Annotated in this window: 55 protein-coding genes and 1 tRNA gene (1 of these 56 only partly in view); 25 read left to right on the forward strand and 31 right to left on the reverse strand. The window is 66.4% G+C overall.

Going from position 1 to position 55,242, the window contains the following annotated elements:
* Positions 1–54 precede the first annotated feature (54 nt).
* A complete protein-coding gene (locus tag ACFSCW_RS07255) occupies positions 55–387 on the reverse strand; it encodes a hypothetical protein (protein WP_380888178.1) in 333 nt (110 codons plus the stop codon).
* Between the two features lie 200 nt (positions 388–587).
* On the opposite strand from ACFSCW_RS07255, the gene ACFSCW_RS07260 reads away from it, so the two are divergent.
* From ACFSCW_RS07260 to era, 3 genes are read left to right on the forward strand one after another with little or no spacing between them, the layout of a single operon-like run.
* A complete protein-coding gene (locus tag ACFSCW_RS07260) occupies positions 588–2,186 on the forward strand; it encodes a phosphoenolpyruvate carboxykinase (protein WP_380888179.1) in 1,599 nt (532 codons plus the stop codon).
* Positions 2,187–2,230: 44 nt separating this feature from the next.
* Positions 2,231–2,896, forward strand: coding sequence for a ribonuclease III (gene rnc, locus ACFSCW_RS07265; RefSeq protein WP_380888180.1), 666 nt, complete (start codon positions 2,231–2,233; stop codon positions 2,894–2,896).
* Entirely contained in the window at positions 2,893–3,786 is an 894-nt protein-coding gene (gene era / locus ACFSCW_RS07270) for a GTPase Era (RefSeq protein ID WP_380888181.1), read from the forward strand. Before rnc ends, era begins: the two co-directional genes overlap by 4 nt.
* A gap of 3 nt (positions 3,787–3,789) precedes the next feature.
* On the opposite strand, the gene ACFSCW_RS07275 is transcribed toward era, so the two are convergent.
* From ACFSCW_RS07275 to ACFSCW_RS07285, 3 genes are read right to left on the reverse strand one after another with little or no spacing between them, the layout of a single operon-like run.
* Entirely contained in the window at positions 3,790–4,491 is a 702-nt protein-coding gene (locus ACFSCW_RS07275; RefSeq protein ID WP_380888182.1) for an NAD-dependent deacylase, read from the reverse strand.
* Positions 4,492–4,523: 32 nt separating this feature from the next.
* Positions 4,524–5,438 (reverse strand): alpha/beta fold hydrolase, encoded by a 915-nt coding sequence (locus ACFSCW_RS07280; RefSeq protein WP_380888183.1) that lies wholly within the window; start codon positions 5,436–5,438, stop codon positions 4,524–4,526.
* Positions 5,439–5,453: 15 nt separating this feature from the next.
* Entirely contained in the window at positions 5,454–5,846 is a 393-nt protein-coding gene (locus ACFSCW_RS07285) for a cupredoxin domain-containing protein (protein ID WP_380888184.1), read from the reverse strand.
* A gap of 82 nt (positions 5,847–5,928) precedes the next feature.
* Between ACFSCW_RS07285 and dapB the strand changes: the two genes are divergently transcribed.
* The 7 genes from dapB (at position 5,929) to ACFSCW_RS07320 (ending at position 10,553) form a co-directional block, all read left to right on the forward strand.
* Complete coding sequence (gene dapB, locus ACFSCW_RS07290) at positions 5,929–6,678, forward strand: 4-hydroxy-tetrahydrodipicolinate reductase (RefSeq protein ID WP_380888185.1); 750 nt, start codon at positions 5,929–5,931, stop codon at positions 6,676–6,678.
* Positions 6,675–7,991: an APC family permease gene (locus tag ACFSCW_RS07295; RefSeq protein WP_380888186.1), complete on the forward strand. Its 1,317-nt coding sequence runs from the start codon at positions 6,675–6,677 to the stop codon at positions 7,989–7,991. The genes dapB and ACFSCW_RS07295 overlap by 4 nt, the downstream gene beginning before the upstream one ends.
* Positions 7,988–9,058 (forward strand): pyridoxal phosphate-dependent aminotransferase, encoded by a 1,071-nt coding sequence (locus tag ACFSCW_RS07300; RefSeq protein ID WP_380888187.1) that lies wholly within the window; start codon positions 7,988–7,990, stop codon positions 9,056–9,058. The genes ACFSCW_RS07295 and ACFSCW_RS07300 overlap by 4 nt, the downstream gene beginning before the upstream one ends.
* Positions 9,055–9,699, forward strand: coding sequence for an endonuclease III (gene nth / locus ACFSCW_RS07305; RefSeq protein WP_380888188.1), 645 nt, complete (start codon positions 9,055–9,057; stop codon positions 9,697–9,699). The genes ACFSCW_RS07300 and nth overlap by 4 nt, the downstream gene beginning before the upstream one ends.
* 57 nt (positions 9,700–9,756) lie before the next feature.
* On the forward strand, positions 9,757–10,188 hold the full coding sequence (locus ACFSCW_RS07310) for a hypothetical protein (RefSeq protein WP_380888189.1): 432 nt from the start codon (positions 9,757–9,759) through the stop codon (positions 10,186–10,188).
* Positions 10,189–10,236: 48 nt separating this feature from the next.
* Positions 10,237–10,313 (forward strand) — tRNA-Arg (locus ACFSCW_RS07315).
* A gap of 63 nt (positions 10,314–10,376) precedes the next feature.
* A complete protein-coding gene (locus ACFSCW_RS07320; protein WP_380888190.1) occupies positions 10,377–10,553 on the forward strand; it encodes a hypothetical protein in 177 nt (58 codons plus the stop codon).
* Between the two features lie 30 nt (positions 10,554–10,583).
* Here the strand turns inward: ACFSCW_RS07320 and ACFSCW_RS07325 are convergent, their stop codons facing one another.
* The 6 genes from ACFSCW_RS07325 to ACFSCW_RS07350 are packed head-to-tail and all read right to left on the reverse strand — an operon-like array spanning position 10,584 to position 18,111.
* Positions 10,584–12,671, reverse strand: coding sequence for a bifunctional glycosyltransferase/UDP-glucuronate decarboxylase (locus tag ACFSCW_RS07325; protein ID WP_380888191.1), 2,088 nt, complete (start codon positions 12,669–12,671; stop codon positions 10,584–10,586).
* Positions 12,668–13,756 carry a CgeB family protein gene (locus ACFSCW_RS07330; protein ID WP_380888192.1) on the reverse strand — a complete coding sequence of 363 codons (1,089 nt, stop codon included), beginning with the start codon at positions 13,754–13,756 and terminating at the stop codon, positions 12,668–12,670. The genes ACFSCW_RS07325 and ACFSCW_RS07330 overlap by 4 nt, the downstream gene beginning before the upstream one ends.
* Positions 13,753–14,862 carry a CgeB family protein gene (locus tag ACFSCW_RS07335; protein ID WP_380888193.1) on the reverse strand — a complete coding sequence of 370 codons (1,110 nt, stop codon included), beginning with the start codon at positions 14,860–14,862 and terminating at the stop codon, positions 13,753–13,755. The genes ACFSCW_RS07330 and ACFSCW_RS07335 overlap by 4 nt, the downstream gene beginning before the upstream one ends.
* A complete protein-coding gene (locus ACFSCW_RS07340; RefSeq protein ID WP_380888194.1) occupies positions 14,859–15,944 on the reverse strand; it encodes a glycosyltransferase family 4 protein in 1,086 nt (361 codons plus the stop codon). The genes ACFSCW_RS07335 and ACFSCW_RS07340 overlap by 4 nt, the downstream gene beginning before the upstream one ends.
* Positions 15,941–16,999 (reverse strand): SDR family NAD(P)-dependent oxidoreductase, encoded by a 1,059-nt coding sequence (locus tag ACFSCW_RS07345; RefSeq protein WP_380888195.1) that lies wholly within the window; start codon positions 16,997–16,999, stop codon positions 15,941–15,943. The genes ACFSCW_RS07340 and ACFSCW_RS07345 overlap by 4 nt, the downstream gene beginning before the upstream one ends.
* A complete protein-coding gene (locus ACFSCW_RS07350; protein ID WP_380888196.1) occupies positions 16,996–18,111 on the reverse strand; it encodes an NAD-dependent epimerase/dehydratase family protein in 1,116 nt (371 codons plus the stop codon). Before ACFSCW_RS07350 ends, ACFSCW_RS07345 begins: the two co-directional genes overlap by 4 nt.
* A 256-nt stretch (positions 18,112–18,367) precedes the next feature.
* Between ACFSCW_RS07350 and ACFSCW_RS07355 the strand changes: the two genes are divergently transcribed.
* Positions 18,368–18,958 (forward strand): histidine phosphatase family protein, encoded by a 591-nt coding sequence (locus ACFSCW_RS07355; protein WP_380888197.1) that lies wholly within the window; start codon positions 18,368–18,370, stop codon positions 18,956–18,958.
* On the opposite strand, the gene ACFSCW_RS07360 is transcribed toward ACFSCW_RS07355, so the two are convergent.
* Together ACFSCW_RS07360 and ACFSCW_RS07365 are read right to left on the reverse strand one after the other, a co-directional pair.
* Positions 18,936–19,379: a DUF6165 family protein gene (locus ACFSCW_RS07360; RefSeq protein WP_380888198.1), complete on the reverse strand. Its 444-nt coding sequence runs from the start codon at positions 19,377–19,379 to the stop codon at positions 18,936–18,938. The genes ACFSCW_RS07355 and ACFSCW_RS07360 overlap by 23 nt on opposite strands.
* 8 nt (positions 19,380–19,387) lie before the next feature.
* Entirely contained in the window at positions 19,388–20,278 is an 891-nt protein-coding gene (locus ACFSCW_RS07365) for a glycosyltransferase family protein (protein ID WP_380888199.1), read from the reverse strand.
* A gap of 250 nt (positions 20,279–20,528) precedes the next feature.
* Between ACFSCW_RS07365 and ACFSCW_RS07370 the strand changes: the two genes are divergently transcribed.
* The 9 genes from ACFSCW_RS07370 to ACFSCW_RS07410 all read left to right on the forward strand — a co-directional run bounded on the left by ACFSCW_RS07370 (position 20,529) and on the right by ACFSCW_RS07410 (position 29,813).
* A complete protein-coding gene (locus ACFSCW_RS07370) occupies positions 20,529–21,308 on the forward strand; it encodes a TIGR04290 family methyltransferase (RefSeq protein WP_380888200.1) in 780 nt (259 codons plus the stop codon).
* Entirely contained in the window at positions 21,305–22,315 is a 1,011-nt protein-coding gene (locus ACFSCW_RS07375; RefSeq protein ID WP_380888201.1) for a glycosyl hydrolase, read from the forward strand. Before ACFSCW_RS07370 ends, ACFSCW_RS07375 begins: the two co-directional genes overlap by 4 nt.
* Positions 22,315–23,415 (forward strand): inositol-3-phosphate synthase, encoded by a 1,101-nt coding sequence (locus ACFSCW_RS07380; protein ID WP_380888202.1) that lies wholly within the window; start codon positions 22,315–22,317, stop codon positions 23,413–23,415. Before ACFSCW_RS07375 ends, ACFSCW_RS07380 begins: the two co-directional genes overlap by 1 nt.
* Complete coding sequence (locus ACFSCW_RS07385; protein ID WP_380888203.1) at positions 23,412–24,707, forward strand: NRAMP family divalent metal transporter; 1,296 nt, start codon at positions 23,412–23,414, stop codon at positions 24,705–24,707. The genes ACFSCW_RS07380 and ACFSCW_RS07385 overlap by 4 nt, the downstream gene beginning before the upstream one ends.
* Complete coding sequence (locus ACFSCW_RS07390) at positions 24,698–25,663, forward strand: MDR/zinc-dependent alcohol dehydrogenase-like family protein (RefSeq protein ID WP_380888204.1); 966 nt, start codon at positions 24,698–24,700, stop codon at positions 25,661–25,663. Before ACFSCW_RS07385 ends, ACFSCW_RS07390 begins: the two co-directional genes overlap by 10 nt.
* Positions 25,660–26,634, forward strand: coding sequence for a Gfo/Idh/MocA family protein (locus tag ACFSCW_RS07395; RefSeq protein ID WP_380888205.1), 975 nt, complete (start codon positions 25,660–25,662; stop codon positions 26,632–26,634). Before ACFSCW_RS07390 ends, ACFSCW_RS07395 begins: the two co-directional genes overlap by 4 nt.
* A 6-nt stretch (positions 26,635–26,640) precedes the next feature.
* A complete protein-coding gene (locus ACFSCW_RS07400; protein WP_380888206.1) occupies positions 26,641–27,693 on the forward strand; it encodes a polysaccharide pyruvyl transferase family protein in 1,053 nt (350 codons plus the stop codon).
* Positions 27,686–29,071 (forward strand): Coenzyme F420 hydrogenase/dehydrogenase, beta subunit C-terminal domain, encoded by a 1,386-nt coding sequence (locus ACFSCW_RS07405; protein WP_380888207.1) that lies wholly within the window; start codon positions 27,686–27,688, stop codon positions 29,069–29,071. Before ACFSCW_RS07400 ends, ACFSCW_RS07405 begins: the two co-directional genes overlap by 8 nt.
* A 76-nt stretch (positions 29,072–29,147) precedes the next feature.
* Positions 29,148–29,813, forward strand: a complete 666-nt coding sequence (locus ACFSCW_RS07410; RefSeq protein ID WP_380888208.1) for an FABP family protein — start codon at positions 29,148–29,150, stop codon at positions 29,811–29,813.
* Here ACFSCW_RS07410 and ACFSCW_RS07415 read toward each other — a convergent pair.
* The 9 genes from ACFSCW_RS07415 to ACFSCW_RS07455 form a co-directional block, all read right to left on the reverse strand.
* The gene (locus tag ACFSCW_RS07415) at positions 29,810–30,640 is read right to left on the reverse strand and encodes an FkbM family methyltransferase (protein ID WP_380888209.1); all 831 of its coding nucleotides are present in this window, start codon (positions 30,638–30,640) and stop codon (positions 29,810–29,812) included. The two genes, ACFSCW_RS07410 and ACFSCW_RS07415, sit on opposite strands and share 4 nt — an antisense overlap.
* 50 nt (positions 30,641–30,690) lie before the next feature.
* Positions 30,691–31,440: a polysaccharide deacetylase family protein gene (locus ACFSCW_RS07420; RefSeq protein WP_380888210.1), complete on the reverse strand. Its 750-nt coding sequence runs from the start codon at positions 31,438–31,440 to the stop codon at positions 30,691–30,693.
* Between the two features lie 6 nt (positions 31,441–31,446).
* Positions 31,447–32,091, reverse strand: coding sequence for a class I SAM-dependent methyltransferase (locus ACFSCW_RS07425; protein WP_380888211.1), 645 nt, complete (start codon positions 32,089–32,091; stop codon positions 31,447–31,449).
* Positions 32,066–33,301 (reverse strand): glycosyltransferase family 4 protein, encoded by a 1,236-nt coding sequence (locus tag ACFSCW_RS07430; RefSeq protein ID WP_380888212.1) that lies wholly within the window; start codon positions 33,299–33,301, stop codon positions 32,066–32,068. The genes ACFSCW_RS07425 and ACFSCW_RS07430 overlap by 26 nt, the downstream gene beginning before the upstream one ends.
* A gap of 179 nt (positions 33,302–33,480) precedes the next feature.
* Positions 33,481–34,371, reverse strand: coding sequence for a hypothetical protein (locus ACFSCW_RS07435; protein WP_380888213.1), 891 nt, complete (start codon positions 34,369–34,371; stop codon positions 33,481–33,483).
* Positions 34,372–34,426: 55 nt separating this feature from the next.
* Positions 34,427–38,437, reverse strand: coding sequence for a multiheme c-type cytochrome (locus tag ACFSCW_RS07440; RefSeq protein WP_380888214.1), 4,011 nt, complete (start codon positions 38,435–38,437; stop codon positions 34,427–34,429).
* Positions 38,437–40,347 carry a hypothetical protein gene (locus ACFSCW_RS07445; RefSeq protein WP_380888215.1) on the reverse strand — a complete coding sequence of 637 codons (1,911 nt, stop codon included), beginning with the start codon at positions 40,345–40,347 and terminating at the stop codon, positions 38,437–38,439. The genes ACFSCW_RS07440 and ACFSCW_RS07445 overlap by 1 nt, the downstream gene beginning before the upstream one ends.
* Entirely contained in the window at positions 40,347–42,347 is a 2,001-nt protein-coding gene (locus ACFSCW_RS07450; protein ID WP_380888216.1) for a heme-binding protein, read from the reverse strand. Before ACFSCW_RS07450 ends, ACFSCW_RS07445 begins: the two co-directional genes overlap by 1 nt.
* Entirely contained in the window at positions 42,347–43,747 is a 1,401-nt protein-coding gene (locus tag ACFSCW_RS07455) for a multiheme c-type cytochrome (RefSeq protein ID WP_380888217.1), read from the reverse strand. Before ACFSCW_RS07455 ends, ACFSCW_RS07450 begins: the two co-directional genes overlap by 1 nt.
* Before the next feature lie 182 nt (positions 43,748–43,929).
* Between ACFSCW_RS07455 and ACFSCW_RS07460 the strand changes: the two genes are divergently transcribed.
* Complete coding sequence (locus tag ACFSCW_RS07460; RefSeq protein ID WP_380888218.1) at positions 43,930–44,622, forward strand: Crp/Fnr family transcriptional regulator; 693 nt, start codon at positions 43,930–43,932, stop codon at positions 44,620–44,622.
* On the opposite strand, the gene ACFSCW_RS07465 is transcribed toward ACFSCW_RS07460, so the two are convergent.
* The 10 genes from ACFSCW_RS07465 to ACFSCW_RS07510 form a co-directional block, all read right to left on the reverse strand.
* Entirely contained in the window at positions 44,619–45,422 is an 804-nt protein-coding gene (locus tag ACFSCW_RS07465; RefSeq protein WP_380888219.1) for a TrmH family RNA methyltransferase, read from the reverse strand. The genes ACFSCW_RS07460 and ACFSCW_RS07465 overlap by 4 nt on opposite strands.
* Positions 45,423–45,429: 7 nt before the next feature.
* A complete protein-coding gene (locus ACFSCW_RS07470) occupies positions 45,430–45,702 on the reverse strand; it encodes an HPr family phosphocarrier protein (RefSeq protein ID WP_380888220.1) in 273 nt (90 codons plus the stop codon).
* A complete protein-coding gene (locus ACFSCW_RS07475) occupies positions 45,699–46,103 on the reverse strand; it encodes a PTS sugar transporter subunit IIA (RefSeq protein ID WP_380888221.1) in 405 nt (134 codons plus the stop codon). Before ACFSCW_RS07475 ends, ACFSCW_RS07470 begins: the two co-directional genes overlap by 4 nt.
* Before the next feature lie 16 nt (positions 46,104–46,119).
* Positions 46,120–47,040 (reverse strand): RNase adapter RapZ, encoded by a 921-nt coding sequence (gene rapZ, locus ACFSCW_RS07480; RefSeq protein WP_380888222.1) that lies wholly within the window; start codon positions 47,038–47,040, stop codon positions 46,120–46,122.
* Entirely contained in the window at positions 47,037–47,456 is a 420-nt protein-coding gene (locus ACFSCW_RS07485) for an HPr kinase/phosphorylase (protein WP_380890049.1), read from the reverse strand. Before ACFSCW_RS07485 ends, rapZ begins: the two co-directional genes overlap by 4 nt.
* Complete coding sequence (locus ACFSCW_RS07490; protein ID WP_380888223.1) at positions 47,450–49,024, reverse strand: sensor histidine kinase; 1,575 nt, start codon at positions 49,022–49,024, stop codon at positions 47,450–47,452. Before ACFSCW_RS07490 ends, ACFSCW_RS07485 begins: the two co-directional genes overlap by 7 nt.
* Positions 48,993–49,694: a response regulator transcription factor gene (locus ACFSCW_RS07495; RefSeq protein WP_380888224.1), complete on the reverse strand. Its 702-nt coding sequence runs from the start codon at positions 49,692–49,694 to the stop codon at positions 48,993–48,995. The genes ACFSCW_RS07490 and ACFSCW_RS07495 overlap by 32 nt, the downstream gene beginning before the upstream one ends.
* A 105-nt stretch (positions 49,695–49,799) precedes the next feature.
* On the reverse strand, positions 49,800–50,210 hold the full coding sequence (locus tag ACFSCW_RS07500; RefSeq protein WP_380888225.1) for a GIY-YIG nuclease family protein: 411 nt from the start codon (positions 50,208–50,210) through the stop codon (positions 49,800–49,802).
* Positions 50,211–50,214: 4 nt separating this feature from the next.
* Complete coding sequence (locus ACFSCW_RS07505; RefSeq protein ID WP_380888226.1) at positions 50,215–50,667, reverse strand: NfeD family protein; 453 nt, start codon at positions 50,665–50,667, stop codon at positions 50,215–50,217.
* Positions 50,664–51,635: an SPFH domain-containing protein gene (locus ACFSCW_RS07510; protein ID WP_380888227.1), complete on the reverse strand. Its 972-nt coding sequence runs from the start codon at positions 51,633–51,635 to the stop codon at positions 50,664–50,666. Before ACFSCW_RS07510 ends, ACFSCW_RS07505 begins: the two co-directional genes overlap by 4 nt.
* Positions 51,636–51,771: 136 nt before the next feature.
* On the opposite strand from ACFSCW_RS07510, the gene guaB reads away from it, so the two are divergent.
* The 4 genes in view from guaB to ACFSCW_RS07530 are tightly spaced (at most 33 nt apart) and all read left to right on the forward strand, a layout consistent with a single transcriptional unit that may run on beyond the window.
* Positions 51,772–53,229, forward strand: coding sequence for an IMP dehydrogenase (gene guaB / locus ACFSCW_RS07515; RefSeq protein ID WP_380888228.1), 1,458 nt, complete (start codon positions 51,772–51,774; stop codon positions 53,227–53,229).
* Between the two features lie 3 nt (positions 53,230–53,232).
* The gene (locus ACFSCW_RS07520; RefSeq protein ID WP_380888229.1) at positions 53,233–54,405 is read left to right on the forward strand and encodes an RsmB/NOP family class I SAM-dependent RNA methyltransferase; all 1,173 of its coding nucleotides are present in this window, start codon (positions 53,233–53,235) and stop codon (positions 54,403–54,405) included.
* Between the two features lie 33 nt (positions 54,406–54,438).
* Positions 54,439–54,969 carry a tetratricopeptide repeat protein gene (locus tag ACFSCW_RS07525; RefSeq protein ID WP_380888230.1) on the forward strand — a complete coding sequence of 177 codons (531 nt, stop codon included), beginning with the start codon at positions 54,439–54,441 and terminating at the stop codon, positions 54,967–54,969.
* 21 nt (positions 54,970–54,990) lie between these two features.
* Positions 54,991–55,242, forward strand: the beginning of a protein-coding gene (locus tag ACFSCW_RS07530) for a hybrid sensor histidine kinase/response regulator (protein WP_380888231.1). The gene runs 2,142 nt beyond the window's last position; the window shows 252 of its 2,394 coding nt (coding positions 1–252); its start codon is at positions 54,991–54,993; its stop codon lies beyond the right edge, outside the window.

A 55,242-nucleotide genomic window follows, 5' to 3' on the forward strand; every position in this document is an offset into this window, starting at 1 on the left:
GCGGCGCCACAAGCGCTGACTGACGATGCGGATTCACTCCGCGTCGGCCTCACCTCAGCGGTCGCAATATTCCCACTGGCCGGCGTTGCAGGCAGCGACAGCGTGGCGCCACGCGGCCATCTTGCGCCCATAATCGGCGCGCGCGTCGGCATAACGGGTGTCGCGCGCATTTCGCGCAGCGTGGAACGCCTGCATCCGCTGCGCGTCGCGCCGGCGGACATAGGCGAGCTGTTCCTGATTCATGCGCTTGATGATGGCGCGATCCCGCGCCCGCGCCGCGGCACTGCGCATCGTGGGATCGTGCGGATCGTCGGCAAAGGCCGCCGCCGGCAAGAACGTCGCCCCCATCGCGAGCGCGCACACGAACGAACCGAATTTCTTGAACATTGGCCCCTCCGAGGCTCTGGCGTCGTTGGGGTACAGTGCAATGAAAAGTCTTAAACAGACCTAACCGACTACCGGCAGGGAACCCGTTCACCATTCCGGTCATTTGACGCCAAGGCGCCTCGGGGGTAATCCGCGGGGTATCGAAAAGCGCGCCCTGGTCCTCAGGAGCGCGCCGTTTGTATTGCTTTGGGGAGGATGCTTTGGCCGATCGCGCGCCTGTTCATACGCTTGGGTCTCAGGGCATCGAAACCGGTGCCGAGCTGCACTGGAATCTGACCACGGCGCCGCTGGTCGAGCATGCCGTGCGCCGCGGCGAAGGCCTGATGGCCAAGGACGGCCCGCTCGTCGTCGCCACGGGCAAGCACACCGGCCGCTCGGCCAACGACAAGTTCATCGTCCGCGATGCAGAGACCGAGAACACCGTCTGGTGGGGCAAGACCAACAAGGGCATGACGCCCGACCATTTCCAGGCGCTGAAGCAGGACTTCCTCGCTCACCTGAAGACCAAGCCGACATTGTTCGTGCAGGACCTGTTCGGCGGTTCGCAGCCCGAGCATCGCGTCCGGGTGCGCGTGATCAACGAATATGCGTGGCATAACTTGTTCATCCGCACGCTGCTGGTGCGGCCGGAAGAGAGCGAGTTGGCCGGCTTCGTGCCCGAATACACGATCATCGACCTGCCGAGCTTTCAGGCTGATCCCGAGCGCCACGGCACCCGCAGCGAGACAGTGATCGCGGTCAATTTCTCCGAAAAGCTGATCCTGATCGGCGGCACCGCCTATGCCGGCGAAATGAAGAAGAGCGTGTTCGGCATCCTCAATTACCTGCTTCCGGTAAAGGGCGTGATGCCGATGCACTGCTCGGCGAACATCGGCCCGAACGGCGACACGGCGGTGTTCTTCGGGCTTTCGGGCACCGGCAAGACGACGCTTTCGGCCGACGCCAGCCGCACGCTGATCGGCGACGACGAGCACGGCTGGTCCGACACCGCCGTCTTCAACTTCGAAGGCGGCTGCTACGCCAAGATGATCCGCCTTTCGCCGGAGGCGGAGCCGGAGATTTACGCGACGTCGAAGCGCTTCGGCACGGTGCTCGAGAATGTCGTGATCGATCCGGTGACGCGCGAGCTCGATTTCGACGACGCCAGCCTGGCCGAGAACAGCCGCGGCGCCTATCCGATCGATTTCATCCCGAACACGTCCGAGAAGAATCTCGGGCCGGTTCCGAAGAACATGATCTTCCTGACGGCCGACGCTTACGGCGTGCTGCCGCCGATCGCCAAGCTGACGGCCGACCAGGCGATGTATCACTTCCTATCGGGCTATACCGCGCGCGTGGCCGGCACCGAAATCGGCGTGACCGAGCCGGACGCGACCTTCTCTACCTGCTTCGGCGCGCCTTTCATGCCGCGCCACCCGTCGGTCTATGGCAATCTGCTGAAGGAGCGGATCGCCAAGGGCGGCGTCGATTGCTGGCTGGTCAACACCGGCTGGACCGGCGGCAAATACGGCACCGGCAGCCGCATGCCGATCAAGGCGACGCGGGCGCTGCTGAACGCCGCGCTCGACGGATCGCTGAACAATGCCGAGTTCCGCACCGATCCGAATTTCGGCTTCAAGGTGCCGGTGAGCGTGCCGGGCGTCGACAGCGCGATCCTCGATCCGCGAAGCACTTGGACGGACAAAGCGGCCTATGACGAGACCGCCCGCAAGCTCGTCCAGCAGTTTATCGACAATTTCGAGCAATTCGAAGCGCATGTCGACGAAGGCGTCCGCCAGAGCGCGCCCAAGGCCGCCTGAGCGCTGCGCTTGACGCTGCCGGGCCGCCGCCGCAAGGCCGCGGCATGAGCGACGATTTCGCACGCTGGATCGGGTCCACCCTTGGCGCCGCGCCGGGGGATCTGGACCTGTACCAGCGCGCGACGACGCACAGCAGCCGCGAGGAAAGCGATTACGAGCGGCTCGAATTCCTGGGAGACCGGGTGCTGGGGCTGGTGATCGCGCGCTGGCTCTACGAGCGGCATCCGGATGAACCGGAGGGCAAGCTCTCGTGGCGGCTGAACGCATTGGTGTCGGGCGTGGTGTGCGCCGAGATCGGGCGTGAGATGGGGCTGGGCGCGCATGTCCGGCTCGGCAAGCAGGCACGTGAGGACGGCGCGGCCGACAGCGACAATGTGCTGGGCGACGTGGTCGAGGCGCTGATCGGGGCGCTGTATCTGGATCATGGCTTTGACGCCGCGCAGGCGTTCGTGCGGACGCGCTGGGAAGGGCGGATCGACGATCAACGCCGCGCGCCGCAGCATCCCAAGTCCGCGCTGCAGGAATGGGCCGCCGCGCACCGCCGCAAGCCGCCGGTCTATGCCGTGACCGGGTGCGACGGCCCGCAGCACAATCCGCGCTTCACCGTCACGGTCTCGATCAAGGGTGCGGGCGAGGCGAGCGCGGAAGGCACGTCGAAACAGGAAGCGGAGACGGCGGCTGCGAAAGCGCTGCTGGAGCAATTGGGGTGAGCGAACATTGCGGCCTGGTCGCGATCGTGGGCGCGCCGAATGCGGGCAAGTCGACGCTGGTCAATGCGCTGGTGGGGCAGAAAGTCGCGATCGTCAGTCCCAAGGCGCAGACGACGCGCACGCGGCTGATGGGCATCGCGATCGAGGGCGAGGCGCAGGTGATGCTGGTCGATACGCCCGGCATTTTCGAGCCGCGGCGGCGGCTTGACCGGGCGATGGTGCAGGCGGCGTGGGGCGGGGCGGCGGATGCCGACCTGATCGCGCTGATCGTCGACGCCAAGGCCGGGCTCGGGCCCAAAGTCATGTCGATCGTCGAAGCGCTGAAGAGCCGGCCGGAGCCGAAGCTGCTGGTGCTGAACAAGGTGGATGTCGCAGCCAAGGACAAATTGCTCGTCCACGCGCAGCGGCTGACCGAGGCGCTGCCGTTCGAGGACGTGTACATGGTGAGTGCGGCGACCGGCGACGGCATCGCCGACCTGAAGCGCGCGCTGGCGGAGCGGATGCCGGAGGGCCCATGGCATTTCCCCGAGGATCAGGTCAGCGACATCACCGACCGCATGCTCGCCGCCGAAGTGACGCGCGAGCAGCTGTATCTCCAGCTTCACGCCGAGCTGCCTTATGCCAGCGCGGTCGAGACCGAAGCTTATAAGGAACGGCCGGACGGATCGGTCGAGATCCACCAGCAGATCCTCGTCGCGCGGCCGACGCAGCGTGCGATCGTGCTCGGCAAGGGCGGTGCGCAGATCAGAGCCATTGGCGAGAAAGCGCGCGCCGAGATCGGAGCGCAGTTGGGGCGGAAGGTCCACCTCTATCTGCACGTCAAGGTCAAGCCCGACTGGGATGAGGACCGCGGCGTGTTCCGCGACCTGGGGCTGGACTGGGTGGAATAGCCGCTACCGGCTGAGCACTTCCTCCACCCATTCCGGCACCAGCTTGCTGGCCGGGCCGGTGCGGGTTTCGGAGAAGAGATAGCTGCCGGCGGAGGGCTCCAGGTTCAGCTCCAGCGCCCAGGCGCCGTAGTGGCGGGCGGTCTGGACGAAGCCGGCGGCCGGATAGACGGCGCCCGAAGTGCCGATCGACACGAACAGGTCGGCGCGCGACAGGGCCGCGTCGATGCGCTCCATCTCGTAGGGCATCTCCCCGAAGAACACGATGTCGGGACGGAGCGCTTTCGCCTCGCATGAGGGGCAGGGCGGGCGATCGCCCATCGGCTCCTCCCACGCCCGCCGCGCGCCGCAGGCCGCGCAGAGCGCCGACTTCAGCTCGCCGTGCATGTGCAGCATCCGCTTGGCGCCGGCGCGCTCGTGCAGGTCGTCGACGTTCTGGGTGACGATCAGAAGCCCGCCGGGCCACTGGGCGTCGAGCCGGGCCAAGGCATAGTGCGCCGCGTTGGGCTCGACTTCGGCCAGCTTCGCCCGGCGCGCGTCGTAAAAGGCATGCACCAGCGCCGGATCGCGCGCGAGGGCCCGCGGCGTACAGACATCCTCGACCCGGTGGCCTTCCCACAAGCCGTCCTGCCCACGGAAGGTGGCGAGGCCGCTTTCGGCGGAAATGCCCGCGCCGGTCAGGACGACGATGTTTTCGATCTCACGCATCCGGGCCGCTTAGCGCATGGGCGGCGTCGCCGTCACGGCTTGTCGATGAACGCGCGCACCAGCTTTACCGTCGCTTGCGGGTTTTCTTCCATGATCCAGTGGCCCGAGGCCGGAACGACGCCTCCGCTCACATTGTCCGCGCCCGCCCGCATGAGGTCGGCCATCTGGGCACCGAAGCTCTTTTCGCCGCCAAGGGCGAGGACCGGCATCTTCAGCTTGCCGTGAGCGGTGAGCCAGGCGCGGTTGTCGATCGCGTCCTGATCGAAGGCGTGAAACTGCTCGAAGCCGGAATGCATCGCGCCGGCAAGCGCGTAGAGTCGGGCGTAATGCTGGCGCGATTGTTCGGTGAAGCGTTTCGGATCGGCTGAGAATTCGTTCCAGAAGCGATCGAGATAGATGCGCTCGCGACCGGCGACGAGCCGCTCCATGTCCGGTCCGCCGAAGCGAAAATGCCAGAGCAGGGGGTTCTGGACGATCTGCTCCCAGGGGCCGACGCCGGGAACGGGTGCGTCGATCACGACAAGCCGGGAGACGCGCTCGGGATGTTTCTCCGCAAAGGCGAAGGCGACCATGTTGCCGATGTCGTGCGCGACGATGTCGGCGCGGGCGATCTTCAGCCGGTCGAGCACGCCGGCCACATCTTCGGCCTGGTTCATCTTGGTGAAGCCGCCGGCCGGTTTGGACGACAGGCCGAGGCCACGCAGATCGGGAGCGATGACGGTGTGGTCACGGATCAGGTCGGCGGCGAGCGGCGCCCACATGTCGCCGGTCTCACCATAGCCGTGGAGGAGGACGATCGCCGGTCCCGATCCGCCGACACGGACGTGGATCGTCGCGCCGTTCACGGCCACATCCTCGGTTCGGAAGGCGGCGGGATAAGGCGGCACTTGAGCGCCGAGTGGAGCGGCGAACGCGAGCGCAGCGGCCAAGCCCAAGATAAAGCGCATTATCTCCACTCCCTATTATTGAACGACGATCTGACCCGTCATGCCGAAGCTGGAATGCAGGAAGTGCGAGCAGTGGAGCTTGTAGGTGCCGGCCGCCGGCGCGACGAGGCGGATGTCGACGCTTTCGCCCTTCTTCAGCTCGATCGTGCCTTTGCCGACCCTGGCGCGGTCCGCAGTCGAGACCTGGGCGGCGGCGAAGAACTGCGCGGCGTCGAAATTGTGGCCGCCGCTGGCTTCGTTGACGAGGTGCAGCCGATAGGGCTCGCCGTGGCGGAGCTGGATCGTGTCCGGCGTGAATTTGAAGTTGGAGAGGCGGACGTCGACCTCGCGCGCGCTGCTCCAGTCCGGTTGGGCGCGGGCGGAGGAGGAGAGAGCGAGCATGACGAACGCGAGCAACAGGTACCGCATCAAAGCCTCCGTTTCGGATACGTCATCATAGACGAAAGCCGCGCCTTGTTCATTCCCAGATTTTGCCGGAAAGAGCGTGGCCATGAAGATCGGGATCCTGGGTGTGACCGGCCGCATGGGCCGGGCGATCGGCAACGCTGCGGCGGAAGCCGGCGTTACGGTCGCGGGCGGCATCGATCGCGAAGGCGCGGTGCATGGCGACTACGCCGATGCGGCTTCCCTGGCGGCGGCGAGCGACGTGCTGATCGATTTCTCCGCGGTCGCGGCGTTCGATGAGCATCTGAAGATCGCGGTCGAGGCAGGAAAGCCAATCCTGATCGGGACGACCGGACTGCAGCCCGAGCATCATGCGACGATCGACGAGGCGGCGAAGGCGATCGCGGTGCTGCAATCGGCGAACACGTCGCTCGGCATCAACCTGCTGCGCGGGCTGATCGAGCAGGCGGCGGCGCGGCTGGGGCCGGACTGGGACATCGAGGTGCTGGAAATGCACCACCGGCACAAGGTCGACGCGCCTTCGGGCACCGCGTTGCTGCTCGCGCAATCGGCGGCGAAGGGGCGGGGATCGACGCTGCAGGAACTGAGCCGGTTCGACCGGATCAGCGAGCATCCGCATGCCCGCGAGGAAGGGACGATCGGCTATGCGTCCCTGCGCGGCGGATCGGTCGCGGGCGATCACATGCTGATCTTCGCGGGCGAGGGGGAACGGATCGAGTTCGGCCACCGCGCCGACAGCCGCGCAATCTTCGCCCGCGGGGCGATCCGCGGGGCGGAATGGCTCAAGGACCAGCCGGCAGGCCGCTACACCATGGTCGACGTGCTCGGCCTGTGAACGACGCGCCCGCCCAGCCGCACCTCGTCCGGCGGCTTGGCCTGTTCGACGTGACGATGCTGGTGATGGGCGGCATCATCGGCTCCGGCATCTTCGTGAACCCGGCCGAGGTCGCGCGGCACGTCGGCACGCCGGTGCTGATCGTCGGCGTGTGGCTGCTGGGCGGGCTGATCGCGATGGCGGGTGCGTTCGTCTATGCCGAGCTCGCCGCGCGCCGGCCGGACGTGGGCGGCCAATATGCCTATCTGCGCGACGCCTGGGGGCCGTTGCCGGCTTTCCTTTATGGCTGGGCTTTGCTGCTGGTCATCCAGTCGGGCGGTATGGCGGCAGTGGCGATCACCTTCGCGCGCTATGTCGTCGATCTGACCGGGATCGGTGTGCCTGAATGGACGCTGGCGGTGGCGTCGCTGGCGCTGCTGACGGCGATCAACTGCCTGGGCGTGCGCGCCGGCGGCACGGTGCAGAGCTTACTCATGGTGCTGAAGATCGGCGCCATCGCGATGCTGGTGCTGTGCGGGCTGCTGCTCGCGCCGCATGCGCCGGCGGCGGTGCGCGAAACTGCTGTGCCTGTTGCTGGTGTTGCCGCGATCGGTGCGGCGCTGACGCCGGTGATGTTCTCCTATGGCGGCTGGCAGACGGCGAGCTTCGTCGCGGGCGAGATGCGCGATCCGCGGCGTGATCTGGCGCGGGCATTGATGCTCGGTGTGCTGGGCGTGGTGACGCTGTATGCGCTGACGGCGCTCGTCTGCGTGCTGGTGCTGGGACCGGAGGGGCTGGCGCAATCGAAGACGCCGGCCAGCGACGTCATGCGGGCGGCGCTGGGCGAGACCGGCGCGACGCTGATCGGGCTGGGCATCGCGATCTCGGCGCTCGGGTTCCTCAGCCAAGGGATGCTGACCACGCCGCGCGTCTATTTCGCGATGGCGGAGGACGGGCTGTTCTTTCGCGGCATCGCGGCGGTCAGTCCGCGCACCCATGCGCCGGTCGCGGCGATCCTGTTGCAGGGCGTTGTCGCGTGCCTGATCGCGCTCAGCGGCACCTACGGGCAGATCCTGAGCTATGTCGTGTCCGTCGATTTCATCTTCTTCGGACTGACTGGCGCTGCGCTATTCGTGTACCGGCGGCGGACGCCCGACATGGACGGCTTCCGGGCACCGGGGCATCCCTGGACGACGCTATTCTTCGTGCTGGCCTGCGCGGTGACGGTGCTGGGCACGGTCTGGACCAGTCCGGTCAACAGCGCGATCGGGTTTGCTATTCTGTTGGCGGGTGTGCCGGTCTGCCTATTCCGGCTGCGGAGGCGCCGCGCGTGAGAGTCCTAGCTTCCGAATATATGTACTGGGCGAAGAACCAGGCGGCGGTGCGCTATGCGCTCGGGTCGAGCGAAGTGCCGGCCTGCGCGCTGGACCGGTGGCCGATCGCGATCGCGGACCTCGAGCTCGATGGGCGGAGCCGCTACCGCTATCCGCCGCTGCGCGAAGCCATTGCGCGGCACGATGGCGTCACGGCCGATCGCGTGGTGATGGCGGACGGCACCTCGATGGCGAACATGCTCGCCATGGCGGCGCTGATTGCACCGGGTGACGAAGTGGTCGCGGAGCACCCGGTCTATGAGCCGATGGTGGCGGCGGCGCAGTTCCTGGGTGCAACCGTGCGCTCGTTCGAGCGGCGCGGGCCGGATTTCGCGATCGATCCCGGCGAAGTCGAACGCGCCGTCATGCCGAAGACGCGGCTGATCCTGCTGACCAACCTGCACAACCCGACAGGCAACCTTGCAGATGCGGCGACGCTGAGGGCGGTCGCCGACATTGCTGTGCGGGTGGGCGCGCATGTGCTGGTGGACGAAGTCTATCTCGATGCTGCGCTTCCGTCGCAACAGACCGCCGCATTGCTCGGCGATCGGTTCGTCGTCACGTCGAGCCTGACCAAATGCTACGGCCTGAGCGGCATTCGCTGCGGCTGGATCATCGCCAGTCCGGAGCTCGCCGAGCGGATGTGGCGGCTGAACGAGCTGTTCGCCGTCGCCCAATCGCACGCCGCCGAGCGGCTGGCGCTGATCGCGTTCGAGCATCTGCACGAAGTCGCGAGCGCGAACGCCGCGCTGCTGCAGCACAATCGCGCGCTGGCGAACGCCTTTTTCGCGAGCCGCGACGATCTGGAATGCTCGCCGATGACCGGCGGGATCACCGCTTTTCCGCGGCTGATCTCCGGCGATGTCAATGCGCTCTATCGCCTGCTGGTGGAGCGCTACGACACCTCGATCGTGCCGGGGCGGTTTTTCGGCGCCGCCGGCCATTTTCGGTTGGGCGTCGGCCAACCGACCGAGATTGTAGCGGCGGGGCTGGAGCGGCTCGGCGCCGCGCTGGATTCGCTCAAGTGAAGAAGGCCGACGTTTTCGAATTCTTCCGCCGCCTCGCCGAGGACAATCCCTCGCCGGAGACGGAGCTGGAATCGGTCAATACCTACACCTTGCTGGTGGCGGTCGTGCTGTCCGCACAGGCGACCGATGCCGGCGTCAACAAGGCGACGCGCAAGCTGTTTCAGCAAGTGCAGACGCCTGCGCAGATGATGGCGCTGGGCGAGGAGCGGCTGAAGGAGCACATCAAGACGATCGGCCTGTTCAACACCAAGGCGAAGAACGTCATTGCGCTCAGTCAGGCGCTGATCGACGAGCATGGCGGCGAAGTGCCGGCCGACCGTGACGCGCTCGAGAAGCTGCCGGGCGTCGGTCGCAAGACGGCGAATGTGGTGATGAACACGGCCTTCGGGCAGGAGACGTTCGCCGTCGACACCCACATCTTCCGCGTCGGCAATCGCACGCGGCTGGCGCCCGGAAAAACGCCGCTGGCGGTCGAACTCAAGCTGGAGAAAGTGGTGCCGCAGCCCTTTCGCCTGGGCGCGCATCACTGGCTGATCCTGCACGGCCGCTACATCTGCAAGGCGCGGCGCCCCGAGTGCTGGCGCTGCATCGTCGCGGACCTTTGCCCTTATCAGCCGAAGACGCCGCCGCCTGCTGCTTAGCGGCTCCCTTTGGCGCGCGGATCGTTGTATGATCGCGGGAAAGAAGGAGGTTTGATGATGCGCTCGCTTCTTCTCATCGCCGCCGGGACGTTGCTGTCGGCCGGCATGGCTTCGCCGACATCCATGAGCAAGGCTGAGCGCTCCGCTGCCGCCGCCCAGCTCTCGCCCGACGGACAGAGCTTTGCCGACGGCGCGCGACTGACCGGCCCGGCAAAGACTTGCGTGCCGTTGCAGGAAATCCGCAACAGCCGCGTGCTGAGCGACCGGGTGATCGATTTCGGCAACGGAGCCCGCTGGAAATACCGCGTGGTGCTGCCATCAGCCTGCCCCAGCCTCGGCTTCGAGCAGCGGTTCACCTATGCGACGTCATTGAGCCAACTCTGCGCGCAGGACATTATCACCGTGCTCTACCAGACCGGCGGCCTGCAGCGCGGCGCGAGCTGCGGCCTGGCGCCGTTCCAGCCGATCGAGCTGCCGCCGCACCGCTGAGCGAAAGGCTTGGACAGGCGGGGAGAGCCTGCTAAGCGGCCTTCCCACGCACCCATAGCTCAGCTGGATAGAGCGCTGCCCTCCGAAGGCAGAGGCCAGAGGTTCGAATCCTCTTGGGTGCGCCAATACTTCTGCGGTTCCATCTTATGTTAACGCGCCTTAGCGCGAGAAATGGCATTTTTCCGGTCATGAGGGATCGGGAAAACGAAGTCGGTTTCCTTCAGCGAAGGGCCGAGGAGGAACTGGAGGCCGCGCAGGCGGCCAGCCATCCGGATGTCGTGCGAGCGCATTACACCCTGGCCTCGCTCTATCTGGATCGGCTCGCCCCCAACGACGTTCGGGACACGGTGGAGCGGCTGCGCTGAGGCTGCGCCTCGCTTAAGGACGTACCAGCTTTATTCTGCCGCTAGGATCGTGATCGTCTCCTGCACGCCGATTTCCTCCGCGAACCATGCGCAGGTCAGGTTCAGGCCTTCCACCAGCGGCGTGCGCGGCTGCCAGCCGAGCAGCGCCTGCGCGCGCCCGATATCGGGGCGGCGGCGGCGCGGATCGTCGGTCGGCAGCGGCCGGTGCTCGATCGCGACCGGCCGATCGAGGATCGTCAGGATCGCGTCGAGCAGCTCGCGGACGGTCCGTTCCTCCGGGTTGCCGAGATTGATCGGCTCCAGGCCGCTGATGTCGCTTTCCATCAGCCGGATCAGCCCGTCGACCATGTCGCTGACGTAGCAGAAGCTGCGCGTCTGGCTTCCGTCGCCATAAATGGTGACGGGAAGGCCCGACAGCGCCTGGCAGATGAGGTTGGAAACTACGCGCCCATCGTCCGGATGCATGTGCGGACCATAGGTGTTGAAGATACGCGCCACGCGCACCTCCGCCCGGCGCATCCGCGCGAAATCGAACGCGATCGCCTCGGCCGCGCGCTTGCCTTCGTCGTAGCAGGCGCGGGGGCCAGTGCAGTTGACGAAGCCGCGATAATCCTCCCGCTGCGGGTGCATCTCGGGATCGCCATAGACTTCGCTGGTGGAGGTCAGGAGGAAGCGAGCACCCGCCGCTTCGCTGAGGCGCAGCAGATTGTCGGTGCCGACGACGCAGGTCAGCATCGTGTGCTCGGGATCGGCCTGGTACTGGGGCGGGGAGGCGGCGCAGGCGAGGTTGTACACCCGCTCGATCCGCGCGGTGCGGCTGGTGACGGCGCTCGGCAGCGGATTGACGATGTCCGCCTCGATGAACTCGAAATTCGGATGATCCTCCAACAGCCGCAGGTTCGACGGCCGCGCCGTCTGTAGGTTGTCGAGGCAGAGCACGTGCTTGCCGCGCCCCAGCAGCTCTGCACACAGATGCGATCCGATGAACCCCGCGCCACCCGCGACCAGGGTGAGAGGCTGTTCTCTCCGGTACATATTTTCGTTCCTTGTTTTGGGCGCGCCGGAGTTGCGGGCCTTCGCTTCGATCAGATGGGCTTCGAGTTCCGCCGCCCGGTGCGCGGCGGTGTGCGCGGCGAGGACACGCGCTCGGGCGGCCCGGCCGATCGTGCCTGCGGGTTGTTCGAGGGCGTCGAGCGCCTGTTCGGTGGTATCCGCGAGCAGGATCTCGCGGGCGGGCTCGAACAGGGTCTCGATGCCGTCCCAGCGGTCGGACAGGATCGGCGTGCCACACGCCGCCGCCTCGAACAGCCGCACCGAAGGCGACCAGCCGGCGGCGATCATGTCGGCGCGCGTGACGTTCAGGGTCATCGCCGAGGCATTGTAGAAATCGGCATGCTCCGCAGGCGGAAGGTGCTCGATCCGATCGACGTTCGCGGGCCAGTTGATGTCATCGGGATATTGCGGCCCGGCGACCGCGAAGCGCAGGTCCGGGCGGCGGCGAGCCGGCTCGATCAGCAGCCGTTCGAGGGTCGGCTGGCGGTCGGGGCTGTAGGTGCCGAGATAGCTGAGCGCCCATCGCTTCGGCACGTCCATCGGACGGTAGGCCGCCGGGTCGACTGAGCAATAGAGCGGGCGTGCGGCCGGCGCGCCGAACTCCCGCTCGATGCGCTGCAGCGTCGGACCGCCGGTGAACGACAGATAGACGTCGAAGCCCGGAATGTTCTCGGGCGTCAGATACTCGCATTCACCGCGGGCGAGCTTTGCCAGCGTCACCGGCGTGTCGATATCGTAAAAGGCGATGACGCGCTTGGCCCAGGCCTGAACCAGCCGCGCAACCTCCGCGCCATCCGGCACGTAGGAGCCGACGACCACCGCATCGGCTTCGGCAATCTCGCGGCGCCAGGCCTTCAGCGAGGCCAAGTCCGGGTAATAGGCGAGGCGGCAGAAATCGGGGTCGGTCAGGTCGCGATGGGCGCCTGCATACCAGGGGACTTCGCGCTCCAGGAACAGCACGTCGTGGCCGCGGGCGGCGAAGGCGGCGAGTAGCGCGCGGAAGGTCGTCGCATGCCCGTTGCCCCATGAGGAGCCGAGGCTGAGGCCGAGGACGACGAGCTTCATGCGGCCTCCCGCGTGCGCTGGCGATGCGCTTCGAAGATGCGGTGAACCTGCTGCCCGCGCAGATCGTATGTGTGTTCGGCCAGCACGCGCCGCTTCGCCGCTTCGCCGATGGCTCGCGCCCGTTCGGGAGAGAGACCGGCGAGCAGTTCGGCAACGTCGGCGCCGTCGCGGGCGACCAGCACTTCCTCGTCGGGAGCAAGGAACAGCTCGATCCCCTCCCATGCGTCGGTGATCAGGCAGGCGGCGGCGCCGGCCGCCTCGAACACGCGGGTGGCCGGCGAGAAGCCGATATGCGCCATCGAATCCCGCGCGACGTTCAGCACCGCGCGCGGCGTGCAGTTGAAGCTGTTGTGATCGGCCGTTCCGACATGCCCGATCGCGCGGACATTCTCTGGCATCGGCTTGTCGTGCCAGCCATTGCCGCCGAGAAGGAAGCGGCGATTGGGAAGCTGAGCCGCCGGACGCAGGAAGAATTCCTCGATCCGCCCTTCGCGGTCGGGGAGCCTGTTGGCGAGTAGCGCCAGATCGGCTTCGAAGCGGGGGTCGGCGGGCGCGGGGTGATGCGTCTCCGGGTCGAGCGCGTTGTACACCGGAATGCACTGCGCCGCGCCAAAGCCAAGATAGGCGTCGACCACCGGCGGGCCGCCGCCATAGGTCAGCACCATGTCGAGATCGTCGAGCGCGCGTAGCACCGGATGCGACGGATCGCCGCGCATTTCGTCGAGCGTAGCCGCGGCATCGACATCCCAGAAGATGCGGAGCGCGTCGGGCCGGCTTTGAGCGACCACGCCGTCCAGCAATTCGCGGTCGAACACGCCGACGCCGCTCGCCTTGACAACGATATCGGTGCCACCCGCTTCGGCCAGCACCGAACGCAGCCCGTCCGCGGTCGCCGGATAGACGACGGAACGCGCCCAATCCGGCGGATCGATGTCGCGATGCTGCTGCCGATCAAAGGCATCGGGTTCGTAGAAGGTGATGTCGTAGCCGTGGCTGGCCAGCGCCTTCAGGATGCCGCGATAATAGGTCGCCGCGCCGTTCCAGTAGGACGACAGCAGGCTCGATCCGTAAAAGGCGATTTTCATGCGGCGTCCTTGGCTGGGGCAGGCGCGAGGCTGGCGGCGATGGCGAGCAGCTCATCGACGCGGTGCGCGCAGCTATGGCGGGCGCGGATGGTCTCGAGACCGCTCGCCGTGAGCGCGGCACGCAGCTCCGGATCGTCGCGCAAGGTGGTGAGGTGGCGGCGCATCTCGTCACCGTCGCCGGCGAAGAGGAAGTCCCGGCCTGGGCGGAACAGATGCTCGGCATCGTCCCAGGGCGCGGAGACCAGTGGAATGCCGCAAGCCAGCGCCTCGAACACGCGAATGGTCGGAATGCCCGGCAGGATCGTCGCATAATAGCGCCGCGGCACGTGCACCGTGGCGAGGTGGCGTGCGAAAATCTCCGGGGCGCGGGCGTTCGGCGCCCAGCCATGATAGCGCGCGCCATAGCGGGCGAGGGTCGCCCTGGCCGCCTCCGGATAGCGCACGCCGTAGATGTCGAGCGGGAGCCGCGCCTCGCGCGCCGGGCGGAAGAGGAAGCGCTCCAGTTCCTCGGTGCGCTCCCCGTCGCCCCAATTGCCGATCCAGACGAGACCGCTGCGCTCGCCTTCCTCTGCCGGAGGACGGAAGCGGCGCAGGTCGGCGGCTTCGTGCCAGGTCCAAACCCGGCGGCCCCAGCCCCAGCCGCGATAAACGTCCGACAAGGCCTCGCCGAAGGAGAGCACGCCATCATAGCCGGACAGGTCGTAGGCGCGCATCGCTTCCGGCTCGCTTACGGCGCGGTGGTGCGTGTCATGGAAGAGCAGCGTGAACGGCGCCCCGCGCTTGCGCAGTCGCCCGATTGCTGCGACTAAATTTGGTTCGTTCCATTCGTGAACGATCACCAGATCGGCACCATCGACCATGCGCTCGGGCGCATTGGCGGGCGTGTAGGTGGAGGACGAAAGCTCGGGGTAGGCTGATCGATAGGCGGCCAGCCCGGCCTCGCCATGATCGGCGAGCAGATTGGCGAGGCTCCATGCGCCTTTCGGCTCCCAGGCCTGCACATCGTGCCCGCGTGCGACCAGTTCGCTCAGCACGCCGCGCAGGAAATGGGCGTTGCCATGGTTCCAGCAGGACGCGAGCGAATGGGCGAAATAGACGATCTTCATGCCGCCGCGCGCTCCGGCGCCGCGACGGGAAGCGCGCGATAGACTGCGGCCATGCCGGCCGCCATGCGATCGACCGTATAATCGCCGGCGCGCTCGCGGGCAGCGGCGCCCAGCCGGTCGCGGAGGTCCGGATCGCCAACAATGGTCTCGATCGCGCGCGCAAAGCCGGCTGCGTCGTGCGGATAGACGAAGCAGGCGGCGCCGTCCCAAAGCTCGCGGAACGTCGGAATGTCCGACAGCACCAGCGCGCACCCGGCCTGCGCCGCTTCCAGCACCGCCAGCCCGAACGGTTCGTAAACCGCGGCGGACGCGAACACCGGCCGGGAGGCGAGCTGCTGTGCGATTTCGACGTCACCAACGGAACCGAGCGGCTGCACATGCCGAAGCGCGATTGCCGTGCCGTTCGGTCCACGCACCGGCCCGGCGGCGCGCATCGGCACGGACATCGATGCAGCGGCATGATCGAGGACGGCGACATTCTTGCCGTCGTCCCACAGCCGCCCGGCGGTGAAAGCGGCGGGCTCCGGCTGTCCGCCGGGAGCGACGGGGAGCGGGCGGCGGCCGTTCCGCACGACCGCAGGCGCATTGTCCAGGCCGTAGCAGTGCTGGAGCATCACCGCGAATGCGCCGCTGGGTGCCACAACATGATCGGCGGCGCGCAGTCCAGCGGCGGTCAGCTCGGCGCGCCAGCCAAGATCGGAGTCGATCCGGCCGCCCTTGACCGCCTGCCACCATGTGCCGACGCAGCTATGCGCGACCGCGACCACGGGTTGGTCGAACGCTGTTTGCGCCACCAGCGCCGGTGCATTGACCTGCACGATATCGGCGCCAAGCTTTTCCGCCAGCTGGGCGATCTCGTGACCCGCTTCGGTGATCTCGCGCAGCGAAGCGGCAAGCCAGTCGAGCGGCAGATCGGTTTCGACAATCTCGACGCCCACGCGTACGCGCTGCGCTTCGGACGGGCGTGGGCCCATCGTGGCGATGATCGGTTCGAACCCCAGCTCGACGAGTCCCGAGGCGAGATCGGTCGCATATTGCCAGACACCGCCGACGGTATCTGCCGTCATCAGGATGCACGTCATTCGGCGGCTTCCATCTGATGGACGGGGTGTTCGAGCCCGCGCGCGTCGGCAAGCCAGTCCGCAAGTTCGGCAAGGCCGTCGCGCCAGTGTTTGGGCTCGGAAAGGCCGAGCGTCTGCCGTGCGACGCGCGCGTCGGCGACGAAATAGCGCTGGTCGCCGGCGCGCCAGTCTTCGTAGCGGACCTGGGCAGGGCGCCCGGTCAGTTCTTCGATGTGACGGAGAAGCTGGCGCAGGCTGATCGCATTCGCCGGTCCGCCGCCCAGGTTGAAGACGCGGCCCTGGACGCGGTCGATGTCGCGCAGCACGGCCAGGTAGGTGTCGACCGCATCGTCGACATGGCAGACGTCGCGCACCTGCTTCCCATCGCCGAAAATGGTGATCGGCTGGCCTTCGAGCGCGCGGATCAGGAAATGCGCGACCCAGCCCTGGTCCTCTGTCCCCATCTGGCGCGGGCCGTAGATGCAGCTCATCCGGATGACAGCGGTGGGCAGACCGAAGCTGCGCGCGTAATCCAGCACATATTGGTCGGCGGCGCCCTTCGAGCAGCCATAGGGCGTATGGAAATCGAGCGGCCGTGCTTCCGAGATACCGTGCGCGCGCACGTCGAGATCGGCCGGCGTCCAGCAATCGGCTTCTTCCCAGAGCGCGATGTCGGCAAGGTCCCCATAGACCTTGTTGGTGGAGGCGAAGATCACCGGGACGCGCTCGCCGCGGCGCCGCACCGTCTCGAGCAGCGCGAGCGTGCCGCGAATGTTGATGTCGAAATCGTCGAGCGGATCGGCGAGGCTGGTCGTCACCGCGACCTGCGCCGCCATGTGGAAGACGGCCGACGCATCGCGCACCGCTTTGCCCAGCGCTTCCTCGTCGCGGACATCGGCGACGATCGGATGGATGCGCCCCTCATGCCGCTTCTTTAGCCATTCGAGATTGGTCTCGACGCCGGGGCGGGCGAGCGCATCGAGGATGATGACGTCATGCCCCTCGCGCGCGACGCGATCGGCGATGTTGCAGCCGATGAAGCCGGCGCCCCCGGTGACGAGTACGGGGCCGTTCATGCGACCAGTCCTCGCGCTTCCAGCTCGGCGCGCGCATGGGCGACCCGGTCCTCGGCGGTCTGCTGCTGCACCCATTGGGCAAGCTCGGCCAGGCCTTGCTCGAAATCCTGGGTCGCGCGGAAGCCCAGCCGTTCGGCGGCAAGGCCGGTGTCGCAGAAACAGTGGCGGATATCGCCGATCCGCGCCTTGCCGACGATTTCCGGCTCGCAATCGTTGCGACCCATCGCGCGGGCAAGCGATTGCGCCACCTCGGTCACCGACCGGTCATGGCCGGAGCCGATGTTGAAGGTCTCGCCCTTCGCCTCGGGCAGCGCAAGCGCACCGGCGAAGGCGCGGGCGACGTCGCTGACATGGACGAAGTCCCGGCGCTGCTCGCCATCCTCGAAGATCATCGGTCGCTGCCCGTTCAGCAGCCGCGATGCGAAGATCGCCAGCACGCCGGTATAGGGGTTAGAAAGCGCCTGGCCGGGGCCGTACACGTTGAACAGCCGCAGGCACACGCTTTCGATGCCGTAAGGCGGGCCCATGATATGGGTGGTCCGCTCCTGGACGTACTTGTTGAGCGCGTAGATCGAGGCGAGGCTCGGCCGCTTCCATTCGGGCGTGGCGACCGGCGACAAGGGGCGGCCCAGATTGTCGAGCGGGTCCCAGACTTTTTGCCCGTCGCGGACGATGCCGCGTTCGGCGTTCTCGATCAGATTGCCATCGGCGTCGCGGTACAGGCCCTCGCCATAGATGCTCATCGAAGAGGCCGTGACGACGCGGCGGACCGGGTGGTCGATCAGCCGTTCGAACAAGACCGCCGTGCCGACGTCGTTGGCGCTGGTGTAGCGTTCGACTTCGTACATCGACTGGCCGACGCCCACTTCGGCGGCGAGGTGAACGACGCTGTCGATGCCGTCGAGCGCGCGCGCCACGGCGTCGCCGTCGCGGATGTCGGCGACGATCAGCTCGGCTTCGGGAGCAAGACCTTCCGGCCGCGCGCTGTCGCCATGCACCTGAGGCAGCAGGCAATCGAGGACCCGCACATCGTTGCCGCGCCGCAGCAGCTCGGCGGTCACCTGCCGCCCGATGAAGCCTGCGCCCCCGGTTATCAGGATCTTCTCCGACACTCACATCTCCCCGCGGATTTACATGCGAGCGTCGGCGAACTAGTTGGACTCGCCTGAAAAGCTCGGACGTTTCGACTCCGTTGCGGGTTTGAACACCTTCTTCTTCATCTTGTTCCCAAGCTTTGTTCCTATAAACATAGATTAGCTACTTTGATGATGACGAGTTTTATATAAATGTGGTGAGTTCCTTTCGTTTCTTTACGAGAATTATTGGAACTCTTAAGTAGTAATCCTTGATCCATGTAAGGAAGGAGAGATGAGCCGCATTGTCCACCTGATCCGCCATGGTTCCCATCAGGAAGTCGGCAAGGTGCTGAGTGGCCGATCAGAAATCGCGCTGGACGAGACCGGCCGCACCGACGCCGACAATGTCGTTGAGTTGTTGGCGGATTTGCCCATCGTCTCGCTTCACAGCAGCCCGCGCCGCCGCGCGTGGGAGACTTCACTGCCGCTCGCCCGGTCGCGCGGACTGGACGTGCGGCGCGCCAATGCGCTGGACGAAATCGATTTCGGCGGCTTCAGCGGGCGGGCCTTCGCTACGCTGGACCCCGACCCCGACTGGCGCAGGTGGAATGGTGAGCGCGCCACCGCGCGTTGTCCCGGCGGCGAGACGATGGGCGAGGCGGTCGCACGCGCGCGCGCCTATCTGCTGTCGCTGCCCCAGGCGGCGACGCCGGCGGTATGCGTCACCCATTGCGACATCATCCGCGGCGTGGTGGCTGACCAGCTCGGCCTTGGGCTCGACAGTCTCTTCCGGTTCGACTGCGATCCTGGCTCGCTGACGACCCTTACCCTCGATGCCGGCGGCACCCGGCTCCTCACGCTCAATGCGCAGGCTCGGCGATGAGCGCGGGATCGGGCAATGGCGCCTCGGCGTCGCTGGAGAAGCATTTCTCTTCCACCAGCTCGGACTGAAGCAGCGTGTTGATCCGCCGCTTCAGCGCGGCGCGCTCGTCGTTGGTCTTGTAGACAGAACGGGCGAGCGCGACGAAGCGCGTGCCGAACCGCGCGTCGGCTTCCTGCTCGCGGATGGCGTCCTCGATGTCCCATAGCGTCTCGTTCACGCGCCGGAGCCGATCAATCAGGGGCGTCAGCGCCTCGATCGCGAGCACTCTGGCGGCGGCTTCGCGGAGCAGCCTGTGCTCGGTCTCGACATTGCGCAGCGCGTCCGGGCGATCGATGCGTTCGCGCTTGATCTCGAGGATTGTGATCTTGTCGAGAAGCTCGCCCCAGGAGACGGGGACAGAAGGAATCGCGAACGGCTCCATAGGGTACGCTACCTTTCCACTGCCTTCTGGTTGTTCGCGGCCAGGTCCGCCTCGACGCGCGCGAGCGCCGAAGGCCAGTCGCCTGCGCGCGGCTGGGCATACAGACGCATCGATGGGTACCAGGCGCTGCTCGGCTGCTGCGGATCCCAGCGCCAGTCCGGCTCGGCCTTGAGCAGCAGCCAGACCGGCTTGCCGAGTGCGCCCGCCAGATGGGCGATCATTGTGTCGACGGTGATCACCAAAGCGGCGCCCGCGACCCGCGCCGCCGTCGCGCCCATGTCAAAAGGGCAGCCCTCTGGATTGAGAACCCGCAGCGTCGTCGGCTCGGCCACCAGGGTTATGCAGGGCGCATGACGGCACAATGGTGCGAACAACGCCGGCGGCACGTTGCGCTCCGGGTCCCAATCGCCCGCTCCGTAGCAGAGCGCGATCGTGCCATGGGGCAGAATGGCGCGCTGGGTGCGGAGATAGGGCGGCGGCGCTTCGCCCGGCGCGGCGCGCAGCGCGAAGTCGAGTTCGGTGATTTCGATGTCGACCTCGGCCGGCGGCAGCGGCCGGGCGACGTCGAAGGGCACGAGCGCAATGCCGTCGCTCACGGTCGCGAGCAGATCCATCAGCCGCGGGGGCGCCTCGACCGTGACCGACGCGGCGCGCGTGGCAAGCAGCGGCAGGAAGCGCGCGAACTGTAGCGTGTCGCCCAACCCATGATAGCAGCGCACGAGCACGTCGCGGTCATCGACACTGCTGGCGTCCCATACCCAGCGCAGATGATAGGGAAGGGTCGGGTCGTCGCGCGTAGCGAGATCGCGCTCGGCAAGCGTCTGGGCGGCCAGCGCCCATGCGTCGGCGTAGCGCCCCGCCCGCATCGCGCCGACCCATTCGCCCATCCGGTTGTTCATTCGGCACGCAATCGCTTTGGCAAAGGGCGGTTCCGGTCAGTCAAACAAAAAGATAAATCTGCATAACATAAGTTATTAACAAGAAGCTTTGTTGAAGCTTGTGGAACAGCGCGGCTTCATGTTCGTTTGCGAAACGAAATTCAGGCATTCCGCTGGCTTTTCAACTGCATCGCAGAGTTGAATACCGGCTTCGCCAAGGGATAGTCAATTGCATCAACTGGCAAAACAAAGCGCATACACATTCAATACTGTGAAGTTGCGCGAGAAGATCGAAGCATTAGGGCCATGGTTTCATAATATCGATCTGGGCGGCGGACTGGAAACCGCGCCCGACCATTTCCTCGGCGACTATCCCAGCTTCAAGTTCAAGACCTTTGCGCATGTGATCCCCGAGGATCTGTCCGGCAAGACAGTGCTGGATATCGGCTGCAACGCCGGCTTCTATTCAGTGGAGATGAAGCGGCGCGGGGCAGCGCGCGTGCTCGGCATCGACAGCGACGATCGCTATCTCGCACAAGCTCGACTCGCCAGCGAAGTGCTGGGCTTCGATGGCGTCGAGTTCCGCAATCTCTCCGTCTATGATGTTGCCGCGCTCGGCGAGACCTTCGATCTCGTGATCTTCATGGGCGTGCTCTATCACCTTCGCCATCCGCTTCTCGCGCTCGACTTGATCCGCGAACATGTCGCGGGCGACCTGATGCTGTTCCAGACGATGCAGCAAGGCTCGGACGACGTGTTGCTGGTGCCGGAAGACCATCCTTTCTTCGTCCCCGGCACGACCCGGCCGCCCGGCTATTTCGACAATCCCGCCTATCCGAAGATGCACTTCATCGAGCGCGAGTTCGCGCATGACTGGACCAATTGGTGGGCGCCCAACGCGGCCTGCAGCCAGGCGATGCTGCGCGCTGCGGGGTTCGCGATCGAGGCGCATCCGGAGCCGGAAGTCTATCTCTGTCGCGTCGCACCGGTGCCGTACGCCAAATATGGCCCCGCCGCCGTTTATCCGGCCCCTGCGGGAGGCGCCGCATGATCGAAGCGGCGATGATCTGGAACGAGCCCAACAACAAGTCGCATTGGGACCCGGAACTCGATCCCGAATGGGCGCTGTTCGCCGAGCACGTGATCCGCGCCGGCGAGGCGATCCGCTCCGTCAATCCCGATCTGCCGCGCGTGCTGGGCGGCATGTCGCCGATCGATCCGCACTGGCTGAGGCGCATGGAAGCACATGGCGCGCTCGATGCAGTCGATGTGGTGGCCGTCCACGGTTTCCCGCTCGACTGGAACCTGTGGCCGCTTTCCGCCTGGCCGGACAAGATCGCCGAGATCAAGGCGGTGACCGACAAGCCGGTCTGGGTGACGGAAGTCGGCGTCAGTTCCTTCGGCGCCGAGGAAGTGCAGGTCTTCGGCCTGCAGCGGACTGCCGAGCTGCTGAAGGGCCGGGCGGAGCGCATTTTCTGGTATTCGCTGTTCGACCTGCCGCAAAGCTGGGGCGCCGAAACCCGCCACCGCGAGGCCGAGGGCTCTTCCTATTACCGGCACTTCTATCTCGGCCTGATCCGCGAGGACGGCACGCCCAAGCCGGCGCTCGACGTCTATGCCGACCACGCCGCCGATGTCGGGCTGATGCAGTGGTTCCACTTCCACGATCCCCGGCTGGACGAGGCAGTCGCCTGGATGAAGCGGCTCGGCACGCGCCGCATCCGCACCGGCCTGTCCTGGGCCGATAGCTTTCGCCCGGGCGCGATCGAATGGTTCGACCGGCAGATGGAAGCGCTCGCCGATTTCGACGTGACCGTCACTTTCTGCTTCACGCCCGAGCATCTGGGGCTGGCGCCGCACCACACCAGCCCGGCGCGCGATCCGCAGCAATTCGCCGATTTCTGCGCCTGGATGGTCGATCGCTACGCATCCGCGCAGCCGCGAGCGGAGCTCGCCGCGTCATGCGCGCCTCTCGGCTTTGTCCCGCGCGCGCCGGAGCTGACGCCGCTCGATTTCAACCGCGACGAACGCCTCGCCGCCGAACGGAGCGCTGCCTGATGCTGTCCCCGGAACGTCATGGAATCAACGTCGCCATCGCGGGGCTCGGCAATTGCGCGAGCTCGCTAATCCAGGGCATCGAACATTACCGCGCCGGGTCCAACGACACGGTGGGCCTGATGCACCGCGAGCTGGGCGGCTACGAGCCGAGCGACATCCGCGTGGTGGCGGCGTGGGATGTCGACCGGCGCAAGGTCGGCAGGGATGTGGCGGAGGCGATCTTTGCCAAGCCCAATTGCACCACGGCATTCTGCCCCGATGTCGAGCAGACGGACACCCGCGTCCGCATGGGCCGCATCCTCGACGGCGTTGCCGACCATATGGCCGACTATCCCGAGGACCGCACCTTCCTGCTCGCCGGCGAGAGTGAACCCAGCAAAGACGATGTGATCGCCGTGCTGCGCGAGACCAGCGCCGACGTGCTGATGAATTATCTTCCCGTCGGGTCGCAAGCGGCGACTGAATTCTACGCGGAATGCGCGCTGGAAGCCGGAGTCGCCTTCGTCAACAACATCCCTGTCTTTATCGCCAGCAACCCCGATTGGGCGGCGCGGTTCGAGGCAGCGGGCGTGCCGATCATCGGCGACGACATCAAGGCGCAGCTCGGCGCGACGATCGTCCACCGGGTGCTGACCGACCTGTTCAAGAAACGCGGCGTCCGACTGGAGCGGACCTATCAGCTCAACACCGGCGGCAACACCGACTTCCTTAACATGCTGAACCGCACCCGCCTTGCGTCGAAAAAGACATCGAAGACGGAAGCCGTGCAATCGGTCGCCGAACGGCGGATCGAGGACGAGAACATCCATGTCGGCCCCAGCGACTATGTCGCTTGGCAGAACGACAACAAGGTTTGTTTCCTCAGGATGGAGGGCCAGCTCTTCGGCGGTGTGCCGATGAACCTCGAGCTGCGCCTGTCGGTCGAGGACAGCCCCAACAGCGCCGGCGTCGCGATCGACATGATCCGCTGCGCCAAGCTCGCGCGCGACCGCGGCATGGCCGGGCCGGTGCTCCCCGCCGCGGCCTGGTTCTGCAAGCATCCGCCGGTCCAGATGCCCGACGACGAGGCCCACGCCGCGCTCGAAGCCTTTATCGGATGATCCCCGTCAGAGCCGGACCGCCGCTGGGTCCGCCGCCCCAGCCGCAAGCGCGCGGCATCGGCCGGGCGATCGGCGCGGGCGTCATCACCGGGGCGGCCGACGACGACCCTTCGGCGATCGGCACCTATGCCAGCGCGGGCGCGCGTTTCGGCTTGGCGTTCTTGTGGATCGCGCCCGTGCTGCTGCCGATGATGTACGTCGTCGTCTATCTCTCGGCGAAAATCGGCCGCGTCTATGGCAAGGGCCTGTTCGCTGCGATCCGCGACCGGTACTCGGCCTGGCTGCTCTGGCCACTGATGATCGGCGCCTTTATCGGCAACATCATCGAGGCGGCGGCGAACTTGGGTGGCATGGGCGCGGCGCTCAACCTGCTGCTGCCATTGCCGGTCGCGACCATCGTCGTTGGCGTGGCAGTGATCGTCGTGACGCTTCAGATTTTCGGTTCCTACGAGCTGATCCGCCGCATCTTCCGCTGGCTTGCGCTCATCCTGTTCGCCTATGTCGCTGCGGCTTTGCTCGCCCGCCCCGACCCGGCCGACGTGCTGCGTGCCACGTTCGTGCCGCACGCCCGCTGGGACGGCGACTTCCTGATGATGATCGTCGCCTGCATCGGAACGTCGCTATCCGCCTATGTCTATACCTGGCAGTCGAACCAGGAAGTCGAGGAACAGATCGCCGAGGGCAAACGCCGCTGGTGGCAACGCCGCGGCGCGAGCTTGCGCGAGCTGCGGCGGACCAAGCGCGACGTGATCGTCGGCATGATCTTTTCCAACCTGATCCTTTATTTCATCATTCTCTCGACCGGCGCGACTCTGCACCGCGCGGGCGTCACCGAGATCGAGACCGCAGCCCAGGCGGCTTCCGCGCTGGAGCCCCTGGCGGGGCAATTCGCGAAATGGCTGTTCGCGCTGGGCGTGGTCGGCGTCGGCTTTCTCGCAGTGCCGGTGATGACCACGGGCGCGGCCTATGACATCGTGCAGGGGCTTGGCGAGCGCGGCAGCCTGCACCTGCAGGTCACCGAGGCGCGGTTGTTCTACGGCGTCATCGTGCTCGTCACCCTGATTGCCGTGGCGCTCAACTTTTTGGGGTTCAATCCCATGAAGGCGCTGGTCTGGTCCGGGATCGTCCAAGGCTTTTCCGTGCCGCCCCTGCTTTTGATCATGATGCTGATGACGAACGATAGAAGCCTGATGTGGGACCGGCCGAACGGCTGGTTCACCAACCTGCTCGGCTGGCTGACCACAGCCGCCACTTTCGCCGCGACGGGCTGTCTGGTGGCGACATGGCTGTGATGCGCGCCGCCGTGCTCGCCGCGCCGGGCGAGATCCGGATCGAGGAAGCTGCGCTTCCCGAGCCCGGCCCGGGCGAGGTCCGCATCCGGCTGGAAGGCTGCGGCGTTTGCGCGTCGAACCTCGAACCTTGGGCGGGTCTCGAATGGGTGACCTATCCCGGCGCGCCGGGCGGGCTTGGCCATGAAGGCTGGGGCAGGATCGATGCGGTCGGGGAGGGAGTGACGGGCCTCGCGCCCGGCGATCGCGTGGCCGCACTTTCCTACCAGAGCTTCGCGGATTATGACCTCGCCCCCGCCCCGGCGGTGGTGAAGCTGCCGCCCGAACTCGACGGCAAGCCCTTTCCGGGCGAGCCGCTCGGCTGCGCGTTCAATATCTTCCGGCGCAGCGATATCCGCGCCGGCCAGACGGTCGCGATCGTCGGCATCGGATTTCTGGGCGCAGTGCTGACGCGGTTGGCGAGCGAGGCGGGCGCGCGCGTGATCGCGATCTCGCGGCGGCAGGAATCGTTGGACCTCGCCCGCTACTACGGCGCCACCGAGACGATTCCGATGCACGACCATTGGGCGATCATCGATCAGGTGAAGGCGTTGACCGGCGAGGCGATGTGCGAACGCGTCATCGAAGCGGTCGGCAAGCAATGGCCGCTCGATCTCGCCACCGCGCTGACCGGCTTTGGCGGCAAGCTGATCGTCGCCGGCTATCACCAGGACGGGCCGCGCCAGGTGAACATGCAGGAATGGAACTGGAAGGGGATCGACGTCATCAACGCGCACGAGCGCGAACTCGGCGTCCAGATGCGGGGCTTGCGCGAAGCAGTGGACGCCGTGGCGAGCGGCCGGCTCGATCCGGAGCCACTATACACGCATCGCTATCCGCTCGAACGGCTCGGGGAGGCGCTCGACGCGACGCGCGACAAGCCGGGCGCGTTCGTCAAGGCGCTGGTGACATTCGCATGAGGCCCCGGATCGGCTTTCTCGGCACCGGCTGGATCGGCCGTCACCGGATGGAAGCGATGCTGGCCACCGGCGCGGTGGAAGCGGCGGCCTTCTGCGATCCCTCGCCGGAGTGCGCGGCCGAGGCGGGGAAGCTCGCGCCGGACGCGGCACCGGCCGACTCGCTCGAGGGGATGCTGGCGCTCGGCCTCGACGGCATCGTGATCGCGACGCCGAGTGCGCTTCACGCGGAGCAATCGGTGCAAGCGCTGGAAGCAGGCGCGGCCGTCTTCTGTCAAAAGCCGCTGGGCCGCACGGCGGCGGAAGCTCGGGCGGTCGTGGAAGCGGCGCGCCAAGCCGACCGGCTGCTGAGCGTCGATCTTTCCTATCGTCACACCGAAGCGATGCGGCGCATCGCCGGCCTGATCCGCGAGGGCGCGCTGGGCGAAGTCTTCGCTGTCGATCTGGTCTTTCACAACGCCTATGGGCCGGACAAGCCGTGGTTCTACGATCCGGTGCAATCAGGCGGCGGCTGCGTGATCGACCTGGGCGTGCACCTTGTCGATCTGGCGCTCTGGGCCTTGGACTTTCCGGAAGTGGAGGCCGTCGATGCGCGCCTGCTGAGTGGCGCGCGCCCGCTCGCGGCGGGTCAGGTCGAGGACTATGCCGTCGCCCAGTTCCGCGCCGGCGCAGCGGAGATACGGCTGGCCTGCTCCTGGCGGCTTCAGGCCGGACGCGACGCCGTCATCGAAGCGAGCTTCTATGGCACCCAAGGGGGCGCGGCGCTGCGCAACGTGAACGGCTCCTTCTACGATTTCACCGCCGAACGCTTCTCCGGCACCGCGAGCGAGCGTCTGGCGGACCCGCCGGACGCCTGGGGCGGCCGCGCCGCTGCCGCCTGGGCGACGCAACTGGCGGTCTCGCCCGCGTTCGATCCCGCCGCCGAGCAATTTATCCGCTCGGCAGAGGTGCTCGATCACATTTATGGACGTTAGAGGTCGATGAAGATCGGCGTCCTGACTTTTCACCGTTGCATCAATTACGGCTCCTATTGGCAGGCGCGCTGCCTGGTCGAAGGATTGCGTGCCGCGGGCCATGATGCCGAGCTGCTGGATCACGATTGCCCGGACGTGCGCCGCGCCGAATGGCGCTGCGCTTTCCAACCGGAATTGCCCCGGCGAACGCCACGGGCGGACTATCGCCTCTATGCCGGCAAAGCGCGGCGCTTCCTCTCGGCGTTCGACGCGCTGCCCCAATCCCGTCGCTTCCCGCTCGCACAGCCGGAAGAGGCCGGGGCGTATGACGCCATTCTGGTCGGCAGCGACGAGGTCTGGAATTTCCGCCATCCCTGGTACGGCAGCCAGCCGATCTTTTTCGGGCAGGGGCTCAAGGCCGACCGCGTTATCGCCTACGCCGCGAGCTTCGGCAATCACGACGCGGCAGACGGCATCCACCCCGACTGGGCCGAGCGGCTGCGCGGGTTCGCGGCTATTTCGGTGCGCGACGACAACAGCCGCCGCCTTGTCGCACAAGGCTTGGGCGAGGAGCCAGCGCTTGTGCTCGATCCCTGCCTTCAGTTCCCGCCGCCGGAAGCGGAAGGCGAGGGAGGCCAAGCCTATGTCGCTCTGTACGGCCACAGCTTCCCCGGCTGGTTCCAGTCGGCGATCCGCGCATGGGCGGACGAACGGAAGCTGCCGCTGGTCAGCATCGGCTATAGCAATGACTGGGCCGACGCGCAGCGGATCGATGTCGGGCCCGAGCAATTCTCCGAGATGATCGGCGGCGCGGTGGCGGTCGCGACCAACTTTTTCCATGGCTGCGTCTTCGCGCTGCACCATCGGCGGCCCTTTGTGTGCGCGCCGTCGGCCTATCGCTTCAACAAGGTCCGCGACCTGACACGCGAGCTTAACGCCGAACATCATCTCGCCAGCGAAGAGACGCCCGCCGAAACCTATGCAGAGCTGCTCGAAGCACCGCTCGATCCCGCGATCGGCGCGCGCATAGACACGCTCCGCGCGCGTTCCTCCGCATATCTGGAGGCCGCGCTTGGCTGAAGCCGCGCTCAGCCCGCGCCAGATCGACCAGGCCGGGCTGTGCATCGGCTGCGGCGCCTGCGCTGCGGGGCGCGAGGCCATGGCCTGGGACAGGTTCGGCCAGCTCAAGCCTGCCGGCGCGTGGACCGGCCAGGCGAGCGAGTCCTTCGCCCGCATTTGCCCCTTTTCCCCTGCCGCCCGCGACGAGACGGAGATCGCCGACGCCCGGTTCCCGGACGCACGGTTACGCGATCCGCGCATCGGCGCGTACGAAGCGGCCTATGTCGGCCATGTCGCCGAGAACGGCTTTCGCGCCGGCGGCAGCTCAGGCGGCATGACGAGCTGGGTCGCGGCCGAGCTGCTTCGGCAAGGGCTGGTCGACGGCGTCGCCCATGTCGCTCCGGCAGACCCCGAGCAGGACGGTCGCTTCTTCGCCTATCGCATCTCGCGGAGCGAGGCCGAAGTGCAGGGCGGCGCCAGGTCGCGCTACTATCCGGTCGAGCTGTCGGACGTGCTCGCCGAAATCCGTGCGGTGCCGGGGCGCTACGCCGTTATCGGCATTCCCTGCTTCATCAAGGCCGTCCGCCTGCTGCAGCAGGAGGACCCGATCATTGCCGATCGCATCCTTTTCACGCTGGGCCTGTTCTGCGGCCACATGAAAAGCGCGCGGCTTGTCGAGAGCTTCGCCTGGCAGCTTGGAGCGCCGATGGAGGAAGTGCGGGCCGTCGAATACCGTCTCAAGAATCCCGACCGCCCGGCGAACTGGTACACCGCCCACCTCACGCTCGCCGATGGCAGCACGCGCTGGCAGGATTGGTGGCATCTAGCCGATGGCGACTGGGGCGCATCCTTCTTCCAGAATTCGGCCTGCGATTATTGCGACGACGTCGTGGCCGAAACGGCGGACATTTCCTTCGGTGACGCCTGGCTGGAGCCCTATTCGTCCGACGGTCGCGGCACCAATGTCGTGATTGTCCGTAGCCCCGTGATCCACCGGCTGGTGCAGCATGCGATCTCCGAGCGCCGGCTCGATCTCACGCCCGTCGATCAGGAGTTCATCGTCGAAACCCAGGCCGCGGGCCTGCGTCACCGGCGCGAGGGGCTCGCCTATCGCCTGAATATTGCCCCGCCGCCGCTCCCGCTCCGCAAGCGCGTCCAACCGGGCGGACAGGCGCTGCCGCTCCGCCGCAAGTTCGTGTACCACGCCCGCCGTGCCATCGCCCGCTGGAGCCATCCTGTGGCCGCCTTTGCGCACCGGCGGCACCTGCCGAGCCTGTATGTGGGCTGGGCGCGAGTGGCGCTGCACCTCTATCAGGCGATTACTTACCTCCGAGGACCCTTAGGCCGCGTGATAGCGTTCGCCGAATTCCTGACAAACCGCTCGCGCCCCGTCACGTAAGAGTCACGCGAATTTCCCTGTGATTACGCGCGCGTTATGTTCATATCGGGCGCGCAACCTGTCAAAGCGGCCCCGCATGAACCCGTTTCCCCAGGACATTTTCACCGAGCCTGCCGAGGTCGATCCGGACACGCTTGCCAATCTGGGACCGCTCAGGCGGCTTGCCGGGCGGTGGCAAGGAGAGGAGGGTGTCGACCTCAACCCGAAGGCCGACGGCCCGGAGCGGCGCGCGTTCATCGAGCAGATCACGTTCGACGCGATCGATCCGCAGGCGAACGGGCCGCAGCTTTTCTATGGCCTGCGCTATCATATCCACATCACGACCCGGGAAGAGGACATCACTTTCCACGATCAGGTCGGCTATTGGCTGTGGGAGCCGGCGACCGGGCTGGTGCTGCAGACGCTGGCGATCCCCCGTGGGCAGGTGGCGCTTGCGTCGGGACACGCCAAGCCGGGCGATGACCTTCTCTCGCTGAGCGCGGCGCGCGGCCAGACCGAATACGGGATCTGCTCGACGGCCTTTCTGGAATATGCATTTCGTACCGACAGCTATCGCATCGACATCGCTTTCGAGGGCGAGGATGCGTGGAGTTACGATATCCGCACGATGCTGACTGTCCATGGCCGCCCGGAGCCGTTCGAGCATCACGATCGGAACCGGCTGAAGCGCATCGGGCCGGCGACGCCCAACCCGCTGATGCAGATCATGGCGCGGCGAGCGGAGGACGCGCCGCCGCGCTAAGCGCGGATGAGCGCGATGTCGTGAATGCCTTCGTGTCCGTCCACATACGGGGCGGGGTCGGCGATTGTCGCCCTGGCGTAGTGGTCGAAACCATAGCTGTTGGGGATGCGAAAGGGCCTGAAGCCCTGTTCCAGATAGAGCGGCAGCCAGTCGAGCGGGGTGCCGTCGCTCCACGCTTCGCAGACGATGACGAGATCGGGCGCCATTTTCGGCACGACGCTCGCGATATCCCGCATCACCGGGCCTTCCATGCCCTCGACGTCGATCTTGATGAGCGACACGTCCGGGAGGTCCTCGGCAGGGATCAGGTCCTCGAACCGGCGGAGCTCGATGCCGTCGGCGGCAGGCTCGGCAAAGGCGTTGCGGCCGGAATTGTGCCGGTCGTACGTCATTGCGCGCCGCTCCGCCCGGTCGGATATGCCGTAAGGGAGCACCTGCACGTTCGACAGGCCGTTGTGCTTCACTGTCCAGTCCAGCTTCTCCAGCGTGGGCGGGCACGGCTCGACGGCGTAGACCTGCCGGGCGACCCGGCTCATCACGATCGTGAAATAGCCGATATTGGCGCCGATATCGACGGCCACCCTATCAGGCTTAAGATGCGCCTTGATGAAAGCCGTGATCTCCGGCTCCCAGACATGAAAGCAGGCGATGCGGGAGTCGATGAAGTCGCCGGGCGACAACAGCATGGCGCCGAGCCCTGGAATGTCGGTCGGGTAGGGGCCGGGGAAAAGCATCGCCGCTCGACGCACGGCCCTGGCATATTGCGCGCGCGTCCAGATCGGCAGAAAGGTCCAGCGCGCCGGCGCGGTTATCCCCCGAAACTGCATATCTTCCCCCATTTTGAACGACCGTCAGGAGCGTTCGAAATTCGAAGAAACTATGTTCGGACCCAGAAGGTTTTTTTGGCGCCGGCCGCTTCGATCATGTGCGCGACGCTCGTCGGCCTGAGGCCCATGCGTTCCAGCCCGTCGATCACGCGTTCGGCAAGTTCGGCGCGGTCGAACGGTGGGTGAGGGTCGCCGGGCGGCGTCTCGAAGCCGTCGTGGAGCAGTGCGATCTCGCCGCCTTTCACGGTGTCGAGCAGGCGCTGGGCGGCCGCTTCGGCGGTCCGCTCTTGCCATTCGAAGGCGGAGGGTGCCCAGACGACTGTCTCGAGCCCGAGCCGGTTGGCTACGCCGATCACCGACAAATTCTGTGCCCCGAAGGGCGGGCGGAAACGCGTCACAGGCACGCCGGCGATCTTTTCGAGCAATTCGTGCGCCACGCGGATTCGTGTGCCCATTTCGGATCGGGACATCCTCGTCAGCCGGTCGTGGCGATCGCAGTGAAGCGCGACTTCGTGCCCTTCGGCAACCATGCGCCGGATCAGATCGGGATGGTTCGCGGCAAGATCGGTCAGCACGAAGAAGCTGGCCGAGACGCCGCGCCGCTGCAGCAGGTCGAGGATGCGCGGCGTGACCTCGGGATCGGGGCCGTCGTCGAACGTGAGCGCGACCAGATTTGTCGGGCGGGCGGCCTTCAGCACCGATCCGAACGGCTCGAGCACGCGATCGGCCATGTCATGCACGCGAGTGCGCGCCGAAGGAGGCATCGCGCGCGCGAGCTGGCGGAGGCCGGCCGTGATCATGCTTGCTTATATGGCCGATTTTGCCCGCGCGGCATAGCAGGAGACGGTCCAGCCGGTCATTGGCGGAGTCTGCCGCTTGACCAGTACCGAATCGACAATGTCGAATTCGGCGGCGACAGCGCGGTGCAAGGCGATGTCGCCAGGATGCCGCAGAACGGAAGTGAGCAGCCAGCCTCCCTCGTTCAATGCGGCATGGAGCTTTGCGAGCGCAGCAGGTAGGTCCTCGATATAATAAAGGACTTCGTTGCAGACGATCACGTCGAACTTGCCGAGCGCAGGATCCGGCAGATGGGCGACGTGAAAGCTGCCCGCCGTGCCGCGGTCCGTTCGCGCCGCCTCGATCGCCTTTGCCGAGGGGTCGATGCCGACATATTCGGCGATCGGCACGCCAGCCAGGCGATCCAGCAACAAACCCACGCCGCAGCCGACGTCAAGCAGGCGCACGGGTTCGGTACGCGCGGTCAGATAGGCGTGCAGCACGCCGTATCGGCCGCGCTCCCTGAAGCTGCCGTAAAAGCCAAGCTTGCCGCTGGCATATTCCCGGTCCCAATCCTCCGGGCTCAGCACCCATTGGCGCTTGTAGGGGAGAACGCCGTACCGAACGCCGAGATCGCGGGCGAGACGCCTAGCTCGCGTGAGCAACTTCGGCATCTTGTCGGTCGAGTGCCGCAGCAACCGACGTTACCACGCGGCGAGCCCAGGCGTCCCAGTTCAGCGCCTCGCGGCTGAGCCGGAACGCTGCCTCCGCCATTTCGCGATAGCGCTTCGGATCAGACATGATCTCGACGATCGCATCGGCGAACGCATCCGCCGGCTTGCCTTCTTCGATCAGGATTCCGGTTTCGCCGCTGATGACGTTGCCGCTGACGCCGCCAGTATCGTAGCTGACAACGGGCAGGCCATAGGACGCGCTTTCGGCGTTCACGATGCCCAGCGCTTCGAACTGCGTCGGCAGCATGAAGATGTGCGCGTGACGGAACAAGTCTTCCAACCGCTCGCGCCCCTGGGGCGTGTTCTTGCTGATGAAGCCGTGGAAAGTGATGCCGTCGATGTTCGGGGGCGGGTCGCTGGGGGCGCATCCAACGATGTCGAGCTCCACCGCATGGCCGCGTTCCCGGAGCAGGCGGAACGTCTGCAGCACGATATCGCCGCCCTTGCCGGCCCAGTCGACGCCGACGAAAAGCAGCCGCCAGGGACTTTCCGGGCGCTGATCGACCGGAATCGGTGCGGTCGCTTCCAGATTGGCGCCCCAAGGAATCTGGAACGTCCTTTCAGGATCGGCCCCGAAATGCTCGACGGCGGAGGACCGGGCCCAGCGGGACGGGAAAGTCGCGACCATGGCGCTGCGGATCGCGTGACCTTCGAGGAGGTCGGCGTCGCGCTTGTAGCCGGGGCTGAGCTTGCGGAAATGGATATTATAGTCCTGCATCGCAAAGAACGTCGCGTCGGACACGAAGACCGTCGGCACCTTTCCGGCAAGCTGCGCGGCAACCGGCGTGATCGCCACCACGACCACCGCGTCGCAATCGGCGTTCGCCAGGCGATTGGCGGCACCGCGGCAGCCCAGGCCGCTCCAGAAAGGAGACCAATAGGGGTCGTAGCGCTGGTTCGAAAGACGGCGGACGATGCGGCGCGGCAAATCGAACCAGGCCGGCCAAGGCTTGCGCACGATCTCCACAACGTCGGCATGGTCCTGGAGCGCCTGCAGCATGTGAAACGGCGTGCCGGACCAGATGCCCACATTCAGCGGATCGCCCGAGCAGACAAAGCCAAGCCGCAGCGGGCGGACACCCGGTCGCGGACGCCCCAAGACGGGCTCCGTGCCAAGCGTGGCGCCCGGCGGCTCACTCTGTTTCAACATCGGCCGAGTCAATTCCACACAATCCATGGGACGACAACTCCAGCGATGCCAGCACCGTGTGACGATCAAGTTAACCAAACGCGGGGCGGCCCCAGCTTCGTCAAACTCGTCGAGAGCGTTCCGGCTCCGTGCGGGGGCGAAAAAAGTTTTGATTGCGAAACATATGCTGGTCCGACGCGCTATTCGTCGGACTGACCGGCCGATGCGAGCAAACCCTTCACCAACAGGCCGCGTTGCGCGAGCGCCGTCCGGTCCAGCGGCAAACGATAGAGGGCGCGCAGGAAAGACCTGTCGATCGAGGTCAGGTCGGTCGGGCCGCCGGTCTTGAAAAGGCTCAGGATCGATTGGGCCGGTGCTTCGTCGTTCGGCTGCACCTCGGCTAGCGCGATCAGCGACGCGAAGGCGGCGACGCTGTCGAGCGACGTGCCGGCCGCCCGATTGGCATCGATGATGATCGTCGCGCCTTTCAGCACGCGCACCATCTGCGTGCTGACGATGCTGGAGCGATACTGAAAATGCACGTCGCCCGCCATCGGCACGCCGCCGGGTCCGTCGAGCTGGGCGAATGGCGGCTGTTCGTTGCCAGTGCCGGCCATCCCGTCCTTCGTTCGCGTGTCGGTTGCGTGCCACCAGCGGATCGGCGCATCGCCCGTAAGCAGGGCGGGACGGTCTTCTGCCGAAACTTCGGCCAGTTTGCCGGGCGCCTTGCGAGCGATCTCGCGGACGAGGGCAGCGCCGTCGCTGGCGAAGCTCAAGATCACGTTGGCACGGCATGGCTCTTTCGCGACGGCGATCTTGACGTCGCGCGCGACGACGTGGATCCGATCGGTGACGCGCTTTCCGATCTCCGGCGCCACTCCAAAGACGTGCGGGCAAATGGGCTCGACCCAGCGCGCAACCGGGCGCTCGGTGACGCCCATCTTTCGTACGAAGTCCTGCGCCTCCTTGCGGGCTTCCTCCGGCTTGCGGCCAATCACATTGATCGTGTCTGAGCCGGATTGCTGCGCCGCGGCGGGGCAGGTCAGTGCGATCAGCGGCAGCAGCGAAAGGCGAAGAGCAGCAGCGTGCATCAATCGTCCCCTTTGCGGCGATGCTTGCACAAGAGGTTGAAATTGCAAGCCTTGGCTACTCGACCCAATCCCGCATGTCGGGGGCGTCGAGCACCTTGTAGGGGATGCCCCGCGGGCCGAGGAACAGGCGCTCCATTTCCGCACGAGTGAAGGGGCGGGAGCCGAGGCGGCCGAACACGGCGATCTGGCCGCCCTGCTCGTCGACGGCGCGATCGCGGTCGAGGCCCTTGGAAAGCGCGAGCGCGGGCGAAGGCGTGTGCGCCCAGCCGATCAGCTCGGGCATCGGCGCGGGGCTGAAGCCGTAGAAATTGGGCTGGCTTGCGGGGCTGGTGAGTTGCACGACTTTCAGCCCGTTCCGCCCGTCGGCGACATAGGCGAACAGCGAGGCGTTTGTGGAGCCGACGATCACGTCCTCGGCATCGTTCAACTGGCCGCCGAATGTCTCCTTTCGGTAGATCGTCGGCGCGCCCGGACGGGTCACGTTCGCGATCACCAGCCCGTCACCCTTGCCGGCGATGTAGAGATAGGTGCGCGCGACATACATCTTGCGCGCATCGGCGAGCGGGATGGTGCCGTTCGGCACCGGCACGGGGGCAAGCATGTTGGTCACGTCGAACAGCTTCACGCCGTCCCTGTCGCTGACCCAGAGGTAGCGGAACTGAATCGCCGAGGCCCGCGCGTCCTGCAGCGGGATTTCGGCCGCGAGCTTCGGATGCAGCGGGTCGTCGAGATCGACGACGGCCAGCCCGCGCGTTGTCGTGACATAGGCGATGTGGCCGGCGAGAGTGATATGCCGCGCGCCGTTAAGCGCCCCGCCGGGGTTCCAGGTGACCGCCCGCTTCAGGAAATTGTTGCGGAACTCGCCATCGGCCATGGTGGTGACGTTGACCAGGATCAGGCCCTCGTCCGCATCCGTCACCACCGCATAATTGTAGATCGGATGGAACGGCTGCTCCTGGTTCATCTCCCGCATTTCCCTGGTATTGCGAAGCGGGTTGATCGGCTGGTCGGTCGGCAGCGCCATGCAGGTCGCGTTGCGGGTCGCGACATGGGTGTCGTGGCCGAGACCGGAGAAGGGCGCGTTCACGACCGGCTCGGAGAAACCCTTGTTGCCGATCGAGGCGGCGTCATAGACGCGGAAGCCGCCCTTGCCTTCGGCGACATACATATATTCGCCGCGAAGCTGCAGGCATCCGACGCGGCCTACCGTGCCTTTCACGACGTTGCGGAACAGCTCCGGCGGGGTGCTCTCGCCGGACAGGTCCTTGTCGAAGCGGGTGCCCCGCGTCCAATCCTTCAGCTCGCGGCCGTTCTGCTCGACATGCGCCTTGTAATAGTCGGGATAGGCGTAGCGGTGGAGATAGGAGCCGATCACGGCCTGTGGCTCGTCCCATTCGGTGACGCGCACCGCCTCGAAGCCGCCCTCGAGCCCCGTCCAGGTGTTCATCCCGACGAAGTTCACGAAGTTGGTGCCGAGCAGCAGGAGCTGCGACATCGTCGCGTTGTTGTCGTCGTTCGCGGACAGGTGGCAGTCCGAGCAGGTCTTCGTCTCGGTCTTGCGCACGGTGTGCGGGAAGTGGGGCGCGAACGCCTGGGACGAGAAGCCGATCGCGGAGATCGGCGCTTGTTGGATGTAGATGCGCTCGCGGTTGAGATTGGTGGATGACAGCACCAGCGCCGAGGACGAACGCACCGGGGCGATGATCATGCCTTTCGTGGTCTGGTGGCGGCCGAGCTGGAACATGTCGTCGCGCGCGACCTGCGGGTTGTAGGTCGCGAAGTTGCGTGTTTCCTCGCCCTCGAATTTGTGCGTCGAGGTCTTCCAGTTCGCCTCGATCGGCAAGTGGCAGCCGCCGCACGACGTTGTCCACGACAGGTGACAGGTGAAGCATGCCATCGTGTCTTCGCCATGCGCGCGGTCGGCCTTGGCGACGCCGGTGCCGAACACGTACCGGCCGGTCTCCGCGCCGATCTTCGACATCAGCTTGGCGCGCGCCGCCTTGGCGTTGAAGCGTGGGTTGGAGCGATCGACCGAGTCCTTGACCAGGCTGACGCGCCATTCGAGCTTCGGGTCGACCACCGAGCGCTGTATCAACACCCGCTCGCCATGTTCGTCCGTGCTCCATTCGAACCGGCGTTGGCCATTGGCGTTGCGGAGCAGGGCAAGATTGTTCCCGCTGGGCGGGGCAGCGGGGCCGGAGGTCAGCAGCGTCGGGTAATTATCGACGGTGCCGTGGCAATCCTTGCAGCCGATCTCGATCGCGTTGGCGACTTCGCCGTAGATCAGGCCGTTGCCGTGATTGTCCTGCGCAAAGTGGCAGTCGGCGCACTGCAGGCCCTTTTCGGCATGGATGTCCATCATATGGACGGTCTTGCCGGGATTGGTGCCGGGTTCGACGAATTTGCCTTCGCCGGCCTTGCGCCATTTCTCCGGATCGTCGGGCGACACCTTGGCGCCGTCCGCATCCAAGAGATTGCCTTCCTTGTCGCGCTTCAGGATCGCGCGGAAGTTCCAGCCGTGACCATGATAGTCGGCGAACTGCGTGTCCTTGAGCAGCGGGTTCAGGTCATAGACGTTGCGGAGGAATTCGAGGTCGCTCCACAGCCCGCGCGAGGCGGCGCCTTCCGGGTTGCGCTCGTTAGTCCGGCGCACTTCCTCGGCGGTTGGGTAATGCTGGTTCTTGAAGATGCGTTGGTAATCGGCGTCCGACATGCCGGCGGGCTTCGGCGCCTTGTTCTCGGGTCCCGGCCACATGAACGGCGCGTCGGATTCGTAATCCCACATCGTGTAGCCGAGGTAGGAGTTCAGGAAGATGTTCGGCTGGTGCATGTGGCAGTTCATGCACTGCGCAGTCGGGATCGCGCGGGTGAAGCTGTGGCGGATCGGGTGGCCGCTTTCTTTGCGCTCCTCGGCGCCATAGGCCTTGATGCCGCCATGCGTCGGCTGGAGCTTGGCGGCGATGGTCGGATCGACGGTCGCGGTCTGTCCGTCGCGCCCGTATTGCGCATAGGTCAGACTGTGCCGCGGCTCGCGGTCGTTCGCATAGACGACGTGGCAGCCTGCGCAGCCCGACTGGCGGTAGTCGCCGGGCTGATCGTTGGTGCCCATGAACCACATGAACGGGTCGTTGAGGCGGGTCTTGTGGATGTTCAGCACCGGGATCGCGACCCGCAGGCCGGTGCCGGGGCCGCGGTTCGACTGCTTCAGGTCGGGCCGGCCCGGCTCGTCGAGCTTCTGGATCGAGCCGCTGGAGTTGGGCAGGCCGATCTCGGCGAAGCCGGAGCTGATCGTGCGGCCGCCGCGTTCGAACACGCGGAAGATGTCGCTGGGCGGCATGACCGTCCAGGTCGGCAGCGGATAGAGGACGGGCAGGGCGCCGCGCCTCTTCTGCGCGTCGGTGATCGTGCCTGGCGGACTGCCGGCCGAGACGATCTTCGCCGGTTCGCCGGTGCGCGTGTAAGCTTCGCCGATGACGTAGTTTTTGAACGGGACGATGCCGTTGTTGTACGAGGCGCCGCCGAAGAACATCGAGCCCGAGGCCATGATCGAGCGCTCGCCCGCCTCGATGATCTCCATGTGGCAGGCGCCGCACGATTCGCGTGCGACGCGATAATCGGACGGGTTGACGAAGCGGATGAACTCCGGCGCCTCGCGGTTCAGCAGCGTGTAGCCATGCTCGGGGTTCGCCGAGGACGGGAAGTGCCAGCTATCGGGATAGCGCGGCAGCACATGCGCCTTGTCCCGGATCGCAATGTAGCGCGGGTCGGTCGCGGGCCAACTCGGATCGACCGCGTCGGCGACCGGCGTGCCGCCGTGGCAATCGACGCAGGCGAGCGCGACCGCGGGCGTCTCGTGCATCGTCGGCTGGTCGGATGCGGTGTGGCAGTTGGTGCAACCGGCATTCAGCCGCGCCATGTCGTCGGGCGTGCGGTCGCGCGGGGCTGGCGCGAAATGCGGATAGGTGCGCGCGACCGGCTTTTCGGCCGAGGACGCGATGAGCTGCGGCCCGATCAGCGCCGCGACAAGCAGGCCCAGGGCGGAAAGCAAGGCGTAGATGGCACGCATCAGTAGGTAACGATCGCGTTCAGGAGGACCGAATAGAAGCGGTGGTCGCGCGGCTGGCTGGCGAACAGGTCCTTGAAGCCCGCACCCGGCTGCAGCAGCGCGCCGGAGAGGCGGAAGACGAGGTTCTGGTTGGCCTTGGGCCGCCAGGTCGCCGCCGCCGACAGGTCGAAGCCGATCGAATTCGGGATCGATCCCTCGACGCGCAGCGCCTGCAAAGTCGCCGTGTTCGCGAACCAGAGGTGATTGGCGTTAAGCGTCAGCCGCGTCGTCGGCGTCAGGTCGAAATCGGCGCCCACCCCCAGCAGTGCAGTGCCGGGATTGTTGAAGTTGGACTGGCCTTGTTCCTTCGAGGAACGCAGATCATTCAGCAGCGCGTTGCGGCCGCTGAGGACCACCGCGCGGCCGCCTCCGGCGAATGGAATCGACTGACGGATGTAGTAGCTCGTGTCCGCGCCTGCGAAGATCGGGTTCTCGAAGATGGCGTCGAAGCCGCCTTCGACATTGTTATACGGCTTCTTGTCGCCGCTTGCGTACAGGCCGGACAGGCGGACGCGGATCCAGTCGAAATCCATGCTGGCTTCGGCGGCGGCGAAATAGGCCTCTATCTTCGCCGCCTGCGAAGTGAAGAAGCTGTTCCGGTCCTCGCCGAACGCGCCATAGGCGGAGACGGTGAGATTCAGGCGGCCGAAATGGCCGTCGCCATTATAGCCGACGTAGACGACGTCGTACTCGCGCCCGCGCAGGTCTCCGAGAAGCGCGGGGCGAACGGGGAAGCCGTTGTCGTCCACCTCGATCCGCTTCTGCTCGCGGTTCATGTTGTAAACGACGGTGCCCTGGCTGGTGAAGCCGGGGACCGGGAAATCCTGCAGATAGGCGTTGGCGACGAATACGAAATCGTCGCGCGGCCGGTTGACCACCGAGTTGAGGCCGGAGTTGGTGTCTTTCTCAAGCCGCCAGAATGCCGCAAGATTGTACTGGAAGCGGTTGTTGTCGCGGTTGCCGAACAGGCGGATACCGAGCTGCTGGTCGTTGAACAGGAAACCGCGGAAATCGCTCTGGAACGGCTGGATGCCGATGCGGATCGAGTCGAAATCGTAGCGATCCGACGTGTTGCGGATGTGCTTGTCGATGAAGAGTTCCTGCACGCCCAGGAACTGATCGAACCGATGCGGCGGCTTCGACGGCTGAACGAACAGCACGCGCCGTTCCGGCACCTGCACATAGTTGAGGTTGTAGGCGAGGCTGACCCGATACTCGATCTCGGGCGGCTTGTAAGCGGTGTAGCCCTTCGACAGCGAGAAGCCGCCGATGAAGGTCTGCGACAGCACCAGGCTGTAGGGGCGGCCGAACGTGTCGTTGCTGTCAGGCCGCGACGTAGTCTGGTTGCCGACCGGGATCGGAAAGCTGCGCGGCTCGACCACTGTGTCGGACGCAGCGTTGATCGTGAAGAACCAGTCCTCGTGGCTCAGGCCGAGGAATTTGGGCGTGCGGCAGGGCTTCTGGCCGGCTTCGCGGCGGCGCTCCTGCTCCTCGTCGGTCGGCAGGCAGAGCGGGCGGTCGCCCTTGTAGGTGTTCTGGTGATAGGGATCGAGGACGTCCTGCTTCACCAGGCCCAGCGTCTCGATCAGGCGCCAGCGATCCGGCACGGGAAACTGGTTGGCCGGAAACGCTTCGGGAGGCGGCGCGCGGACCGCGCCCGGATTGTCCTGCGTCACCTTGTCCGGCAGCACGCGCTGGATGACGCCGGGGCGGCGGCGGCCGTCGATCAAACCGTTGTCCGGCTGCTGCAGCGTCGCCGGATCGACCGGTTGCGCGGCGGCTTCGGGCATTGGCTCCGGAGGCGGCGGCGCGCCCGTCTCCGGCTGTGCCTGCCCCGCGAGCATCAGGGCCATCAGGGAGACGCCCGCCATCATATGCCTTGGCACACATTCTGGTCGGGCGTGTCGAGGAACGGCGCGAACGGGCAGTTGACGTAGCGCAGCCGCACGTCACGCCCGTCGCCCAGATGGACGACGACGCGGTCGGAGCGTTTGTCGGGCGCGGCGTGGCCGATCGCGCCGCCAACGCGCGCGCCGCCGTTCGCCAGGCCCAGGAAGCTGATCATGTCGTCCTGGTCGATGCCGTCACCGGAAATGCCGATCGCGCCGACCAAGGTGTTGCCGCGATAGATCGGCACGCCGCCGGGGAAAATCTGCAGGCCGTTGGCCAGCCGATTGAGGTTGGGCAGGCTGTCGGCGAGCTTGGTGCAGCGCTGCGGCGTGTCGATCGGGGCGTTCAGCGTCAGATAGGCAAGGTGCTCGCGCACATTGTCGATGATCAGCGCCGATTGCAGGCCCGTCGAGAAGGGGTTGAACTGCGCGATTGGGCGAGAGAGCGGACCGTTCGGCCGCTGAACCTCGCCGTCCGGGAAGAACGGCCGGGCGAGCAGGCCGACACCGCGATTTGAGTAGGCGACATTGCCGGTCAGCGCGGCGGGATCGCTCAGGAAGTTTCGCATCCGCGTCACGAACTGCGGCACTTCGGCGCTGAGCGCGGTCGAGAGCTGCTGCGCGGCGACCGGATTGGAGAAGAAGGCGACCGTCCGCGCCTTTTGCAACGACACGTCGATGCCGAACAGCGGCGCGTCAGGAGCGCGCACCAGCCCCAGCACCGATCCGAACGTGTCGACGACCGAGATCGAGACCTGCGCGCGGCTGTCGAGTGGCTGGCGGATCTGCGCCCGCGCGCGGCTCATGATCTTGAACGCTTCCTCGAGCACCGCGCGGGCTTCTGCAGCGGTCAGCGGCTGGGCGACGACGCTGCCGTCGGTGCCGCCGCGGACCGGATAGCGGTCGTTGCCCGACCCGTCGGACAGCACGAAGGCGTCCGGGTTGCTGAATTCCGCTGCGGTCGCGCGGCGGATGCCCGAGGCCTCGGTCCCGTAAACCGCACCCGCTCGGATCGAGAGGTCGACATAGTCGCGCACCGGGGCGAGCGAGCCGGCGCTGCCGATGATCGTCGAATAGGCGGGCGCCGCATACGGGTCCACGGCAAGGTCGCGCGGCAGAGCATCGCTGTAGCGCAGCAGCGTGCCGTCGACGGTGATCCGGTCCGCGCGGATTTCGAGCGGCGCCTCGAAGCCGGTCGTGCCGGCGAGGGCGATATATTCCTCGTCGTTCTTCTCGATGTCGGTGATGTCGGGATCGAAGTCGTAAACCCCGTCTGCCATCACGCCGACGCCGCCGACCAGCACGCCGTTCTTGTAGAGCGGGAAGCCGCCCGCATCGGCGGAAAGACCGAGCGGCGATCGCTTCGGCCCGATCAGCGCGCGCGGGCCGCCGGTCGCGATAAAGCGCGTGTTGAGGTCGGAGCATGGCAGCGAGCTGAATTGCACGCCGAACAGCGGACCGCTTTCCAGCCCCACCGAGTCAGGGGCGGGCGGGAAGCGCTGCTGAACGATCTGGCTGGCCGTCCGGCTCGAAAAGGCATTGCCGCCGGACGACAGGTACGCGCCGGTGATGGCCTTGGCGATCGCGCCGCCCTCGGCCGGCACGATCAGGCCCTGCAGGTCGATGTCCTGGCCGTTCGGCGCGTCGGCGATCTTCAGGTTCTGCGGCGAGCCGTTCATGCGGAAGATGCCGAGCACGTTGCCGACCCGATCGACGACCGCGATCACCGCGGGCCGGTTGCGCGCCTTCGCTTCGGCTACTGCGCGCGAGAAGATCGTTTGCACGTCGGCGACGCTGAGCGATTCGGCCGCGGGCGCGGTATAGACGGAGGTCGGCGTGGGCGTCGGTGGCGGCGTGGCGGCAGGCGAGGGCGATTTACCGCCGCCTCCGCACGAGGCAAGCAACAGCGACATCGCGGCGATCGCCGCGATGGAGCGGTGGGCGGCCATGCCGCACGAGGCAAGCAACTTACTCTTACGCATCAGTGCAGCGCCCGGATTCGGCCCACCGCCCCGCCAAGCGCGCGGCGGAATTCGACAGGCCGGTAGCTGTTGGGTTCCTTCACCGCAGCATAGGCGCGGTTGACATCGGCGCGGATCGAGCCCGCCGCGCCGCTGCTGATGGCGCCTTGCTTCACCAGTGCGTTCAGCAGCGTGTCGATCGCCATGACCGACTGCACGCTGCCTTCGTAATCGGTGAAGCGCGGGCTGATCGCGTCGCTGGCGATCGAGTCGACGATGGCCAGCGTCTCCGCGCGGCCGAACGAGCGGCGGGAGAAGGCGTCTGCCAAAGCCGCCGCGGTCTCGCGCAGCCGGCCGGCGGCGGCGACCGCGCTCGCGCGATCACGTGCCAAAGCGGCATGGAAGCCGCGCGCGTCGGCGTCGAAGCGGCGGCCGAGGTCCGGCGCCACGACGCGCGCCGCCGCCGAGAGCATGATCATGTTTTCGTCGTTATAGGCCGGCATGCCGTCCGGGATCGGCCGCCCGGGATTGGTGATGTTGGTCGGCCGCGCGCTCGGCTCGTCCGAAATGCGGCGATGGCAGGTGTGGCAGTCGAAGAAATAGAATTCGGGGAACACACCCTCGGCGCCGCGGCCCGGCGAGCCATAGAGCGTCAGCGAGCGCTCAAGCGCCATCGCCTGGCCAGTCGCCCACATGCGAACGCTGTCGGTCCCGCCCTTGCGGCGGACATAGTCGGCATCTTCGTTGTGATGTTGCTGGAGCGTCGAGAACAGGTCGAGCTCGAACGCGATGCGCGGATGACCCGCGGCCATGATCCGGTGGTTTACGAACTGGTCTTGTTGCGCGCTGCCGAAATGGCAGTCGAGGCACACGCTCGCGCGGACCTTCGGGTTTTCGAGCGGGATCATGCCCTGCGCGACGTTGCGGGCATGGGTGACGCCGACCGTATAGTGCGACTGGATCCAGTTCTGCGCGCCGCCGTGGCACGCCTCGCAGCCGATGCCGTCGCTCTGCTGGAAGCGGGGGCCGCGGCGCGGCGACGGATCGGCGTGACAGCCGAGGCACATCGGCGCGCTTGCCGGGTTGCCGATGCCCAGCCGCGCCGCAATCGCTTGGCCCCGCGGACCGGAAATCAGCCGCAGCGAACGCGAATGGGTGCCGCCGGCGGATGAATCTTCCTGCCACAGCTTGATTTCATCCTGGCGGACGACCTTTCCGTCGCCTTCCTGGCGACCGTGGCAGGTCGAGCCGGCGCAGCTCGCAACGCCCAGATGCATGGCCGAGTCGCCCGCCGCGGCGCGCGCAGTCGATGAGGAAGTGCCGAACGCGATGGCAAGGGCAACGAGCGCCAGTGCCACGCACAGGCAGAAGGCGAGCCCCGCTGCAGCACGCACGCGCAAGCTTGCAATTACCGCACTCATGCTTTCGCGCTGCCCCCAGTTTGTCCCTGTTGTCGTTCGGCGTCGCGACCCGCCGTTTTCTTTTATGGACTTATGCGGGCATGGCGCGCGGCTGGCAAGCGGCTGCGAAACGAAACGGCACCGATATTGTCAGTTCGGCCCGTATAGGCGCATAATGAAGCGCTGACGCGGGGGACCAACGCATGCACGGCGATCCGGAGTTCGGGCTGGTCTGGGCGGCCGCCCATCTTCACTATTTGTTGCTGGTGGGAGCGATGCTGCCGGGGCGGCTCGTGTCGGTGCGGATCGGGGTCAGTGCCGCGGCGCTAGCCGGCATATGCGCGTTCGGGTTTTTTTCCTTTCAGCCGGCGCCGCTGTTCTGGAATGTCCTGCTGCTGTTGGTGAACGCCGTCCAGCTTTTGCAGTTCGTGCGCAGCAACGCCGCGGTGCGGTTCACGCCCGACGAGGAGCCGATGCTCAGCGCCCTGTTGAAAGGGCTGCCTCGCGCGCGGGCCCGCCATTTTCTCGATCAGGGTTTGTGGCTGAACGGCCAGTCGGGCGAGGCGCTGATCCGCGAAGGCGAGCCGGTCACCCATCTTTTCTATCTAGCCGATGGCGACGCCGTGGTGACCAGCGGTGGGAAGGCGGTCGGCCGGCTCGGCGACGGCGACCTGATCGGCGAAGTGACGGTGCTTTCGGGCGAAACGGCCAGTGCGACGGTCACGCTGGAGCGCGCCTCGCGGATGTGGTGCGCGCCGGCGCAGAATCTGCGGCTCTATCTCGACGCGCACCATGACGTCCGACACGCGGTCGAGCAGAGCTTCAACGCAGCGCTCCGCCACAAATTGCAACTCATGAACCGCGCGGTGGCGCAGGCGGGCGGCCTCGCGTCCTAGCGCGCGCGGCGCTGATTGAGCACCTCGTACGCCATCACCGCGGTCGCGACGGCGGCGTTCAGACTGTCAGCCTTGCCCAGCATCGGCATCTTCACAAGCAGGTCGCATTCCTGCTCGTAAGCTGCTGGCAAACCTTGGGCTTCGTTGCCGACTAAAATGAAGGTTGGTGCTTCGTAGCGGGGGGTCTGATAATCGATCTCGGTGCGCAGGCTCGTGCCGATCAACTGGCCCGGACCCTGGCGCAGCCAAGCGACGAATGAATCCCAGCGTGTGGCGGCGATCGTCTGGGTGAACAGCGCACCCATGCTCGCGCGGACTGCCTCGACCGAGAAAGGATCGACGCAGTCGTCGACCAGGATCAGCCCGCCGCCGCCGACCGCGTCGCTGGTCCGCAGGATCGTGCCGAGATTGCCGGGATCGCGCAGCGCCTGCGCGACGATCCAGATGCCCGACGCGTTTCGGTTGAGCTGATCCAGCGACGTCAGGCGATCGCGGTAAACACCGATCAGCGTCTGCGCATTGTCCTTGCCTGAAAGCTTTGAGAGAATGTCTGGCGTCGTTTCGATAACATCGCCGCCCGCACGTTCGGTTTCGACGATCAATCCTTGCGCCAGCGGGTGGCCGGCACCGTCATGCGCGAAGAACAGCATCTCGGGCAGCGCGCCCGCTTCGCGCGCTTCGGTGAGGATGCGCAGCCCTTCCGCTAAGAATAGGCCCTCGCGTTTGCGGTGCTTCTTGTCCCGGAGACTCCGGACGCGTTTGACGGTTTCGTTCGAAAAGCCGGTGATGTGGCGAATCATCGGGAGGTCATTCCTCTCCGAACTTGTTCTCCACCAGCCCGGCAAGCTGCATGACCGTGTCTTCGGCGCCGTCGCCGCTGGCGCTGATCTCGATCTCGTCGCCCATTGCCGCGCCCAGCATCATCAAGCCCATGATCGAGGTGCCCGTCACGCTCGACCCGTCCTTGCGGACTTCGACCTTGGCCGGAAGGCCGCTCGCCATCGTCACGAATTTGGCGCTCGCCCGCGCGTGGAGCCCGCGCTTGTTGGTAATCTGCACGGTCCGCGAAATTTGGCTCATGCGGCCTCGCCAAGCACTTCCGACGCGACCGAGATATATTTGCGCCCCGCCTCGCGAGCCGCGGCAACCGCGTCCTTGACCGCCATCGTCCGCCGCGCGCCCTCCAGCCGGATCAGCATCGGCAGGTTGATGCCGGCGATCACCTCGACCTTGCCCGGCTGCATCAGGGAGATGGCGAGGTTGGAGGGCGTGCCGCCGAACAGGTCGGTCAGCACGATCACGCCGCGGCCCGAATCGACCTTCTTGATCGCCTTGGCAATGTCTGCCCGGCGCATCTCCATGTCGTCCTCGGGGCCGATGCAGATCGCCTCGACCGCCGATTGCGGACCCACCACATGCTCCATCGCGACGACGAATTCCGCGGCGAGCCGTCCGTGGGTCACCAGCACCAGTCCGATCATTTCAAATCAAAATCCTTCAGCGAGCCTTGGGCTCTTCGACCGCGTCGCGGGGCGCCGTGGCGAGGTCGCGATGCGCGACGGTGGGCGAAAATCCCGCCTCGCGCAACCGGCGAGCGACGCGCTCGGCGACATGAACGGACCGGTGTCTCCCTCCGGTACAGCCGAACGCCACCGTCACATACGCTTTCCCCTCGCTCGCATAGCGGGGGAGAAGAGTCAGCAAAAGCTGCTCTATCTGGCTGATTGCAGGTTCATAACCGGGATCTTCGACGATGTAGTCGCCGACCGCCTTGTCGAGTCCGGTCATGGGCCTAAGTTCGCGGTCCCAATGCGGGTTGCGCAGGAAACGCATGTCGAAGACGAGATCGGCGTTGCGCGGCAGACCGCGCGCGAAGCCGAACGACATCACCGACAGCACTGTGTCCGGTCCGCGCTCCTCGGCGAAGCGCGTGCGGATTTCGTGCTGCAGCTCGTTGCGGCTGAGATTGGTGGTGTCGAGCAGATATTCGGCGCCTTGCCGCAGCGGCGCCAGCAACTCGCGTTCGCGGGCGATGCCGTCGCTGGCGGGCCGATCGAGCGCCAGCGGGTGCAGTCGCCGCGTCTCGTCATAGCGCCGCTCCAGCTCGGAGCCGGCGCAATCGAGAAACAGGATTGCGACCTCCTGATGCGATTTCTTGCGGAGCTTGCCGACCCGCTGCAGCACCGCTTCGGAATCGAAGCCACGCGTGCGGGTGTCGATGCCGAGCGCGAGCGGCCGCCGCTCGGGGCTCGTGCCTTCGGCGGGCGGCGTGTCCAGCAGGCGATCGAGGAGCGAAAGCGGCAGGTTCTCGACCACTTCCCAGCCAAGGTCCTCCAGCGTGTTGAGCGCCGTCGACTTGCCCGCGCCGGCCATGCCGGTGACCAGCAGAATGCGCTCGGGGTTCAGCCGCTCGCTCATAGGGCCAGCCCCCATTGCCTGAGCGCCAGTTCCGCCTTGATGGGAGCGGAGGCTTCGAACGGATCAAGCGCGGCAACGGGCACATCGATACCGCACAGCCGCCGGCTTTGCGGCTCCGGCATCCGTTCGGGCGTGGTGAGTTCGATCAGAAGTGCGACAGGCATGGGGCTCTGAGCCAAGATAGGCATGATTCCGATCCCGCGCACCTCTATCTTACCGGCAATCGTGTCGGGCGCGCTCGCAATCAGCCGCTCGTCTTCAACGTTCAGCAGCACCTGATCGTCGCTGACCAGAGCCGCGCCCCGGTCGATCAGCCGCAGCGCAAGGTCGGACTTGCCCGCGCCCGAGTCGCCAACGATCAGCACCGCTCGTCCCTCGATCGCGACGCAGCTTGCGTGAATGTTCTCGCTCACGATTGCGGGATCGCGGGAAGGCGCAGCACGAACGCAGCGCCTTGCGGACGCTGGTCGCGTGTCTCGACCTCAAGCGTGCCGCCATGGCCGTCGGCAATGGCCCGCGCGATGGCGAGGCCCAAACCCGAGTGGCTCTGCTCGCGCTCCTCATCGGGCCGCACGGTCGTGAAGCGGCGGAAGATCGACTCGCGCAGCTCGGCGGGCACACCCGGGCCCTGATCCTCGACGCGCACGATCACTTCATCGCCGATGCGAGTGGCAGTGATCTGGACCAGGCCTTTGTCGGGAGAGAATGAGATGGCGTTGTCGAGCAGGTTCTCGATCACGCGCACCAGTCGGGATTCGTCGCCGCGCACCACCGCAGTATCAACGCGAGGCCGCGCGAACGCGACCTCGACGTCGCGGGGGTTCGGCCCGCGTAGCTCGCGGGCATGCAGCATCTTCTCGATGACCTGGCCGAGATCGACCGGCTCGAACCGCGCGCGCGAAAGCTCCGCATCCAGGCGCGAGGCTTCGGCGATGTCGGTGATCAGGCGATCGAGGCGCCGCACATCGTCCTGGATGATCGCCATCAACTGGTCGCGCTGACTCTGGTCGGACACGCGCGCCATCGCGTCGGCAGCCGAACGAAGCGAGGCGAGGGGGTTCTTAAGCTCGTGCGTCACGTCGGCGGCGAAGGCGTCGGTCGCGTCGATCCGCTGACGCAGGGCCTGGGTCATGTCGGCCAGCGCCTGGGCAAGCGAGCCGATCTCGTCGCGGCGCTCGGGCAGGCGCGGCACCACAACTTCGCGGTCGCGCCCCAGCCGCACCCGCACCGCCGCCCGCGCCAGCCGCCGCAGCGGTCGCACGATCGTCCGCCCCAGGAAGATGGAGAGGAAAATGGAAAAGGCGGAGACCGCCAGCAGCACCAGGCTTAGCCGGAACCGCTCGGCGCGGACACTGCGCGTCACATCGCGCGCATTGGTGGTGAGCAGAAGCGGCCCAGCCGGCGTGATCCCGGCGGCCGTGATCATGAAAGTCCGGTCGGGCGCAAAGCTCATCACGCCAACCGTATGACCGGCCTGTTCCGCGCGCCTGATTTCCTGCCATAACTGTGCGCGGTCGATCTGCGGTTCGACGTAGTCGCCGGGCCGGCGCGCTTGCGCAACGAAGTCGATGAAGCGGTCGAGGAAGCGCGCGACGTGGCGCTGCCAGGATTCCTCGGCCGGGTCGCGCAGCGTGTAGTTCGGGCCCGATAGCCGCCAGCTATCGATCGTCAGCGTTCCGTCCGGCGCATAGAGACGCAGCCGCGTGCCGGTGCGCTCGCCCATCTTCGCCAGCAATTGCGGCCGTGCATCCGCTGGTGCAGCGGCGAGCGCGTCCGCGATCAGGTTCAGCTCGTGGACCGCGCGTTGGATGCGAAAGTCGATCTGCCGCGCGCGATAGCTTTCCAGGTAGAAAAAGCCGCCCGCCAGCAGCACCAGCGCGAACACGTTGACCGCCAGGATGCGCGTCGTGAGCGACACGCGACCCGACCAGCGGATCGGCGGCTCCAGCCGCTCAGGCCTCGGCGAAACGGTATCCGGCGCCATACAGCGTTTCGATGCCATCGAATTGGGGGTCGGCCTGGCGGAATTTGCGCCGCAGCCGTTTGATGTGGCTGTCGATGGTGCGGTCGTCGACATAGACGTCGTCATGATAAGCCGCGTCCATCAACTGATTGCGTGACTTCACGACGCCCGGCCGCTGGGCAAGCGATTCGAGGATCAGGAATTCGGTGACGGTGAGCGTCACATCCTTGCCCTTCCAAGTCACCTTGTGCCGCGCCGGGTCCATTTCCAGCGAGCCGCGCACCAAGGGTTCGCCGACCGGCTCGTCCGCCGCTTGCGGCTTGGACAATTCGACGCGCCGCAGGATCGCCCGGATGCGCGCGATCAGCAGCCGCTGCGAGAAGGGTTTGGAAATATAGTCGTCAGCGCCCAGCGCGAGGCCCAGCGCCTCGTCCAGCTCGTCGTCCTTGGACGTCAGAAAGATCACCGGCAGCGCGCTTTTCTCGCGCAGGCGGCGCAGCAGCTCCAGCCCGTCCATCCGCGGCATCTTGATGTCGCACACGGCCAGGTCCGGGGGGTTCTCCAGCAGCGCCTTCAGCGCCGCTTCGCCGTCCGAATAGAGGCGCGTCACGAAGCCTTCGGACTGCAGCGCGATCGACAGCGAAGTCAGGATGTTCCGGTCGTCGTCGACCAGCGCGATCGTGGCGGCCATGTTCAGTTCAGTGCGTCCCTCGGCTTCGCTCGGGATGGACGGCCCGGAGCGAGCGCGCAATCCCATACCCGTCCATGCCGAGCGAAGTCGAGGCACGCACTGTCTTCAAGAGCGCGATTGCCTCTCCCCGGGCGGAATCGCAGCCTCCTTCAGCGCCTTCCAGTCAGACCGAAACAGAGCCTCTTTCTTGGCGCGGGACCAAGGCTTGATTCGATATTCTGCCTCGCGCGCTTCCTCGCGGGTCGCGAAAGTCTCGCACCACATCAGTTCCACAGGAAGTCGAGCGGCAGTGAAACCGTCATAGGCTCCGCGTTTGTGCTCCGCCACGCGGCGTTCGAGATCGTCGGTCTGGCCGGTGTAGTAGAGCCCGTCCGAGCAGCGCAGGATGTAGACATAGAAGGTCAGCAAGTGCGTGCCTCCACTGCCGGTGCGTCCCTCGACTTCGCTCGGGATGGACGGTTTTGTAATGTCACGAAATCCTCTCTCGTCCATGCCGAGCGAAGTCGAGGCACGCACTAAGTCACTCACTGCTTGAAAGCGCACTCACCGGCCGGACGACCAGCGCGCCGTCCTCCGTGCCGACCACGCGCATGCAGGCGCCTAACGGTGCGTCGGGACCGCGGACGTTCCATTCGCTGTCGCCGACTCGTGCGCGGCCCCGGCCGTTGACGATCGCTTTCGTGAGCTCGACCGTCTCGCCGACCAGCCGGCCGGCGCGATCATTGAGGAGCGGGTCGGCGGACGGGATGTGGTTGACCGAATACCAGCGGCGGCCGGCCAGCGTCGTCGCCACCGCCGCGCCGGCAAAGATCAGCAACTGTACCGCGAGCGGCGGCTCGATCGCCAGCGTGACCAGGCCAGTGATTGCAGCCGCCAGCGCCACCCAGACCAGGAACACGCCCGGCACCAGCAGCTCCGCCGCCGCAAGCCCGGCCGCGACGATCAGCCAATACCAGTAGGAATCGACGTTCATTGCGCCGGCCCCTCGAACGGACCCTTGCGCGGCAGTTTGGGAGAGGGGGCGGCCGGCGCATCCTGACCCAGCGCTTCGCGGGCGAGCGCACCGATGCCACCCAGCGATCCGATCAGCTGCGTCGCCTCGACCGGGAACAGGATGGTCTTCGCATTCGAGGAGGTCGCGAAGGCGGCGACGGCGTCCACATATCTCTGCGCGACGAAATAGTTGATCGCCTGCGCGCTCCCCGTCTCGATCGCCTGGCTGACCATCTGCGTCGCCTTGGCTTCAGCTTCCGCCGCGCGCTCGCGGGCTTCGGCGTCGCGAAACGCGGCTTCGCGCCGGCCTTCGGCCTGAAGGATCTGCGCCTGCTTTTCGCCCTCGGCGCGCAGGATTTCGGAGGCGCGCAGGCCTTCGGCTTCGAGGATCGAGGCGCGCTTGTCGCGCTCCGCCTTCATCTGCCGCGCCATCGCGTTCGAGATGTCGGCGGGCGGGCGGATGTCCTTGATCTCGACGCGGGTGATCTTGACGCCCCAGGGCGAAGTCGCGTGATCGACGACCGAGAGCAGCCGCGCGTTGATCTCGTCGCGCTTGGACAGCAGCTCGTCCAGGTCCATCGATCCCATCACGGTGCGCAGGTTCGTGGTCGTGAGCTGCATGATCGCCATATAAAGGTCGGAGACTTCGTAGGCCGCCTTGGCCGGGTCCAGCACCTGGAAGAACACGACGCCGTCGACCGCGACCATCGCATTGTCTTTGGTGATGATCTCCTGGCCGGGAATGTCGAGCACTTGCTCCATCATGTTCACCTTGCGGCCGACACGATAGAAAAAGGCCGGGTAAAAATTGAAGCCGGGCTTGGCGACAGTCACGAACCGGCCGAAATGTTCGATCGTATATTCATAGCCTTGGCGGACCGTCTTCACGCTGGTCGCGAGATAGAAGAAGACCAGGATAAGCACGAAGAATGCGGCTGTGAGTGCCATGTAACCCTCCCGTTAGCGCGATGATGCGACGCTTGAGGGGCAGGTTCCAGAGGAATCGTGCGCGGCTGCCCTAGCGAAACGGTAAAGGCGCGGTTACATGGCCCGCCAACCTGCGACTCAGGAGCCTTGGCGCCACATGGACATCGAACTCGGTCTCACTTTCGACGATGTCCTGCTGAAGCCCGCCGAATCCGAAGTCCTGCCCAGCCAGGCGGACACCAGCACCCGCGTCACGCGCGACATCGCGCTCAACATCCCGATCCTGTCCTCGGCGATGGACACCGTCACCGAAGCGGAAATGGCCATCGTGATGGCGCAGCTTGGCGGCATCGGCGTGCTTCACCGAAATCTGTCCATCGAGGAGCAGGCCGCGGCCGTCCGCCAGGTGAAGCGCTTCGAATCGGGCATGGTCGTCAATCCGATCACGATCGCGCCGACCGCGACGCTCGCCGAAGCGCAGGCGCTGATGGCGGAAAACCGCATCTCCGGCATTCCGGTCGTGGAAGCCTCGGGCAAGCTTTGCGGCATCCTGACCAATCGTGACGTCCGCTTCGCCGGCAATCCACGCCAGCCCGTCTCCGAACTGATGACCCGCGACCATCTCGCGACGGTCACGGCCGATGTCAGCCAGGACGAGGCGCGCCGCATCCTGCATCAGCGCCGGATCGAGAAATTGCTGGTCGTCGACGACGCCTATCGCTGCGTCGGCCTCATCACGGTCAAGGACATCGAGAAAGCGGTGCTGCACCCGGCCGCGACCAAGGACGCAGGCGGGCGCCTGCGCGTCGCCGCCGCGACGACGGTCGGCGATGCCGGCTTCGAGCGCACCGAGGCGCTGCTCGACGCCGAATGCGACCTGATCGTGATCGACACGGCGCACGGCCATTCGAAAATGGTCGCGCAGTCGGTCGAACGCGTGCGCAAGCTGTTGAATTCCGTGCAGATCGTCGCCGGCAACGTCGCCACTGCCGAGGCGACCCGCGCGCTCATCGACGCCGGTGCGGATGCAGTGAAGGTTGGGATCGGACCGGGCTCGATCTGCACGACACGCGTCGTCGCGGGCGTCGGCGTGCCTCAGCTTACCGCGATCATGGAGTCCGCTGCCGAGGCTGCCAAGTCGAACGTGCCGGTGATCGCCGATGGCGGCCTGCGCACGTCCGGCGACGTCGCCAAGGCGCTTGCCGCGGGCGCGTCCTGCGTCATGGTCGGCTCGCTGCTCGCCGGCACCGAGGAAGCGCCGGGCGAGACCTTCCTCTACCAAGGCCGCGCCTATAAATCCTATCGCGGTATGGGCTCGGTCGGCGCGATGGCGCGCGGCTCGGCAGACCGCTATTTCCAGCAGGACATCAAGGACCAGCTGAAGCTCGTCCCCGAAGGGATCGAGGGCCAGGTGCCTTATAAGGGCGCGGTCAAGGACGTGATCCACCAGCTCGTCGGCGGCGTGAAGGCGGCGATGGGCTACACCGGTTCCAGGACGCTCGAGGATTTGCGGACTCGTGCGAAGTTCGTGCGCATCACAAATGCCGGCCTGCAGGAAAGCCATGTCCACGACGTCGCGATCACCCGCGAGGCGCCGAATTATCCGACGCGCTGACCCGTGACGCCGTCGGCCCGCCTTCAGGCCGCGATCGAATTGCTCGACGCGATCATCGTCGCAGCACGGGAGCAGGGCGCGGCGGCGGACACCTTGATCGCGAGCTATTTCAAGGCGCGGCGCTATGCGGGGTCCGGCGATCGCCGCGCGATCCGGGAGCTTGTCTACCAGGCAATCCGTCGCGCTGGCGAACGGCCGGAAAGCGGGCGCGCCGCGATGCTCGGGCTGGCGGAGGATCATCCGGAACTACGGGCGCTGTTCGACGGCTCGCCGCGCGGGCCCGCGCCGATCGCGACGCATGAAACAGGCGCGTCAGCCGCTACCGTACCCGACTGGCTCGCCCCAAAACTGACACACATCGACACCGCGGCGCTTCTCGAACGCGCACCGCTCGATCTTCGCGTCAACACGCTGAAGGCGACGCGCGACGACGTCCTCGCCGCACTGCTTGGCGCCCAGCCGACCCGCTTTGCACCAAACGGCATCCGCCTCGCCGATCCGATCGTGATCGAGCAGCATCCGCTGTGGCGCGACGGCAAGGTCGAAGTGCAGGACGAAGGCAGCCAGTTGATCGCGCTCGCCTGCCGCGCGCGGCCCGGTGAGATTGTCATTGATCTCTGCGCCGGCGCCGGCGGCAAGACGCTGGCGCTGGCTGCTGACATGCGCGGGGAAGGGCGCTTGATCGCCTCCGATTCCGACCGACGTCGGCTGTCGCAGCTTCCCGTCCGCGCGGAACGGGCGGGCGCCGCGAACATCGAATCGCGCCTTCTCGATCCCGGTCGCGAAGCCGAAGCGCTGGCCGACCTCATCGACACTGCCGATTGCGTGCTGGTCGACGCGCCTTGCTCCGGCACCGGCACATGGCGGCGCAATCCGGAGGCGCGCTGGCGACTGACGCCGGAGCGCCTCGATCGGCTGACCGCGCTGCAAGCGCGCTTATTCGACCTTGCCGCCACGCTTGTCCGCCCGGGCGGCCGCCTTATCTACGCGGTCTGTTCGTTGCTGGACGAGGAAGGCGCGGGCCAGGCCGGGCGTTTCGCCGCGGCGCATCCCGCCTGCACGGCTGGGCGACCTTTCGACGAAGCGGGATCCCCCCGCGGCGAAGGAGTCTTGCTCTCTCCCGGCGCGGACGGCACGGATGGGTTTTTCGTCGCGAGCTTCACGCGACCGTGCTAGGAAGTGCCGCAAAGGCGTATTGGAGAGATGTTGATGCGTTTCGTTTCCCTGGGCCTCGCCGGAGCTGCCGGACTTGCCGCGCTGTCGGCAGCAGTGGTTGCGCAAAAACCCGATGCGCAGGTCGATCCGCGCTCGGTCGCGATCGTCGATCAGGCGAAGACCGCGCAGCGCGCCGGCAATCTGGAGCAGGCGAACGATCTGCTGGAATCGGCGCTCGCCGTAGATCCGAAAAACCGCAACGCATTCCTCGCGCTCGCCGATGTCGCCAAGGCGCAGGGTCTGCCGGGCAAGGCGATCCGCTTCTATCGCGAAGCGCTGGAGCTGGAGCCGAACGATGTCGCCGCGCTCGCCGGCCAGGGCGACGCGCTGGTCCAGAAAGGCGCGGTCGTGAAAGCGCGCGAGAATCTTGCCAAGCTGAAGCGGCTGTGCACGGGGTCGTGCCCCGAGGAGGCTCGGCTCGCCGCGGTCATCGAGAAGGGCCCGCCGCCGGCCGTGCTTTCGGCGCAGGCGACCGGCAAGGTGCCGGCGCCCGGGGCCGAGCAGAAGACCCGCACGCCTGAATAAGCCGACGCGATCCGCTCGCTGATGGCGACGCGTGCCCAGCCACCGCTTTTGACCGGCGCCGATGCAGCGCAGGACGCGTCGCGCGCGCCGCTCGCCTGGGTCGCAGGCGCGGCGCTGGTCACCGGCGCGCTGATTTTCCTGCTGCTCGGCAGCCCGGCGCTGGCGTTTGGCTTCGCGGGCGGGGCGGGCGCGGTCGGCGCGCTCTATCTGCTGTCCCGCGCGAACGTGGCCCCGGCAGCAGTCGAGACTCACGTGCAGGACTGGGCGCTCACC

The sequence above is a fragment of the Sphingomonas tabacisoli genome (genome assembly GCF_042678385.1).
Taxonomy (GTDB): Bacteria; Pseudomonadota; Alphaproteobacteria; order Sphingomonadales; family Sphingomonadaceae; genus Sphingomonas_B; species Sphingomonas_B tabacisoli.

Coding starts and splice junctions, on each gene's coding strand:
- ACFSCW_RS07255 (WP_380888178.1), bottom strand. CDS start 387: ATGTTCAAGAAATTCGGTTCGTTCGTGTGCGCGCTCGCGATGGGGGCG.
- rnc (WP_380888180.1), top strand. CDS start 2,231: ATGAGCGACGATTTCGCACGCTGGATCGGGTCCACCCTTGGCGCCGCG.
- ACFSCW_RS07275 (WP_380888182.1), bottom strand. CDS start 4,491: ATGCGTGAGATCGAAAACATCGTCGTCCTGACCGGCGCGGGCATTTCC.
- ACFSCW_RS07280 (WP_380888183.1), bottom strand. CDS start 5,438: ATGCGCTTTATCTTGGGCTTGGCCGCTGCGCTCGCGTTCGCCGCTCCA.
- ACFSCW_RS07285 (WP_380888184.1), bottom strand. CDS start 5,846: ATGCGGTACCTGTTGCTCGCGTTCGTCATGCTCGCTCTCTCCTCCTCC.
- dapB (WP_380888185.1), top strand. CDS start 5,929: ATGAAGATCGGGATCCTGGGTGTGACCGGCCGCATGGGCCGGGCGATC.
- ACFSCW_RS07310 (WP_380888189.1), top strand. CDS start 9,757: ATGCGCTCGCTTCTTCTCATCGCCGCCGGGACGTTGCTGTCGGCCGGC.
- ACFSCW_RS07320 (WP_380888190.1), top strand. CDS start 10,377: ATGAGGGATCGGGAAAACGAAGTCGGTTTCCTTCAGCGAAGGGCCGAG.
- ACFSCW_RS07325 (WP_380888191.1), bottom strand. CDS start 12,671: ATGAAGCTCGTCGTCCTCGGCCTCAGCCTCGGCTCCTCATGGGGCAAC.
- ACFSCW_RS07330 (WP_380888192.1), bottom strand. CDS start 13,756: ATGAAAATCGCCTTTTACGGATCGAGCCTGCTGTCGTCCTACTGGAAC.
- ACFSCW_RS07335 (WP_380888193.1), bottom strand. CDS start 14,862: ATGAAGATCGTCTATTTCGCCCATTCGCTCGCGTCCTGCTGGAACCAT.
- ACFSCW_RS07340 (WP_380888194.1), bottom strand. CDS start 15,944: ATGACGTGCATCCTGATGACGGCAGATACCGTCGGCGGTGTCTGGCAA.
- ACFSCW_RS07345 (WP_380888195.1), bottom strand. CDS start 16,999: ATGAACGGCCCCGTACTCGTCACCGGGGGCGCCGGCTTCATCGGCTGC.
- ACFSCW_RS07355 (WP_380888197.1), top strand. CDS start 18,368: ATGAGCCGCATTGTCCACCTGATCCGCCATGGTTCCCATCAGGAAGTC.
- ACFSCW_RS07360 (WP_380888198.1), bottom strand. CDS start 19,379: ATGGAGCCGTTCGCGATTCCTTCTGTCCCCGTCTCCTGGGGCGAGCTT.
- ACFSCW_RS07365 (WP_380888199.1), bottom strand. CDS start 20,278: ATGAACAACCGGATGGGCGAATGGGTCGGCGCGATGCGGGCGGGGCGC.
- ACFSCW_RS07375 (WP_380888201.1), top strand. CDS start 21,305: ATGATCGAAGCGGCGATGATCTGGAACGAGCCCAACAACAAGTCGCAT.
- ACFSCW_RS07380 (WP_380888202.1), top strand. CDS start 22,315: ATGCTGTCCCCGGAACGTCATGGAATCAACGTCGCCATCGCGGGGCTC.
- ACFSCW_RS07385 (WP_380888203.1), top strand. CDS start 23,412: ATGATCCCCGTCAGAGCCGGACCGCCGCTGGGTCCGCCGCCCCAGCCG.
- ACFSCW_RS07390 (WP_380888204.1), top strand. CDS start 24,698: ATGGCTGTGATGCGCGCCGCCGTGCTCGCCGCGCCGGGCGAGATCCGG.
- ACFSCW_RS07395 (WP_380888205.1), top strand. CDS start 25,660: ATGAGGCCCCGGATCGGCTTTCTCGGCACCGGCTGGATCGGCCGTCAC.
- ACFSCW_RS07400 (WP_380888206.1), top strand. CDS start 26,641: ATGAAGATCGGCGTCCTGACTTTTCACCGTTGCATCAATTACGGCTCC.
- ACFSCW_RS07410 (WP_380888208.1), top strand. CDS start 29,148: ATGAACCCGTTTCCCCAGGACATTTTCACCGAGCCTGCCGAGGTCGAT.
- ACFSCW_RS07415 (WP_380888209.1), bottom strand. CDS start 30,640: ATGCAGTTTCGGGGGATAACCGCGCCGGCGCGCTGGACCTTTCTGCCG.
- ACFSCW_RS07420 (WP_380888210.1), bottom strand. CDS start 31,440: ATGATCACGGCCGGCCTCCGCCAGCTCGCGCGCGCGATGCCTCCTTCG.
- ACFSCW_RS07425 (WP_380888211.1), bottom strand. CDS start 32,091: ATGCCGAAGTTGCTCACGCGAGCTAGGCGTCTCGCCCGCGATCTCGGC.
- ACFSCW_RS07430 (WP_380888212.1), bottom strand. CDS start 33,301: ATGTTGAAACAGAGTGAGCCGCCGGGCGCCACGCTTGGCACGGAGCCC.
- ACFSCW_RS07435 (WP_380888213.1), bottom strand. CDS start 34,371: ATGCACGCTGCTGCTCTTCGCCTTTCGCTGCTGCCGCTGATCGCACTG.
- ACFSCW_RS07440 (WP_380888214.1), bottom strand. CDS start 38,437: ATGCGTGCCATCTACGCCTTGCTTTCCGCCCTGGGCCTGCTTGTCGCG.
- ACFSCW_RS07445 (WP_380888215.1), bottom strand. CDS start 40,347: ATGGCGGGCGTCTCCCTGATGGCCCTGATGCTCGCGGGGCAGGCACAG.
- ACFSCW_RS07450 (WP_380888216.1), bottom strand. CDS start 42,347: ATGCGTAAGAGTAAGTTGCTTGCCTCGTGCGGCATGGCCGCCCACCGC.
- ACFSCW_RS07455 (WP_380888217.1), bottom strand. CDS start 43,747: ATGAGTGCGGTAATTGCAAGCTTGCGCGTGCGTGCTGCAGCGGGGCTC.
- ACFSCW_RS07460 (WP_380888218.1), top strand. CDS start 43,930: ATGCACGGCGATCCGGAGTTCGGGCTGGTCTGGGCGGCCGCCCATCTT.
- ACFSCW_RS07465 (WP_380888219.1), bottom strand. CDS start 45,422: ATGATTCGCCACATCACCGGCTTTTCGAACGAAACCGTCAAACGCGTC.
- ACFSCW_RS07470 (WP_380888220.1), bottom strand. CDS start 45,702: ATGAGCCAAATTTCGCGGACCGTGCAGATTACCAACAAGCGCGGGCTC.
- ACFSCW_RS07475 (WP_380888221.1), bottom strand. CDS start 46,103: ATGATCGGACTGGTGCTGGTGACCCACGGACGGCTCGCCGCGGAATTC.
- rapZ (WP_380888222.1), bottom strand. CDS start 47,040: ATGAGCGAGCGGCTGAACCCCGAGCGCATTCTGCTGGTCACCGGCATG.
- ACFSCW_RS07490 (WP_380888223.1), bottom strand. CDS start 49,024: ATGGCGCCGGATACCGTTTCGCCGAGGCCTGAGCGGCTGGAGCCGCCG.
- ACFSCW_RS07495 (WP_380888224.1), bottom strand. CDS start 49,694: ATGGCCGCCACGATCGCGCTGGTCGACGACGACCGGAACATCCTGACT.
- ACFSCW_RS07505 (WP_380888226.1), bottom strand. CDS start 50,667: ATGAACGTCGATTCCTACTGGTATTGGCTGATCGTCGCGGCCGGGCTT.
- ACFSCW_RS07510 (WP_380888227.1), bottom strand. CDS start 51,635: ATGGCACTCACAGCCGCATTCTTCGTGCTTATCCTGGTCTTCTTCTAT.
- guaB (WP_380888228.1), top strand. CDS start 51,772: ATGGACATCGAACTCGGTCTCACTTTCGACGATGTCCTGCTGAAGCCC.
- ACFSCW_RS07525 (WP_380888230.1), top strand. CDS start 54,439: ATGCGTTTCGTTTCCCTGGGCCTCGCCGGAGCTGCCGGACTTGCCGCG.